We start from the raw sequence: 57671 nt of genomic DNA on the forward strand, positions 1-57671 counted from the left end.
GGGATAACCCGGTGCCGGGCGGATGCCGCGGTACTGCTCTCGGATCAACGCCTCGTTGGTGAGCTGCTCGCCCTCCGCATAGCCCCAGAGCGTCGTGCGGACGTGCTGGTGCAGCCGCTCGGCGAACGCCTCGGCGAAGCGGTCGGCGAGCGCTTTCAGCAGGATGTCCGAATAATCGTCGATCGCCGCCTTGAAGCGCGCGAGATGCGGCTCGATGCCGTGGATCGAGACGGCGAAGCCGCCGATCCAGTCGCCCTCGCGGTCGACGAAGTCGGCGAGGCACATGTTCGCCCGCCCCTCCCGCTTGGCGATCTGCTGGCGGAGGAACGGCAGGCGGACGAGATTGTCGCTCTCGATCAGGCCGAGATGGTCGAGCGACTTCAGTTCCTCCGGCGTCCACACGCCTTCGGGATCGACGAACACGTCGTCGCCGTGACGCACGCACGGCCACAGCCCGACGACGCCACGCGCGGTCAGCCATTTCTCGGCGACGATGCGGTCGAGCATCCTCTGCGCGTCGGCGAACAGGCTGCGCGCGCTTTCGCCCACCAGCTTGTCGTCGAGGATCGCGGGATAGACCCCGGCCAGCTCCCATGCGCGGAAGAACGGCGTCCAGTCGATGCATTCGCGCAGGTCCGCGAGGTCCCAGTCGGGGAAGACATGGATGCCGGGCCGCCTGGGCTTGCCGGGCTTGAGGCTCATGTCGGCCGGGAAGGCGTTGTCGCGCGCCCTGGCGATCGGCAGCAGCTCATTCTGTCCCTTGCCCTCGCGGGCAGCGCGGACGGCGGCATAGTCGGCGGCGACCTTGACGACATAGTCGTCGCGCTGGGTGTCGCTGACCAGCGTGGTGGCGACGCCGACCGCGCGGCTGGCGTCGAGCACATGCACCACCGGCCCGTCATAGGCCGGCGCGATGCGGAGCGCGGTGTGGACCTTCGACGTGGTCGCGCCGCCGATCAGCAGCGGCATCGTCATCTTCGCGCGCGTCATCTCCTCGGCCACCGTCACCATCTCGTCGAGCGAGGGCGTGATGAGGCCGCTGAGGCCGATCATGTCGGCGTCGTTCTCGTTGGCGGCCTCCAGGATCCGCGACCAAGGCACCATCACGCCGAGGTCCACCACCTCGAAGCCGTTGCACTGGAGCACGACGCCGACGATGTTCTTGCCGATGTCGTGGACGTCGCCCTTGACCGTGGCCATGACGACCTTGCCCTTGCCCTTGGCGCCCTCCTCCTTCGCGGCCTCGATGAAGGGGAGCAGGTGGGCGACCGCCTTCTTCATCACGCGCGCCGACTTCACCACCTGCGGCAGGAACATCTTGCCCGAGCCGAACAGGTCGCCGACCACGTTCATGCCGTCCATCAGCGGGCCCTCGATCACCTCGATCGGCCGGGCGAAGGCCAGCCGCGCCTCCTCGGTGTCGTCGACGATGTGCGCGTCGATGCCCTTGACCAGCGCGTGCTCGAGCCGCTTGGCGACGTCCCAGCTGCGCCATTCCTCGGCCGCCTTCTCGGCCGCGGCGTCGGTGCCGCGGAACTTCTCGGCGAGCGCGACCAGCCGCTCGCCGGCCTCGGGATCGCGGTTGAGGATCACGTCCTCGCAGGCGGTGCGCAGCTCCGGGTCGATCGTATCATAGACGTCGAGCTGGCCGGCGTTGACGATCGCCATGTCCATGCCGGCGGGAATGGCATGGTAGAGGAACACCGAGTGCATCGCGCGGCGCACCGGCTCGTTGCCGCGGAAGCTGAACGAGAGGTTCGACAGGCCGCCGGAGATGTGGACGTGCGGGCAGCGTTGCTTGATCTCGCGCGTCGCCTCGATGAAATCGACGGCGTAGTTGTTGTGCTCCTCGATGCCCGTCGCCACCGCGAAGACGTTGGGGTCGAAGATGATGTCCTCGGGCGGGAAGCCGATGCCGGTCAGCAGCTTGTAGGCGCGCTCGCAGATCTCGACCTTGCGGGCCTGGGTGTCCGCCTGCCCGACCTCGTCGAAGGCCATGACGACGACCGCGGCGCCATAGGCCATGCATTTGCGGGCATGGTCGAGGAACGGCGCCTCGCCTTCCTTCATGCTGATCGAATTGACGATCGGCTTGCCGGAGACGCACTTGAGCCCGGCCTCGATCACCTCCCATTTCGAGCTGTCGATCATCACCGGCACGCGCGCGATGTCGGGCTCGGCGGCGATCAGCTTGAGGAAGGTCGTCATCGCCTCGACGGCGTCGAGCAGGCCCTCGTCCATGTTGACGTCGATCACCTGCGCGCCGTTCTCGACCTGCTGGCGCGCGACATCGACCGCCCTGGCATAGTCGCCGGCGAGGATCAGCTTCTTGAACGCGGCGGAGCCGGTGACGTTGGTGCGCTCGCCGACGTTGACGAAATTGGTGGAGGATGGGGTGGTCATTGCGTTCTCTGATCCTCCCCGCTTGCGGGAAGGGGGACCGCTCGTAGAGCGGTGGAGGGGGCTCTCCGCTTCGCTGATCACTGGTGGAGAGCCCCCTCCACCAGCCTACGGCTGGTCCCCTCCCCGCAAGCGGGGAGGAGCGGGTCACGCCGCCATCGTGAACGGCTCCAGCCCCGCCAGCCGCGTGCGCACCTCGGGCGTCGGGATCGTGCGGGGCGGCAATGCTTTCACCGCCTCGGCGATCGCCTTGATATGCGCCGGGGTCGAGCCGCAGCAGCCGCCGAGGATGTTGACCTGGCCCTGGTCCGCCCATTCGCTGACCAGCGCCGCCGTCGTCTCGGGCAACTCGTCATACTGGCCGAGCTCGTTGGGCAGGCCGGCGTTCGGATAGGCCATGATCAGCGTGTCGGCGATGCCGGCCAGCGTCTTCACATGCGGGCGGAGCTGCTCCGCACCGAACGAGCAGTTGAGGCCGATCGTCAGCGGCCTGGCGTGTCGGACGGCGTGCCAGAACGCCTCGACCGTGTGACCGGAGAGGTTGCGCCCGGACAGGTCGGTCAGCGTCATCGACAGCATGATCGGCAGGTCGCGGCCGAGCGCCCCGGCGGCCTCGATCGCCGCCATCACCCCGGCCTTGGCGTTGAGCGTGTCGAACACGGTCTCGATCAGGATGAAGTCGGCCCCGCCCTCGACCAGCGCGTCGATCTGCTCGCGGTAGACGTCCTTCAGGTAATCGAAGTCGATCTCGCGATAGCCGGGATCGTTGACGTCCGGGCTTAGCGACAGCGTCTTGTTGGTCGGTCCGATCGCTCCGGCGACGAAGCGCAGGCGACCGTCCTTGCCCTCGAACTCGTCCGCGACCCGCCGGGCGAGCCTCGCGCTCTCCAGGTTGATCTCGCGCACGAGATGCTCGGCGCCGTAATCGGCCTGGCTGATGCGGTTGGCCGAGAAGGTGTTGGTCTCGGCAATGTCGGCGCCTGCCTCGAAATAGGCGCGATGGATCGCCTCCGGCACCTCGGGTCTGGTCAGCGCGAGGATGTCGTTGTTGCCCTTCTGGTCGTGCGTCAGGCCGAGCGTGCCCGCGTAATCGGCCTCCGACAGCTTCCAGCCCTGGATCTCGGTGCCGAACGCGCCGTCGGTGATCAGGATGCGCTTGGCGGCCTCGGCCAGCAGTTTCTCGCGTGCAGTCATCATTCCGTCCTCATAAAGGGAGGGGCTTACCTGCATCACGCCGCCGCCTCCCGCGCCTTGCCCTGCGGCCTGAGGCCCAGCAGGTGGCAGATCGCGTAGCTGAGCTCGGCGCGGTTGAGCGTGTAGAAGTGGAAGTTGCGCACGCCGCCCGCATAGAGCCGGCGGCACAGCTCGGCCGCAATCGTCGCGGCGACGAGCTGGCGCGCGCCGGGATGATCGTCGAGCCCCTCGAACAGCCGCGCCATCCAGGACGGCACCGCCGTGCCGCACATCCCCGCCATGCGCTGGATGCTGGCGAAATTGGTGACCGGCATGATCCCCGGCACGATCTCCGCGGTGATCCCCGCCGCCGCGACGGCGTCGCGGTAGCGCAGATACGTCTCCGCCTCGAAGAAGAACTGGGTGATCGCCCGCGTCGCGCCCGCGTCGAGCTTGCGCTTCAGATTGTCGAGGTCGGCCACGGGATCGGGCGAGTCCGGATGGCATTCGGGATAGGCCGCGACCGAGATCTCGAACGGGTGCAGCTTCCTGAGGCCCGCGACCAGCGCCGCCGCATTCTCGTACCCGCCCGCCGGCGGAGCGAACTTGGCCCCGGCCACCGGCGGATCGCCGCGCAACGCGACGATGTGCCGCACGCCGGCCGCCCAATATTCCTCGGCGACCGCATCGATCTGCTCGCGCGTCGCCTCGACGCAGGTGAGGTGCGCCGCCGCCGCCAGCGACGTCTCGCGCTCGATCCGCGCGACCGTCGCATGGGTGCGCTCGCGGGTCGTGCCGCCCGCGCCGTAGGTCACCGAAACGAAGCGAGGACCGAGCGGCTCGAGCGTCTTGATCGACTCCCACAGCGTCTCCTCCATCTTCTCCGTCTTGGGCGGGAAGAATTCGAACGACACGCCGATGTCGCCGGCGAGGTCGGCATAGAGCGGCCCTGCCGTCGCGCAGCGTGCCTCTTCGTCTCCGCTCATGCCGCCTTCACCTCCTTAGTATCCGTACCCGTCTTGCGTGCCAGCCAGAGCTTCACCGTCAGCTCGCCGCCTTCCAGCGTCTCGACCTGGACCGGCGCCAGCCCCGCGCCCTCGAACCAGCCGAGCATCTGCTCGTCCGAGAAACCGAGCCGGGTATGCCCCTCGCGGCTGCGCAGCTCCTCGCGGTCGTGCGGCGCGAAATCGGCGATCAGCAGGCGTCCGCCGGGCGCGAGCACCCGCGCCGCCTCGCCGATCGCCGCGCCCGGCTGCTGCGCGAAATGGAGAACGTGGTGGATGATCGCGAGGTCCGCCGCGTCGTCCGCCATCGGCAGCGCGTAGAGGTCGGCCTGGCGCAGCTCGGTATTGGCCGCGCCGGCGAGCTTGGCCCGGGCCAGCCGCAGCATCTCCGACGAGCGGTCGATGCCGAGCGCCGTCTCCGCCCGGGGCGCGAACAGCTCCAGCATCCGCCCGGTGCCGGTGCCGATGTCGATCAGCCGGCCGAGCTGGGCATCGCCGAGCACGCCGGCCATCGCCGCCTCGACCTCGCTCTCCGCGACATGGAACGATCGGATCGCGTCCCATTCGCCGGCATGTCCCTCGAACCATTCCGCCGCCGCCGCCGCGCGATCGGCGCGCACCGCCGCCAGCCGCGCGCTGTCCGCCACCGCCCAATGATCGGGCGTCGCCCTGTTCCATTCGTCGAGCGCCGCCAGCACCGGCCCGACCCGATCGGCCCTGCCCAGCGCGACGAACACCCAGCTTCCTTCCTTGCGCCGCTCGGCGAGCCCGGCGTCGCACAGGATCTTGACATGGCGGCTGACGCGCGGCTGGCTCTGCCCCAGCACCTGTGCGAGCTCGCCGACCGACAGCTCCATCGTGCGCAGCAGCGCCAGGATGCGCAGCCGCGTCCCGTCGGCTAGCGCGCGGAAGATGTCGAGCACCATGGTCATAGCCATATAGATATAAAGATATCTTTATATGAGGTCAACGCAGCCATTTGCACGATCGAATTGCGGCGGGTTGCGGCACCGGCTGGCCTCGGTTAGCGTTCACGCCCCAACCCAAGGGGGAGAAGACATGACCAAGCGCCATTTCCTGCCGCTCGCCGTCGCCGTGGCGGCCGTCGGCCTCGCCGCCTGTTCGGACAACAGCCAGACCGCGGTCGGCAATGCCGCCGATGCGGTCGCCGCCGACGCCAATGCCACGTTCGGCGAAGCGGTCAACGACGTCGACGCCGCCGCGGACCAGGCGTTCGGCGCGGCCGAGAACGCGACCGATCACGCCGCCAACCTGACCGATCAGGCCGCCGATGCGGCCGGCAACGCGCTCCACGCCGCCGGCAACGAGATCGCGCACTGATCCGGCCATTGATCGCGGTCGCTCCGCTGCTGCTGCTCACCGGCTGCGGCGGCGGAGACGATCAGAGGGCTCCCGGCCAGCTCACGGCCGACCAGGAGCAGGAGCTCAACGAGGCTGCGGCCGCGCTCGATGCCAATCAGGCGGCCGCCGCCAACATCGCGCCGGAGGACCTCGACTGATGCAGCTGCGCCGTCTGGGAGCCACCGACCTCGACATCGCGCCGTTGGTGCTCGGCGGCAACGTGTTCGGCTGGACCGCGGACGAGAAGGCGAGCTTCGCCGTGCTCGATGCCTTCGTCGACGCGGGCGGCACGATGATCGATACCGCCGACGTCTATTCGGCCTGGGTGCCGGGGCATCGCGGCGGTGAATCCGAGAGCATGATCGGCGCCTGGCTCAAGGCCTCGGGCAAGCGCGGCAAGGTTCAGATCGCGACCAAGGTCGGGATGCTCCCGGGCGAAGGCGGCGAGAAGCTCGCGCCCGCGCGCATCGCCGCCGCCTGCGACGCTTCGCTCAAGCGGCTGGGAGTCGAGCGCATCGACCTCTATTATGCGCATCAGGACGACGAGGGCGTGCCGCAGGAGGATGTGCTGGAGGCATTCGGCCGGCTCGCCGACGCCGGCAAGATCCATGTGCTCGGCGCCTCCAATTTCCACGCCGCGCGCCTCAAGTCGGCGAACGAGACGGCGGCGGCGAAGGACCTGCCGCGCTATCGCGTGCTCCAGCCCGAATACAACCTCGTCAGCCGCCATCGCTTCGAGGGCGAGCTCCAGGATTATTGCGTCGAGCACAATATCGGCGTGCTGCCCTATTACGGGCTCGCGTCGGGCTTCCTCACCGGCAAGTACCGCAGCGAGGCCGATCTCGGCAAAAGCCCGCGCGGCGGCCGCATGGGCGAGCTGGTCAGGACCAAGGCCGGCGTGCTGGCGGCGATGGATCAGGTGGCGGAGGAGACCGGCGCCACGCTCGCCCAGATCGCGCTCGCCTGGCTGATGGCGCAGCCCGGCGTCACCGCCCCGATCGCCAGCGCGACCAGCGTCGACCAGCTCCGCGAGCTGGTGGGCGCGTGGGAGGTGGCGCTTACCACCGACCAGCTCAACCGGCTGACCGCCGCGGGAGCCTGATCATCCTTCGCCACCCGGACGTGTTTCCGGGGTGGCCGAAGTGATCTGGCGGCCCGGGCTCACAGGTGCCCCGTCACGTCGGGCTTGTCCCACCAGGCGTTGTCGCGTCCGTTGAAGAATGCCACCGGCACCGCCGCCAGCTCCTCGTCGCTCGCATCGTCGAGGCAGTTGATGCTGATCGAGATGAAGTCGCCGCCGATCTCCTCGACATAGCCGTCGCCGAACGGTGCCGCGCCGCAGGTGCTGCAGAAATAATGGTGCCCGAACTTGTTGCCGAACTGATAGTCGGTGAGCGCATCGGCGCCGGCACACAGCCGGAACTGCTCGGGCTTGATGTTCACGCCCCATTTGCGCCGCTTCATGCAGATCGAGCAGTTGCACTTGCCGGTCCCCGCCGACAGGTCGATGTCCGCCTCGAAGCGCACGGCGCCGCAATGGCAGCTGCCGTGATAGGTCTTGAGCATCGTCGCCTCCCTTGATCGCTGACTTGATCGCGGTGGTCACCTACTGCCATGCTGCTGCCAGCATGTTGTCAGCATAGTGCCATTATGGGTAATCGGCACCGGCCCGCTCCTCCACCCGGCCAACCGTAGAATACTGCCGTTGGGTGGCCGGGTGGGGGAGCGGGCCGGTGCCGCAACCTTCGGGACAAAAGATGCGACGCGCCGACCGCCTGTTCCAGATCGTCCAGATCCTCCGCCGCTCGCGCCGCCCGGCGACGGCGGAAGCGATTGCCGAGGAGCTCGAGACCTCGAAACGCTCGGTCTATCGCGACATCGCCGCGCTGATCGGGCAGCGCGTGCCGATTCGCGGCGAGGCGGGGATCGGCTATGTGCTCGACGCCGGTTTCGACCTGCCCCCGCTGATGCTGACACCGGACGAGGCCGAAGCAGCGGTGCTCGGCGCGCAGTGGGTGACGGGCCATGCCGATCCCGCGCTCGCCCGCGCCGCGCGCGACCTGCTCGCCAAGGTCGCCGCGGTCGTCCCGCCGGAGATGCGCACGCTGATCGACGATCCCGCCGCCCGCACCACGCCCGGCTGGCGGATCACGCCCGAGACGATCGACGTGACGGCGCTGCGCGCCGCGATCCATGCCGGGCGCAAGGTCCGCCTCGACTATCGCGACGAGAAGGGTGCGGCGACCCTGCGCACCGTCTGGCCCGCGCTGATCGGCTATCTCGACGCCGCGCGCATCCTCGTCGCCTGGTGCGAGCTGAGGCAGGATTTCCGCAGCTTCCGCCTCGACCGCATGATGGCCTGTGAGACGCTTGCGGAGCGCTATCCCGCGCGGCCGGCGGCGCTCCGCGCCCGCTGGCTCGCGCTGATGGACCAGCCGCCGATCAGCTCAGGCTGCTAGCGATGCCCGTGCGAAATCGCTGATCCAGTTGGTCTCCCAGGTCGCGCCGCCGTCGCCGGACATCGCCTGCTCCCATCGCGCCGACCCAGATGTGACCCGCGACCATTGCGTCCGCGTCAGGACGGGCCGGCCGTTCAGCCTGTCCTCGCCGGTGAAGGTGCCTACGCCATCCGCGAAGCGGCCGCGCACCGGCGGCGCGAAACCGGCGGGACTGCGCCCGTCCAGCCACCAGCTCAGCCATTCGCCGCGCGCCGAGTCGAACGTCCTGAGGCCGATACCCCGATGGGCGCCGTCGGTGCGCGCGAAGAGATTGTCGCCGACGTTGCCGTGGCCGCCGAGCACCGGCCAGTTGGTCAGGGTGCCGGTGAACGCCTCCCAATCCGTGCTGCCGGCAAGCCGCTGCCGAAGGCGACGATGCCGCACCGACCAGCTTCCATGGAGGAAATCGAAGTCGCGGTTCCTCTCCGTCAAGAGGGGCAATGGCGTCGCGGCCGGGGCGGTGCGGGTGAAGAAATTCTCCCAATTGATCTCCCAGCTCCGGCCGCCGTCGATCGAGAGCGCCTGCTCCCAATGCGGCCGCGCGCTGCGGATATCCAGCCAGCGGAAGCGCGCGATCACCGGGCGCCCCTTGAACAGGTCGGGCCCGGTGAAGACGCCGGTGTCGCCGTCGAAGCCCCCGCGCACCGGCGCGTCGATCACGGTCGGATTGCGCCCGTCCAGCCACCAGATCGCCCACTGCCCCTGCGCCGGATCGAAGGCGCGGATGGTGAGGCCGCGATAGCTGCCGCTCGGGATGTCGACGATATTGTCGTCGATCGTGCCCAGCCCGCCGAGCGCGAGCCACAGCGCGCTCTTGCCGCCGAACTCCTGCCAATCGTTGCTGCCGGCCAGCCTGTCCTTGAGGCGGCGGTGCCAGACGTCCCAATCGCCGACCAGCCAATCCCAGTCATGGGCGCGCGCGGAGAGATCGGCACCACCGCCTCGAGCCCTCCGGGCGAAGACCGGCGCCGCGAGGCCGAGCATCCCGCCGGCCACCGCGGCGCCGGCGATCACATCCCTGCGCCGCAATGTCACGCCGTCGCCGATACGCCGATTCTGCTCCACTGCTCGCCTCCCGCGCCACTCGTCCCATGGGGAATGACATCGCCGATCCGCTTTTGGCTATGCGAAGCTTGTGGCGAGAGGCTAAATCATACTTATGCTCGAACGCCCCTTCCCCTCGCTCGCTGCGATCCGCGCCTTCGAGGCGGCGGCGCGGCTGGGGAGCTTCACCGCTGCCGGGCGCGAGCTCGGCACCTCCTCGGCCTCGGTCAGCTATCATGTGCGCCAGCTCGAGGCGCAGATCGGGGTCACGCTGTTCCGCCGCCGGCCTCACCGCGTCGAACTGACCGAAGCCGGCGCGATGATCGCCGCGGAGGCGAGCAATGCCTTCGCCGCGCTCCGGGCAAGCTTCGCGCGCGCCGCGGACATGGACGAGACGCGGCTGTCGCTGACGACGCTCCCGACCTTCGGCACGAGCTGGCTGACGCCGCGGCTGGGCCTGTTCCGGGCGCGGCATCCGGATATCGTGGTGGAGCTCGACGTGTCCGAAGCCGCGGAGGACCTCGCCGCCGGCCGCTTCGACGCGGCGATCCGCAACGGCGACGGCCGCTGGCCGGGACTGCGCACGGTCGAGCTGTTCCCCAGCATCTTCATGCCGCTGTGCGTGCCGGAGCTGAGGGAGGCGGCGGCCGCCGTCGCCGATCCCCGCGCGGCGCTCGCCGTTCCGCTGCTCGGCCGGCCCGACTGGTGGGCGATCTGGTATCGCGCGCTCGGCTTTGCGGAGGGGCCGCCGGCGTCGCGCTTCGGCACCAGCCTTTCGGCCGAGCATCTCGACGTCGCGGCGGCGCTCGCCGGGCATGGCGTCGTCATCGCCTCGCCGATCCTGTTCCGCAGCGAGATCGACGCGGGCCGGCTGGTCCCGGCGCATGACCTGGTCGCCGCGGCGGGGCGATCCTTCTTCCTGGCCTATCCCCTCTCCCGCCAGCGCAGCCGGAAGATCATCCGCTTCCGCGACTGGCTGTGCGCCGAGGCCGAGCGCGCGCGCGCCGCGGCCGCCGGCTTCCTCCAACGCGCAGCAATGGTCTAGCGAAGATTGCTACCGGTGTCATGAGCCGGTATGAGCAGACCGGGAATCGATCGCCACGAAGCGATCAGCAAGGGAGGGGTGGATGGGGCGCCGTCACCGGTCGATGCTGCTCGTGGTCGGCGCCGCGGCCCTGCTGTCGTCTTCTCCCGCGCTCGCCGGGGACGCGCCGGGGCTGCTTTTCCATGTCTCCGCCGACCGTTCGCTCACCGCCGACCGCGCCGCCGGCGAGGCCGTTCCCAACTTCGCGAGCAGGGCCGCGATCGTCCCGACCGGCAAGGCGGGCGGCGCGATCCGGTGGGAGGACGACGGCTACGTCGCCTGGACCGCGCCGGGCAACATCCAGGCCCGGCGCGGCACGCTCGCCTTCTTCTGGCGATCGCGCTATCCGGTCGGCGAGGCGCCGTTCGTGCTGTTCCGCGTCGGTTTCGCCGATCATTCGAGCTGGGACATGGCGTTCCTGCGGATCGACTGGAACGGCCACGGCTTCGACGCTTTCGTCACCGACACCAACCTCGCCCGCGAGCGCGTGTCGTTCCGCATGGCCGAGCTGCCCGCGCCCGACGCCTGGCACCATATCGCCTTTGCCTGGGACGAAACGATCGGCGTGCGGCTCTACGTCGACGGCAAGGAAGTCGCCCGCAAGGACGGTGAGGCGGTGCTCGACAGCGGGCTCGACCAGTTCGGCCTCGCCGGGCGGGTGATCGCGCCGCATCAGGTGCAGAGCCGCTACAGCTTCATGCGCGGCTCCGACCTGGACGAAATCCGCATCTACGATCGGATGCTGCCGGCCGCGGACGTTGCCGCGCTCGCCGGCGGCGGCTCGCCGTCGGGCGCCGCGCCGCTCGACGCGGCTGGCGAGCGGCGGGCCTTCCTCCATCGCTACGGCTTCGACAAGGGATCGCCGCCCGCGCTCACCGCCGCCGGCACGCGCATCCGCAAGATCGAGTTCGCCGACGCCAGGGATCTCAAGCAATGGATGTGGAAGGGTGTCGACGGCATTCCGGAGACGACCTGGCCCGGCGTCTACAACCGCTCGCGCCTGGCCGGTCGCAACGACTATTTCACCCTGCCCGACTGGAACACCTATGTCGAAGGCGGCAAGGCCTATGAGCTGACGATCCCGCCCGGCGAGGCGGTCAACCGCGTCGAGATCCGCGGCGCCGCCTACGGCAGCCTCGACTATGCGGCCGACGGCACGGACTACGTCACTCTCGCGAAGCGGCCGCACGGAGTCGAGAAATCGATCCACAGCTTCGCCGAGCGCACCGGCGGGCGGCTGCGCTTCACCAATGTCGCGCAGGAAACGCCGATCCAGGAAATCTGGGCCTATGACGTCCGGCCCGGCGAGGAGCCAGAGGGGACGCGCAAGCTCAGCTACACCGTCGACAGCAAGGCGGCGCCGGGCTTCGCCGCGCTCGCCGGCCTCAACGCCTTCATCGCCGGCCGCTATCCGCCGGCGGAGCGCGCGACGGTGGTGGCGCTGCCGGCGCGCCGCGGCGGGGCGGCGGTCGGTGCAGGCAGCGCCACCGCCGCCGGCGAAACGCAGCACGGCAGCGACGCCGCGCCGCTCGTCCATATCCTGATCCCGTCCGGATTCAGCGCCGCCGCGCCCGGCCGGCCGCTGGCGCGTGCGTGGAACTACACCTGGGCGAACGCGCACGACGGGCTGGACGGCATCGCCCTCGACATTCCGGCGCTCAAGGTGACGCCGAACCGCGACGGCCTCGTCCCGCTCAACATCCGGGTCAAGGACCCGATCTGGCCCGAGCGCGACATGATCGACGTGTCGGTCTCGGTACGGCCGGGCGAGGCGCGCACGCTGTGGCTGGACCTGCGCGACCGCATCCTCACCGAGGACAGCCTCTATCTCACCGTCGCCAGCGCGGCGCCCGATTTCGGGCCGGCCTCCCTCGACGGGATGAAGATCCGGCTGGTGTTCAAGGACCGCCGTGCCGCCAAGGCCGAGCATGTCGCCGACCGCTTCAACCAGGTCCGCGACAATTGGGGCTTCCTGGTCGAGGAGCATACCGCCTCGGCCCGCGAGGCGCTCTACCGCCGGGTCAAGGCCGACATCACCGACCTGCTCCGGGTCGATCCGGACAATCTCGAGGGCCGGCGCTATTGGGCCGACATCAGCTATGGCGCGACGGGGATGCCGCCCTTCACCCAGCCGGCGCCGCCCGCGGGCGTGCCGCTGTGGGCATTCCGGCAGCTCGAGGACCTGAAGCTCACCCGCCGCTTCGTCGACTGGTGGATCGACAACCGCCAGGTGCCCTATGGCGACTTCGGCGGCGGCATCTCCGACGACACCGACCTCACCCAGCAATGGCCCGGGCTCGCGCTGATGGGGGTCGAGCCGGACAAGATCAACGCCTCGCTGCGGGCGTTGTCGGAGGCGGCCTATGCCAACGGCATGATCACGGGCGGGCTCGGCACCATCACCACCGACGAGCTCCACGCCTATGAGGAAGGGCTGAACAGCGACGCCGAACGGCTCTACCTCAACTGGGGCGAGCCCAGGGCCGTCGAGCGGCTGATGGCGACCACCAAGGCGCTGACCGGCATCATCCTGCGCAATCCCGCCGGCCACATGCACTTCGCCTCCAACTGGTACGGCGGCACGAAGGTCTATCGCGAGAGGCCGTGGGAGTGGCAGAAGCCCTACAGCTTCACCGTGATGCACGCCCCGATCCTGATGGGCGTCTACAACGGCAACCCGATCGCGCGCGGGCTGGTCACCGGCGTGGTCGACGGGTGGCTGGCGCATGGCCGTCGGGACGCCAAGGGCCTTTGGAGCTATCCCAACGAGATCGACTGGCGCACCGACGCCGAACGGGTCGGCGACGGCGGCGGGGTGGCGACGCCCTATCAGTCGGTGTGGGCGGCGTGGCGCTTCACCGGCGACGACCGGTATCTGACGCCGATCCTCTCGCGCGTGGCGAAGGGTGGGCCGGCGGTGCTCGGCGACCTCAACGAGAATGTGATCGCCGCGCTCGGCCGCACCGGCGACTGGGGCAAGGCGCTGGCAGGCCAGCCGGGCGACTTCGCGCGCGTCGCCGGCTGGGACGCGACAGGCGACAGGCGCCTCCTCGAGGCGCTTCACGCCGACGCGATCGAGGACAAGGTGCAGCACGAGTATATGTATACCGAGGGGCATTGGTGGTCCGACCGCGTCGACCAGCCCAACGAGCTCCTCCAGCGCGAGCGACTCGGCGGGATCGCGCTCAAGCGCAACCAGACCTATCCCGGCAACACGGTGAGCTGGCGCTTCGCCGATCCCGGTGCGGCGGAGCAGGTCGCGATCCTGATGCCGGGTGCGACGCGCGAACGGTTCAAGGTGATCGCCTACAACATGAGCGACGTCGCCCAGCCGGCGACGATGACCGCGTGGAACGTCGCCGCCGGCCGCTGGACGATGACGGCGGGGACCAGCGCCGCCGACGGCGATACCGCCGACGGATCGCCGGCGCCGTCCGAGGTGACGCTGGAGCGCAGCGCCTCGGTCGCTGTCAGCTTCGCCCCGCGCACCACCACCGTGCTGGAGTTCGCGCTCAAGACGCCCGGCCCGCCGCCGGAGGGTCGCCCCGACCTCGGCATCGGCGTCGATGACGTGCGGCGGCGGGGCCGGACGGTCTCGGTCACGGTCCACAGCCTCGGCGCGGTCGAGGCGGCCGGCGGGAGCGCGATGCTGGAGGATGCCGCCGGCAAGCTGGTGGCGAGCGTGCCGCTGCCGACGCTGGCCGCACCGCTCGACCTGACGCCCAAGACCGCGACGGTGCGCGTGGCGATACCGGCCGGCGTGGCGCCGGCGAGCCTCAGGGTCCGCGTCGCGTTGTCCGGCGATACGCCGGAGGTGACCCGCCTCAACAATGTGGTGCCGCTCGAATGATCGGCGCCGGCGCCCCGACGACGCGGCGCACGCTGCTGGCGGGCGTCGGCGCCACGCTGGCGACCGTCACCGTTCCCGCAGCAGCGGCGGATCGCGACGACCGGCGGCTGCGCGCACTGCTCGACGGGCTCGATGCGCTCCCCTCGCCTGCCGCGCGGCTGGCGCGGCTCAGGGCGTTCCGGGGCGACCGGCTGTCGCCATCGGCGGCGCTCGACCTGCACTGTATCCGCGAGGGCCTCGCGATCGACACGCGCATCGCCGAGATCATGCCGTTCGGCCGGCTGGGCCGTTCCCCCTATAGCGTCACCCCGACGAGCGGCGCATGGCGCGATCCCGACGGGGCCGATGCCGCCGACCGTATCGCCGCCGACACCCGCGCCGTCCGGGCGGAAGCGGCGGCGGGGATCATCCTGCCGCGCGCGCTGCTCGACCGCACCGCCGCCGCCGTCGCCAAGGCCGCCGACGGCGCCGAGCGCGCCGCCGCCACCGCGCTCCGCGAGCAGGCGGCGCTGCTGTCGTCGCTGGCGCCGCGGGCAGGCGATACGCCCGGCATGTGGCGGCTGCCGAACGGCGCCGAATATTATGCCCTGCTGCTCGACCGGCAGTTCGGCTTCGCCGGGGACGGCGCGGCGGCGCACCGGCGCTTCCTCGCCAAGGCCGAGGAGCTCACCCGCGCCGCCGACGCGCTGCTCCGCCGGCTCGGCCGCCGCGAGGGATCGGTCGGGGAGCGTATCGCCGCCGCCTTCCGGGACCCCGCGCATCTCTACCGCGACGACGATGCCAGCCGCACCCGCGCGGACGCCGATATGAACCGCATCCTCGTTTCCGCCAGGGCGCGCGTGCCGGCGCTGATCGGCCCGGTGCCGCCCGAATGCCTGAACGTCGCCGTCCGCCGCATGTCGCCGGCCGACGAAGCGGCCAGGCGCGGCGGCTATCGCGAGCTGCCGACTCCGGACGGCCGGCCCGGCGGCTATTTCGTCGACCTCGGCGACATCCGCCGCCGCCCCTCCTGGAGCCTGGGCAGCGTCGTCCATCACGAGCTGATCCCCGGCCATATGATCCAGCTCCCGATGGAAGCACGCGCCGCGCCCCACCCGCTGCGCCTCGGCTACGCTCCCGCCTTCGCCGAGGGCTGGGCGATCCATGCCGAACAGCTGATGGCCCGGGACGGCGCCGATGCGGGCGACGATCTGATGCTTCTGGGACACATCCATTGGCTGTTGTTCCGAATTGTGCGAGCAGTCATTGACACCGGTGTCCATGCTGAGCGATGGTCCGTGTCGGAAGCTCGTCAGAAGCTGAGGATGATGCAGGGCGAACCCGCTTTTTTCGCCGCGTTCGATCAGGACGTCGACCGGATCTGCCTGGAGCCTGCCGTTCGGGCAGGCGAGGCAGAAGCGTGGCTCGCGCTGGCCGAAGCCGGCGCCGGCCGCAGCGGAGCGACGCTCAGACGCTTCCATCAGGCCGTGCTGGTGCATGGCCGCGTACGGCGCTCCGCCATCGGCCTACATGGTGGGGACTAGATGTAAATAACATAAAACAAACGAAAATTCTGGGAGAGAACAATGAGCAAGGGGATCGAATTCAAACATTGGACACGCGGTGGCACCTCGGTGGCGGCGCTGGCGGTGGCTTTCGCTGGGGTGGCGCACGCCCAGGCGGCGGGGCCGGCCGATACGTCGGCGGCAACCGCCGCGCCGCAGGATCAGGCACAGCCCGACCAGAGCGCCGACACCAACCAGGACATCATTGTCACCGGTTTCCGCGGCAGCCTCGCCCGCGCGCTCGACGAGAAGCGCCAGTCTGCGGCGGCGATCGACAGCATCCTTGCCGAGGACATCGGCAAGTTCCCGGACCTCAACCTGTCCGAATCGATCCAGCGCATCCCGGGAGTCGCGCTCGCGCGCGACGGCGGCGAGGGGCGGCAAATCTCGGTCCGCGGCCTCGGCGCGCAGTTCACGCGCGTGCGCATCAACGGGATGGAAGCGATGGCCACCGCCGGCAGCTCGGACGCCTCGGGCGGCACCAATCGCGGCCGCGCCTTCGATTTCAACGTGTTCGCCGCCGACCTGTTCAACGGCATCACCGTCCGCAAGACCGCCGATGCGGTGACCGAGGAAGGCTCGCTCGGCGCGACCGTCGACCTGCAGACCGCGCATCCGTTCGACTACAAGGCGGGTCTGACGATCGCGGCCGGCGCGCAGGCGGGCTACAACGACCTGTCGGAAAAGGTATCACCCCGCGCGGCGGGCATGATCTCGTGGCGCAATGCCGACGAAACCTTCGGTGTGCTCGCCTCGGTCGCCTACACCAAGCGCCGGATCGTCGAGAGCGGTTATTCGACGGTGCGCTGGACGACCAACACCGCGGGCGTCGCGCCGGGCTTTGAGAGCTACCTCGGCACCACCTGCGTCTATCCGACCGCGAGAGGCCCCTCGACCACGCCGGCGTGCGTCGAGGCGAACAACCTCTTCCATCCTCGCTTTCCGCGCTACGACTATTACATCAGCGAGCAGGAGCGCATCGGCGCCACCGCATCGGTGCAGTGGAAGCCGACCGACGGCACCACGATCACGGTCGACGGCCTTTATGCCGATTTCAAGGGGACCCGCGAGGAGCGTTATCTCGAGGCCAACGGCTTCTCCGTCGCGGGCGCCTGCACCGCGACGTCGCGGCCGACCAATTGCGGCGTCGCCGACGTCGACGTCACCGCCGCCACAGTCGAGAACGGCGCGTTGATCGCCGGCACCTTCGACGACGTCGACCTGCGCGTCGAGAACCGGTTCGACCGGCTCGATACCAAGTTCAAGCAGCTCACGGTGAAGATCGACCAGCAGCTCGGGGAGAATCTGTCGATCAACTTCCTCGCCGGCCATTCGCAGTCGGATCACGACAACCCGGTCCAGAACACCGTCACCTTCGACCAGTTCAACGTCGACGGCTACAGCTACGACTATACCGACCGGAAGCATCCGGTGTTCAACTTCGGCACCGCCGATCTCGACAACCCGCAGGCCTGGGTGCTGAGCCAACTCCGCCTGCGCGCGGCCGGCGTCAAGAACCGGTTCGACAACGCCCAGCTCAACCTCAACTGGAAGGTCTCGGACGAATTCTCGATCGACGCGGGCGCCTCCTACAAGGAGTACAAGTTCCGCAGCATCGACCTTCGCCGCAGCAACGGCACCACCGCGGCGCAGGACACCAACCTCGCCTGCTGCACGCTGCCCGGCGACACGCTCGACAGGTTCGGCCATGTCGTGACGATCGAAGGGCAGAGCTTCTTCGCGCCCGATTATTTCGCCGCCGCGGAATATTTCGGGCTGGAGGATCCGACCGCACGGGACGGCGCCTTCCGCCTCGGCATCGAGCCGGGCCTGGCCGGCAACACTCGTGTCGAGGAGCATGACAAGGGCGGCTTCGTCCAGTTCAACTTCAACCACGACTTCGGCATCTTCAACCTGCGCGGCAACGGCGGCGTGCGCTACGTCCAGACCTTCCAGCGCGCGCAGGGCTATTCCTTCCTTGGCGGCGAGGCGACGCCGATCACCTCGTCGCGCACCTATGAGGACTGGCTGCCCTCGATGAATCTGGTGATCGAGCCGAGCCGCGATTTCCTGCTCCGCTTCGCCGCGGCGCGGGTGATGGCGCGGCCGGACCTCGGCAGCCTGCCTCCCTCGGCGTCGGTGGGAGTCTCGGGCGCCAACCGGACGGTATCGGCGGGCAACCCCAACCTCGATCCGTTCCGCGCGACTACCTACGACTTCTCCGCCGAATGGTATTACCAGCCGGGGGCGTTGCTCTCGATCGCTCTGTTCCAGAAGGACATCGACAGCTTCGTGCAGACGGTGCAGTCGTCGGGCGCCTTCTCCGAGAACCCGTTCGGCCTGCCCGACAGCCTGGCGATCGCGGCGTGCGGCAATCTCTATCCGGCGACCTGCAATCCGGCCTTCACCAACTGGGTCTTCTCCGTGCCGCGCAATACTCCGGGCGGGCGGCTGCGCGGCTATGAGGTCAACTTCCAGCAGCCGTTCCGCTTCCTGCCCGGCTTCCTCAGCAACTTCGGCGTGCTCCTGAACTATACGCACGTCAGCTCGAACATCAAATACCTCAACGCCCAGGGGCAGGTGATGAAGATCGACGATCTGACCGGCCTGTCGCGCGATTCCGCCAACGCCACGCTCTATTACGAGGACAAACTCATCAGCGCGCGCGTCTCCGGCGCCTATCGCAGCGGCTATATGACCGACGCCGTCGGCACCCAGGGCGTCGACAGCCAGGGCACCAACAAGACGTTCAACCTCGACGCCTCGGTCCAGATCAACCTGACGGACCAGATCAAGCTGACGTTCGAGGGGGTCAACCTCACCGACCAGTATCAGGACCAGTATGTCGACTCGCGCAACCTCTTGTCGGTCTATCACCATACCGGCCGCGAGTTCCTGGTCGGCGTGCGTTTCAACTATTGACGTCTCTTCATCTGCCGGCGCGGCTCGCGGGGCTGCGCCGGCCGTTACCGTTCGGAGCATCGAATGCGGCGCGTTACCCGGTTGATCCTTGGTCTCGGCATAGCCTGGGTGGCGGCCGCCGCCCCTGCCCTTGCCGGCCCCGCGGCGCTGCCGCGCGAGCGCGTGCTCGACACGATGAAGCGGGCGACGCGCTTCATGGTCGAGAAGGTCGCGGTGCACGGCGGCTATGTCTGGTCCTACCTTCCCGATTTCTCGCGCCGCTGGGGGGAGATGGAGGCCTATCCGACGATGGTGTGGGTGCAGCCGCCCGGCACCGCGACGATGGGCCACCTGTTCCTCGACGCCTATCATGCGACCGGCGACGACTATTACTACCAGGCCGCGGCCAAGGCGGCCGATGCGCTGATCGAGGGCCAGCTGGCAAGCGGCGGCTGGCATTATTTCATCGATTACGGCGGCCCCGAATCCACGCGGCGCTGGTATGCGACGATCGGCAGGAACGCGTGGCGGCTGGAGGAATTCCAGCACGACTGGGGCAACGCCACCTTCGACGACGCCGGCACGTCCGAAGCGATGCAGTTCCTGCTGCGGCTCTACCTCGAGAAGCGCGATCCCCGCTTCAAGCCGGCGCTCGACAAGGCGCTGAACTTCGTCCTCGCAAGCCAATATCCGAACGGCGGCTGGCCGCAGCGCTATCCGGCGACCAAGAGCCCGTACATCGACCACGGCAAGCCCGACTATACCGGCTTCATCACCTTCAATGACGATGTCGCGGCGGAGAACATCAAGTTCCTGCTGATGTACCAGCAGACGCTCGGCGATCCGCGCATTCCCGGGGCGATCCGGCGCGCGATGGACGTGTTCGTCGCCGCGCAGCAGCCGGCGCCGCAGGCCGGCTGGGGGCTGCAATATACGCTCGACATGAGGCCCACGGGCGCGCGTACCTATGAGCCGACCGCGCTCGTCACCCACACCACCGCGGCGAACATCCGGCAGCTGTTCCAATTCTACCGCCTGACCGGCGACCCCAAGTTCCTCGCGCGCGTGCCCGAGGCGCTGGCGTGGCTCGATTCCGTGCGGCTGCCCGACAGGCTCATCAAGGACGGCAAGGCCTATCCGACCTTCGTCGAGATCGGCACCAACAGGCCGCTGTTCGTCCACCGCCGCGGATCGGACGTGGTCAACGGCGAATATTATGTCGACGGCAACCCCGAGCACACGCTCGAGCACTACAGCTCGTTCCGCACCATCGACGTGGCGAAGCTGCGCGCCGAATATGCGCGGCTGAAGGCGATCCCCGGCGACGTGATCGCGAAGGATTCGCCGCTCCGCCCCAGCGCCAGCGCGCCGCTGCCGCGCTATTTCCTGGTCGATCTCGGCGAGACGTCGGACCGCAACCTCGCCGGCAAGCACCCGTCGGCGGCGGCGCTGGTCGCCTCGCTCAACGCGCAGGGCTGGTGGCCGACCGAGCTCAAGACGACCAGCCATCCCTATACGCACGACGGCTCGCCGACGCCGGCACCGGGCGACTACGGCATGACCCGCGTCGGCGACGACACCGATACGTCGCCCTATATCGACCCGCATCCGGCGGTGGGCATCTCCACCGGCGCCTATATCGAGAATATGGAAACGCTGATCGCGGAGCTTCATCATGCGCAATAGCCTGCTCCTCCTGAGCCTGCTCCCGATCGCCGCCGCCGCGCAGGAGATGCCGGCCGGGCAAATGACCGTGATCGATGAAACCGCGGTGAAGCGCGACGAGCCGCCACCCCATGGCAGGATCGGCATGAGCACTGCCTGGCGCATCAGCGACGCGGTGCCGGGCCGGAACATGGAGTTCCGCAAGCGCGCGCTGCACCCCGGCGCGGCGATCGGCGCGCATAAGCTCAGCCACGACGAGGTCTATTACGTCGTCTCCGGCCGCGGCGAGGCCTTCTCCGGCGACCGCAAGGTGCAGGTCGGGCCGGGACAGGCGGTCTATTTCTTCACCGGCGAGACGATGGGCATCCGCCAGCAGGGCAGCGAGCCGCTGGTGCTGATCATCAGCTATCCATTGGCCGAGCGGGTGAAGTAGGAAAACCCCTCTCCCATTGGGAGAGGGCGGGGCCCGCTCGGACGCAGCCCGAGTGGGAGGGTAAGGGTGACGTATCGCCCGTGGTCACCCTCACCCTCCCGCAGCTTCGCCGCTCCTTCCCTCTCCCGCCGGGAGAGGGGCAATGGGGTCAGAACAATCCCTGGCTGCGGCTCCAGGCGAGGAACAGCTCGGGCCAGGCGCCGGCGGGCTTGCCGACCACGCCACGCAGGCCGAAACCGTGGCCGCCGCTTGTGAACAGGTGCGTCTCGGCCGGCACCTTCGCCGCCCGCAGCGCCGCGCGCAGCAGCAGCGTGTTCTCGACCGGTACCGTCGCGTCGTCCTCGGCCGCGCACAGGAAGCAGGGCGGGCTGTCCGACCGGATGTTGCGATCGGGCGAATGCGCGGCGATCATCTCGGGCGTCGGCGTCTCGCCCAGCAGCGCCCGGCGCGAACCCATATGGGCGATCGGGGCGTCCATGCCGACCACCGGATAGATCGGCGCGGCGACGAACGGGCGCGCCGACAGCCCGTCGGCAGCGTCGACCGGATCATAGCTCTTGAAGGCGAAGCGCGCGACCAGGTCGGCGCAGGCATGTCCGCCCGCCGAGAAGCCCATCGCGGCGACGCGGTTGGGATCGACGCCGTAGCGATCGGCGCGGCCGCGGATCACCCGCATCGCCCGCTGCACGTCCTGCAGCACCACGTCCGGCCCCGCCGCCCAGCCGTCGCCCGGCAGGCGATAGAGCAGCACGAAGGCGGTGAAGCCGCGCGCAGCCAGATAACGGCCGAGCTCAAACCCCTCCTTGTCGACCGCCATCAGCACATAGCCGCCGCCCGGCATCAGCAGCATCGCCGCGCCGTTGGGCACGGCCGGACGGAACACCAGCAGCCGCGGGCGCACCACGCCCGCGACCGTGCGATTGTTGAGCGACGCGTCGGTGCTGCGCTCGATCGTGACCTCGGCCGGCGGCTTGGCCGGCATTCCGGGCGCGCCCTTCGGCCACAGCTCGATCGTCTCGGTCGGCTGCGGCAGGCCGGCGGAGGCTCCCGCGCCGTCGACAGGCGGCACCTTCGTCTGCGCGAGCGCTTCGGTCGCAGCCAGCGCACCGCCGATCGTTCCCAATATCGCCGTGCGGCGGTCGATCGTCCTCATCGTATTCAGGTCCCCGGCTGGATGTAGGGCACGCGCGCGAACAGCTCGCGCTGCCATTGGCGCGGATCGTTCTCGACCCGGCTGGTCGCGTCGAAGATCATCGTCGCGCGCGCTTCCAGATCGTACTTGGGCCAGCGCGGCAATCCGGCGTGATTGGGATCGCCGGTCCGCGCGAAGGCAACGTAGCTTTCCTGCACCGCCTTGGAGGCCGCCTGCGCGCCGGCGCCGGTGCCGGTCTGCGACCCCGGCGCGTCGAGCGTGCCGAACGCGAGCGGGATATCCATCGTGTGCATCGCCCCCCGCCGCGGATCGGTACGCGACGCGAAGTCGACCTGATAGACCCAGGCCGGCTTGCCGGCGCGGGCGCGCTCCTCCGCCTCGATCACCTGGCCGCGCCAGCTCCGCCCGGCGGTGGTCGCGTACCACATCACCTGCTCGGGCGACCAGCTGGGATAGCGCTCGCGATATTGCGCGACGACCCATTCCGGCAGGATGTCGATGCGCAGCTGCGGCGCCATGCGCTCGGCGATGTTGCTCCAGTCGAGGCCCTGCATCGTCGGGCTGTCGGGAGCGATGAAGGCGCCCGTCTCCTGCTTGGTATTGCCGAGGATCATCGGGATGCCGAGCGACTGCGGGTTGGCGTCGGGCCAGAACGGGTGCCGGACCAGCCATGTCATGTCGAGCACCGGCCCGAAATAGACGCCGCCGCCGAGGATCGGGTCGGTCGCGGCGAGGCCCTCGACCAGCTTCTCCGCCGGCATCGCCAGCAGCGCATCCATGCCGGGATCGCCGAGTTTGGCGAGGAAGGCGCGGGTCCGCGCGGTGGCGTTGAGCGGGCCGGAGGCGGTGACCTGCTGACCGCTCATCGTGATCGCACGATGGAACAGCCCCTTGGCCGCCGGCATCCCCATCATCGTCGCGATCTTGGCGCCGCCGCCCGACTGGCCGAACACCATCACGCGCTTCGGATCGCCGCCGAATGCGGCGATGTTGTCCCGCACCCATCGGAGCGCGAGGATCAGGTCGAGCTGGCCGCAGTTGCCGCTGTCGGGGAAGCGCGGATCGAGCCGGGCAAGATAGAGATAGCCGAAGGCGTTGAGGCGATGGTTGACGGTGACCACCACCACGTCGTGCTCGCGCGCGAGCCGGCTGCCGTCGTAGAGCGCGCTCGATCCGGTGCCGGAGGAATAGGCGCCGCCGTGGATGTAGAACATCACCGGCTTGGGCGCGCTGCCGCGCCCGGCCGTCCAGACGTTGAGGACGAGGCAATCCTCGCTCGCGATGACTCCCGGCATGTCGCCGCGATAGCCCTGCCCCGCCTGAGGGCACGACGGACCGAAGGCGATCGCCCGCACCGGCACCGTCGCACGCGGCTCGGGTTCGGGCGCCATGAAGCGCTTGGCCCGGCCGTAGCGGATCCCGCGGAACACCGTCACGCCGTCCGCCTGCCGATCGCCGACGAAGGTTCCGGCGGGGGCGGTCACCTCGGGGCCGGCCTGCCCCCAGGCCGCGCCCGGCAGCGTCAGGGCGAGCCCCGCCGCCATCACCGCGCGCCGCGAAACATTCCCCTCCGTCATCGTCCCCTCCCCATTCTTCTGCGGATGCGGACGGCGGCGGGTCAGCGCCGGACGTCGGCTCCGCCCTGCAAGGCCTGATCGAGATCGCGCTGCCCGAACAGCGAGGCGTCGCCCGGCAGCGAATGCTTGAGCACGGTGAGCGCGAGGCCGGTCCGCGCCGCCGCCTCGATGCCCTCGCCGCGGCGCAGGGCGTGCAGCACACCCACTGCAAAGGCGTCGCCGGCGCCGATCCGGTCGACGATGCCGGTCACCGCCACCTCCTCGATCTGGGCGGTGCCGTCGCGCGTGTCGATGCGCGCGGAGAGGCGGTGGTGATCGCTGTCGATCACATGGCGGGCGGTCGAAGCGATCGTCCGAAGCTTGGGGAATGCGGCAAAGGCCGCCTCCGCCGCCTCGCGCCGCCGCGCCTCGCCGTCGCCGGAGAAGGGCTTGTCGAGCAGCAGCGCGATGTCGCGGTGGTTGCCGAACATGAGATCGGCATGGGCGACCAGCCGCGACAGGATCGCGCGCGGATCGCTGTCCCACCGCTCCCACAGCTTGCCGCGCCAGTTGCCGTCGAACGACACCGGGATGCCGCGCGCGCTCGCCGCCTCGGCCGCCGCGATCGCCGCCTCGGCCGGCACCGGCCCCAGCGCCGGCGTGATGCCCGACAGGTGCAGCCGGTCGGCGCCTTCGAGCAGCCGATCCCAGTCCCAGCTTGCGACCGGCGCCTCGGCGAAGGCCGAATGGGCGCGGTCATAGACGACGTCGGTCGCACGGAGGCCGGCGCCGCTCGTCACGAAATAGAGGCCGATCCGCTCGCCGCCGAGCCGGATGCCCGAGCAGTCGACGCCGTGCCCACGCAGGGTGGTGATCGCGGAGCGGCCGAGGTCGTTGTCCGGCACTGCGCTCACCATCGCCGTATCGTGGCCGAGCCGCGCGAGGCCGGTGACGAGGTTCGCCTCGGCTCCCGCCACCCATACGTCCAGCTTCGGCGTCTGCAGCAGGAGCTCGCGGCCGGGAGGCGACAGGCGCAGCATGATCTCACCGAAAGCCACAAGCGTCATGCCCCACCTCCTTCGTCATGCCGGACTTGGTCCGGCATCCACTGAGCCGCAAAGACTGCCGCTTGCGGCATAGTGGACCCCGGCACAAGGCCGGGGTGACGCAGGATCCGTGGCAACCTCACCGTGCCAGCCAGCCGCCGTCCACCGCGAGGATATGGCCCTGGACGTAATCCGACGCGCGGCTCGCCAGGAACACCGCCGCGCCGCCGAGGTCGCCCGGATCGCCCCAGCGCCCGGCCGGGATGCGGTCGAGGATCGCCTTGTTGCGCACCTCGTCCGCCTGCAGCGCGGCGGTGTTGTTGGTCGCGATATAGCCGGGCGCGATCGCATTGACGTTGACGCCCTTGGCCGCCCATTCGTTGGCGAGCAGCTTGGTGAGGCCGCCGATGCCCGACTTGGACGCGGTGTAGCTCGGCACGCGGATGCCGCCCTGGAAGGTCAGCATCGAGGCGATGTTGATGATCTTGCCGCCACCTCCCTCCTTCTCATGGCGCGCGATCATGTGCCGCCCGGCCGCCTGGCAGAGGAAGAACACCGACTTCAAATTGGTGTCGACCACCGCGTCCCAGTCTTCCTCGGTGAAGTCGACCGCGTCGGCGCGGCGGATGATGCCCGCGTTGTTGACCAGGATGTCGAGCCGGCCGAGCTTATCCACAGTTTCGTCCACAACCCTTTGCACAGGCTCGATGGTCGAGAGATCGGCGGAGACGATCTCCGCCCGTCGGCCAAGCGCGCGGGCCTTCTCCACCGTCTCGGTCGCCGGCGTGCGGCCGACGGCGGCGATGTCCGCGCCCGCCTCCGCCAGCGCCAGCGCGATCGCCTGGCCGATGCCGGTATTGGCCCCGGTGACCACCGCCACCTTGCCGGAAAGATCGAAGGGACTGGTCATGCGAGCTGGCAGATGTCGAGGACGTTCATGTCGGTATAGTCCTGGTTCTCGCCGGCCATCGCCCAGATGAAGGCATAGGCCTTGGTGCCGGCGCCCATGTGGATCGACCAGGGCGGCGAGATCACCGCCTCCTCGTTCTGCATGACGATGTGGCGCGTCGCCTCGCCCTCGCCCATGAAGTGCATCACGCGGTCGGTGTCGGTGTTGTCGAGCTCGAAGTAGAAGTAGATCTCGCTGCGGCGCTCGTGGATGTGCGGGGGCATGGTGTTCCACACGCTGCCGGGCTTGAGCACCGTCAGCCCCATCACCAGCTGCGCGCTGTCGCATACGCCCGGGATGACGAGCTGGAAGATCGTGCGCTCGTTCGATTCCTCCAGGCTGCCGCGCTCGAGCGCGTTGGCGTCGGCGATCGAGAGCCTGCGGGTCTGGAACGCCTTATGCGCCGGGCACGACGCCAGGTAGAAGCGCGCGCCCTCGCCCGAGAACTGCACGTCCTTGGCGCCCATGGTGACGTAGAGGCAGTCCTTGTTGCCGAGCGCGAACGCCTCGCCGTCGACGGTGACGGTGCCCTCGGTCTTGCCGACGTTGACGATCGCCAGTTCGCGCCGCTCGAGGAAAGGATGGCCCGCGGCCGAGGGCGGCTCGGTCTGGTCGGGCAGCTTGACCGGGCCCGCCCCCACCGCCACGCCGCCGATCACGAAGCGGTCGGCGTGGGTATAGTTCAGCACGCATTCGCCCGCGCGGAACAGGTCCTGGACCAGATAGCGGTCGCGCAGTTCCTCGTTGCTGACGCACTCCATCATGTCGGGATGCGTGGCGTAATAGGTCCGTTCGAACATCATGGGCTCCGTTCGGGTCAGGCCGCCTGGGCGGCGAAATCGGGATCGTCGATCTTGTAGGCGCGGCGCACCAGGCCGCTGGTCAGCTCCTGGGCCAGCTCGGCCGCTTCCCAGTCGGCCAGGCGGCCCTCGGCAACCAGCCGCGCCAGGAACGCGCAGTCAACCCGCCGCGCGACGTCATGCCGCGCGGGAATCGACAGGAAGGCGCGCGTGTCGTCGTTGAAGCCGACGGTGTTGTAGAAACCGGCGGTCTCGGTGGTCATCTCGCGGAAGCGGCGCATCCCCTCGGGGCTGTCGTGGAACCACCAGGCGGGACCCAGCTTCAGGCACGGATAGTGGCCGGCGAGCGGGGCGAGCTCGCGCGCATAGGCGCTCTCGTCGAGCGTGAACAGGATCACCGAGAGCCGGCTCTCGTTGCCGAAGCGGTCGAGCAGCGGCTTCAGCGCATGGACATAGTCGGTGCGCGTCGGGATGTCGGCGCCCTTGTCGCGGCCGTGGCTGGCGAACAGGCCGGCATTGTGGTTGCGCAGCGAGCCGGGGTGGATCTGCATCACCATCCCGTCCTCGACCGACATCGCCGCCATCTCGGTCAGCATCTGCGCGCGGAACAGCTCGGCATCGGCCGGGGTCCAGTCGCCGCCGACGATGCGGCGGAACAGCCGCTCGGCCTCCACCGGCGACAGGTTGGCGGTGGCGGCGGTGGGATGGCCGTGATCGGTGGCGGTGGCGCCGGCAGCGCGGAAATCGGCGCGGCGCTTGCGGTGCGCGGCGAGATAGCCGCTCCAGCTGTAAACGTCCTCTCCGGTCAGCTCGGCGAAGCGCGCCATCGCCGGCTTGAACGCCTCGTGCTCGACGTCGATCACGCCGTCGGGGCGATAGGTGGTGACGACGCGCCCGCCCCAGCCCGAGCGGCGGATCGCGTGATGATGGCCGAGGTCGTCCTGCGCGCCTTCGGTGGTGGCGAGGAAATCGATGCGGAACCGGTCGAACAGCGCGCGCGGGCGGAAACCGTCCGTCGCCAGCGCCGCGCCGATCGCATCGTAATACTGGTCGGCCGTCGCCGCCTCGAGCGCGACGTCGATCCCGAACACCTCGGCGAAGACATGGTCGAGCCACAGCCGCGACGGCGTGCCGCGGAACAGGTGGTAGTTGGCGGCGAACAGCCGCCACGCCGCGCGCGGATCGGTCGCCGGCGCCCCTTTTCGGTCGGGCACGGCGAGCGCGGCGAGCGCGACGCCCTGGCTGTAGAGCATCCGGTAGAGATAATGGTCGGGCGCGAGCAGCAGCGTAGTCGCGTCGGTCCAGGGCCCATCTTCGGCGAACCAGCGCGGATCGGTGTGTCCGTGCGGGCTCACGATCGGCAGCTCGGCGATCCCGGCGTAAAGGCCGCGGGCAATGGCACGGGCCGCCGGGTCCGCCGGGAACAGCCGGTCAGGATCAAGCTCCAGTCGCCGTGCCATCACATTGTCTCCTCACGCCTTCTCGGGAGCGCCGCGGCGCTCTGGTAACCGGTGTCAAGTTGCTGCGCAACCAACTGGTGCCGTGCAACCGTCCTCCATCGCCTCACCCTTTCGTTCAATCGCGCGGCGGCGCGACCGATGCCCGGCGGATGAGCGTCGACAGGAACATCGACGGCTCCTGCACGACATTCTCGTCGTTGTCGACGGGGTCCGCAATCAGCTTGAGCGCAGCCGATCGCGCCATCGAGGCGATCGGCCAGCGCACCGTCGTCAGCGGCGGCCAGATATGCGCGGCGATCGGCGTGTCGTCGAAGCCGATCACCGACAGGTCGCGCGGCACGTCGAGGCCGCGCTGGCGCGTGACGTGGACGACGCCCGCCGCCATCTCGTCGTTCGACGAGAAGATCGCGGTCGGCCGCGGCATCAGGTCGAGCAGCCGCTCGGCCGCGACCACGCCCGATTCGAAGGTGTAGTTGCCGTCCGCGACCATGCTGCGCGGGAGCGCGATCCCGGCGGCGGACAGCGCCTCCTCGAACCCCGTCCGCCGCTCGCGCGCCGAGCGGAAGCCATGCGGGCCGCTCACCAGCCCGATGCGGCGATGGCCCTGCGCGATCAGATATTCGGTCGCGGCGCGCACCGCCTCGCGGTCGTTGGAGGCCACCATATGCTCGTCGCTGTCGAGCATCGCCGAGCCCATGCGCACGTAGCGACAGCCGATCGCGTCGCACAGCGCGGCGACCGAATCATTCTCGCTGACCGGCGGCATCAGCAGCACGCCGAACAGCCGTTGCCGCTCGAGGAAATGGCGCAGGTCGTCCAGCATCGTCGCCGAGCCGCGATTGAGCGGGCGCACCACCATCTCGAACTCGGTGCCGTGCAGCGCCTCCAGCATCCCCTGCTGCACGTTCATCACCGTCTGGGCATTGGGATTGTCGTGGACGAGGCCGATCAGGTAATTGCGCCTGAGCGCCAATGCACGCGCCTGCGGATTGGGGATATAGCCGAGATCGCTGATAACCGTCTCGACCCGCCGCCGCGTCTCGTCATTGAGCAGCGGCGAGCGGTTGATCACCCGGCTGACCGTCTTCTTGGAAACCCCTGCCACGCGGGCAACGTCGTTGATCGTGGGTTGCGCGGACTTCTTCATGCGCAAGGGATACGCCGATCTCGCGCCGGTGCAACGGCGGTGACTTCCGTCGGTCTGGGACCGGGCTGCATCTCGATCCGGCGGCCGCACATGATCCTCGTAAGGAATCATGCCTCCGCTTGTCATTGACACCGGTTTCCAATAAGTCGCTGGCGCAGCGCGCAAGCACGCGGCGAAAGGGGAGTCTGTTTAGTGAGTTCAGTCGAGGCGGCCGCAGGCGCGGGCAGGATCGCGCGCTCGTTCGTCGAAGCCCGCCGTGCGGCCCGCGGACTGCCGGACTATCCGGGCACCATCCCTGCCGACCTCGCCACCGGCTATGCGATCCAGGACGCCGCGCTGGCCCTCGTCGACGAGCCGGTCGCCGGCTGGAAGGTCGGCCGCATCAATCCGCCGCTGGGCGGCATCGACCGGCTCGCCGGTCCGATCCTCGCCGGCATGGTGGTCGAGGCAACGCCCGAGCCGATCGCGATGCCGGTGTTCGCCGACGGCTTCGCCGCGGCCGAAGCCGAATTCCTGCTGCGGATCGGCCCTGGCTTCGATCCCGCCAGGCGCCGCTACACCATGGCCGAGGCTGCGGCGGCGATCGATGCGGTCCATGCCGGGATCGAGATCGCGAGCTCGCCCTTCCCCGGCATCAACGCGCTCGGCGCGCCGGTGACGGTCTCCGACTTCGGCAACAATAACGGACTGGTGATCGGCCCCGAGATCGAAGGCGCCGGCGCGATCCCCTTCGACGACTGGCTGGTCGAGCTGCTCGTCAACGGCGAGCCGATCGGCCGCGACACCACCGCGAACATGCTCGACGGCCCGATCGGCGCCGCGCGCTTCCTGTTCGAGGCGCTGGCCGACCGCGGCATCGCACTGCGCTCCGGCCAGTGGATCTCGTCGGGCGCGGTCACCGGCGTGCATCCCGTCCATGTCGGCGATCACGTTGAAGCGCGCTTCAACGCGAAACTAACGGTCGAATGCACGATCAAGCCCGCGTAAACGAGCAGGCATGGGAGAGAGGGATGACTGACCAGCCGGCAGAGGTGATCGAGGCGGCGGCGCGGGTCGGCCGCTATCGCTGGGTGATCTGCGGACTGTTGTTCGCGGCGACGGCGATCAACTACGTCGACCGCCAGATGATCGGCGTCCTGAAGCCGACCATCTCGGCCGAGCTCGGCTGGTCGGAAACGAGCTATGCCGGCATCGTCGTCTGGTTCCAGCTCGCCTATGCCGTCGGCTATCTCGCGTTCGGCAAGATCGTCGACGTGGTCGGCGCGCGCTTCGGCTATGCGATCGCCTTCGTGATCTGGACCGCCGCGCACATGCTGCACGGCGCCGCGCGCAGCGCGCTGCACTTCTCGCTGGCCCGTGCGCTGCTCGGCATCGGCGAATCGGGCAACTTCCCCGCCGGCATCAAGGCGGTGAGCGAATGGTTCCCGGCACGCGAACGCGCCTTCGCCACCGGCATCTTCAACGCCGGATCGAACGTCGGTGCGATCATCACGCCGATCGTCGTCCCCTATATCGTCGTCACGCTCGCGCTCGGCTGGCGCGCGGCGTTCGTCATCACCGGCGCGTTCAGCCTGATCTGGCTGGTCGCCTGGCTCTGGATCTACCGCCGTCCGCATGAGCATCCGCGCGTCTCGACCGCCGAGCTCGCCTATATCGAGAGCGATCCCGCCGACGTGGGCGAGCCGATCCCCTGGCGCCGCCTGCTCGGCTATCGCGAGACCTGGGCCTTCGCGGTCGGCAAGTTCCTGACCGATCCGATCTGGTGGCTCTACCTGTTCTGGCTGCCCGACTTCCTCGCCAAGCGCTACCAGCTCGATCTCGTCAGCTTCGGCCCGCCGCTGGTCGCCATCTACCTCATCTCCGACTTCGGCAGCGTCGTGGGCGGCTGGTGCTCGTCGCGGATGATGCGCGCCGGGTTCAGCGCCAATCGCGCGCGCAAGCTGACGATGCTCGGCTGCGCGATCCTGGTGACGCCGGTGTTCTTCGCGCAGTACGTCGGCAATCTGTGGCTGTCGGTCGCGATCATCGGCCTCGCCACCGCCGCGCATCAGGCGTTCTCGGCCAACATCTACACGCTGCCGTCGGACATGTTCCCGCGCCGCGCGGTCGGGTCGGTGGTGGGGATCGGCGGCACCGCCGGCGCGATCGGCGGGGCGCTGATGTCGCTCTATACCGGCAAGGTGCTGGAGCTCACTGGCAGCTACACGCTGATTTTCGCGGTGGCCGGCAGCGTCTATCTGATCGCGATGCTGATCATCCACCTGCTCGTCCCCAACGTCCGGCGCGTCGATCTCATCGCGGCGGCGTAAGGTCCGGCTATCGGGCGGGCGGCGACAGGCTGTCGCGGAGGACGAGCGAGTAGGGCAGCTCGACGCTGGCGGTCTCCGCGCTCGGACGTCCGCTCGGCGGCCCCACCAGCAGGTCGACCGCCGCCGCCGCCATCTCCGGATTGGGCTGGCGGATCGTGGTGAGCTGCGGCCAGGCCATGCGGGCGATCGGCGTGTCGTCGAAGCCGACCACCGACAGCGCCTCGGGCACCTCGATGCGGTGCCGCATCGCCGAGACCAGCACGCCGAGCGCCATCTCGTCGTTGCTGGCGAACACCGCGGTCGGGCACTCGACGGCGAGGATTCGCTCGGCCGCCTCGACGCCGGAGCGGAAGGTGAAGTCGCCGTCGACGATCCACTCCGGTCGGACCGCCAGCCCGGCCGCGGCGACGACATCCGAAAAGCCGAGCCAGCGCTCGGTCGCGGCGCTGTGGGTCGGGTTGCCCTTGATGAAGGCGATGTCGCGATGGCCGAGCGCGATCAGCCGCTCGGCGAGCTCGCGCGCGGCGGCGCGATCGTTCATCCGTACCAGCGGCGTCCGCTCAGGCGTCTCGCGCGGGGCGATCCGCACGATCGGGACCGCATGGGCCTCCAGCATGTCGAGCAGCTCGGGCCAGTCGCACAGCGGCGGCGCGAGGATCACGCCCTGCAGCCGCAGCGTATGCAGGATCGCCGGCAGTTCCTTCAGCCAGTCCTGCTGCCCCGCCTCGACCGTCTCGATGACGAGGTGGTAGCCGAGCGCCCGGCACCGCTCGACCGCGCCGCGCTGGATGTCCGCGGCATAGCCCGACGCCACTTCCTCGATGAACAACCCGAGCAGGAACGAGCGCGAGCTCGACAGGCCCCGCGCAAAGGCGTTGGGACGATAGTCGAGCTCCTCGACGATCTTCATCACCGCCTCGCGCACCTCGGCGCGGACGTGCGGTTCGCCGTTGATGACGCGCGATACGGTCTTGGCCGACACGCCCGCGCGGGCGGCGACGTCCTTGATGGTGATGATCGTCATACCGCAGCCGCCCGCTCGCGCGCCCAGACGCCGTCGCAGGCGATCGCGAAGGCGGCGATCGCGACATAGCATAGCGCGGACAGGGAGAAGGACGCGACCAGCCCGTTCATGTCGGCGAGCGCGCCGGTCAGCACCGGGACGACGGCGCCGCCCACCACCGCCATGCACAGCGCCATCGAGGCATAGGGCGCCTTGGTCTCGTCCGCCGGCAGCGACAGCGTGAACAGCGTCGGGAACATGATCGAGTTGCACAGCCCCACCGCGATCAGCGCGGTCGCACCGACCACGCCGGTCGCGATCATCGCCAGCGCGACCAGCCCGGTCGCGGTCGCGGCGAACCACGCCAGCACCCGGGGGGCCGGCCAGCGCATCAGGATCGCGGCGCCGACGAAGCGGCCGACCATCGCTCCCGCCCAGTAGAGGCTGACCAGATGCGCCGCCGCCACCGGCGATGCTCCCAGGATCTCCGGCAGGACCAGATAGTTGGTGAGCAGCGTGCCGATCGTGACCTCGGCGCCGACATAGGCGAACATCGCGCCCGTCCCGGCGAGCAGCTTGCGGTCGCCGAACACCTCCCGCAGCTTCGAAAGCGGGACGCGCTGCGGCGCGGGCAGGTCGGCGAGCAGGTCGCGGGCACGCTCGAAAGCCAGCGCCAGCCCCGCCAGCACCAGCGCGCTGGCCAGGAACGGCAGCGCCAGGATCAGCCAGGCGGTGTCGTCGCCCTCGGCGCTGCGCTCGGTGAGCAGGAACGAGGCGCCGAGCAGCGGCGCCAGCACCGTGCCGATCGAGTTGAACCCCTGCAGCAGCGTGATCCGCGAGACCGCGCGCTCCTCGGGCTCGACCACCGCGACGGCGATGTTGCCGGCGATCTGGAGGAAGGTGATCCCGCCCGCCAGCGCGAGCAGCGCCAGCAGCACCGCGACATAGCTGGCGAAGCCCGCCGCCGCCGCGAAGCCGATGCAGCCGGCGGCCATCACCCCCAGCCCCACCGCCATGCCGCGCATATAGCCGATCCTGACCAGCATCGCCGTGATCGGCAGCGCGAACAGCAGGTAGCTCGAGTGGAAGGCGAGCTGCACCAGCGACGCCTGGGTATAGTCGAGCCCCATCAGCAGCTTGAGGCGCGGAACCAGCAGGCTGATGAGGCAGACGAGGAAGCCGCCCATGAAATAATTGCCGATCGACAGGCGGAACATGCGCGAGGCGCGCTGCCGCTCGGCGGCGGAAAGCGGGGCGGACGACTTCACGCCGGCGATCCTATCGCTTCCGCCTTCCCACGCAACGGCGCCCATGTCAGCGCTCATGTCTCAGCGGCAATCCACCAGGCCGGCGGTCGGCGAGCCAAGCCGCACCTGCGAGACGGTCACGTCGAGCGCGCCCGCGGTGCTCATCGCGAACGGGCGGGTGACGCGGGCAAGGTCGGTGCCGGTGAAGCAGCGCAGCGGAACGGCGACGTCGCCCCACTCGCGGCGCTCCGCCAATGCCCGCAGCCGGGCGGTGACGTCGCGGCCGCCGAGCGTGACCGCGGATGCCGGTCCGCCCGCCACGTGCAGGGTGACGATCAGCGCGACGTCGCCGTTGGCCTCGCGCGTGAGGTCGACCGGATCGCCGACCAGCGCCGCCGTCGCCGCGCCGCGCCCCGTCCAGGTGATGCGGACCGAATCCTCCTGCGCCACGCGGTCGGCGGGGCGCTGCGCGATCAGCTCGGGGCCGGGATTGGCCGCCAGCGCGTCGCCGGTGCCGAGCAGCAGGCGGCGGCCGTTGGTCGCCTTGCCGGCGGTGAACAGCGTATGGGCATCGCCGCCCCCGCCTGCGCGTACCTCCGGCAGCGCAGGCAGGTCGCCGCGGTCCCTGGTGGTGAGGCCGAAGCCGTAGGAGAACAGCGGATCATAGCCGGCATCGCCGACGTTGAGCGGCGTCTGGTCGGAGCGTTTGGGCCAGCTGAACGGCAGCTTGCCGCGGAACTCGGCCTTGCCGAACAGCACGTCGGCGACGCCCCCGCCCTCCGATCCCGGCAGCCACGCCGCGACGAACGCATCCGCGGCGTTGAGCCACGGATTGACCCACAGCGGCCGGCCCGAGAGGAACACCGCCACCACCGGCACGCCGACGGCCTTGAGACGCTTCATGGCCGCGAGCGTGTCGGCCGCATCGTCGAAGGCGACGTCCGACCGGTCGCCCTGGAACTCGGCATAGGGATTCTCGCCGAACACCACGATCGCCGCATCGGGCTTGGCGGCGAAGCTGCCGTCGGGGCTGAGCGTCGCGGTGCCGCCGGCCGTCCGCACCGTCTCGCGGATGCCCTGCCAGATCGAGGTCGCGTTCGGGAAATCCGCCGGGGTGGTGCCGGTGCCCTGCCACGACAGCGTCCAGCCGCCGGCCTGCTTGGCGACGTTGTCGGCGCCGTCGCCGGTCACCAGGATGCGCGCGCCTGGCTTGAGCGGGAGCAGCGAGCCGGCGTTCTTGAGCAGCACCAGCGATTCGCGCACCGCCTGCCGCGCCACCGCGCGGTGCTCGGGCGAGCCGAGCAGCTCGTAGCGGCCGGCATAGGGCCGCGCCGACGGCTTCACCGCGTCGAAGATGCCGGCGCGGAACTTGACGCGCAAAACGCGCCGCACCGCGTCGTCGAGCCGGCGCATCGGGATCGCGCCCGACCTGACCTCGCGCAGCGTCGATTCCCAGATGCCCTTCCAGCTGTCCGGCGCCATGTAGATGTCGAGCCCGGCGTTGATCGCCTGCGGGCAATCGGTGTTGGTGCAGCCCTCGACCTGGCCGTGCGCGTTCCAGTCGCCGACCAGGAAGCCGTCGAAGCCCCACCGCTGCTTGACGACGCCGGTCAGCAGGCTGTCGTTGCCGGTCATCTTGCGGCCGTTCCAGCTCGAGAAGCTGACCATGACCGACTGCACGCCCGCCTTGAGCGCGGCCTCGTAGGGCGGCGCGAACAGGTCGCGCAGCTGCGCCTCGCTCACCTGCGCATCGCCCTGGTCGCGCCCGCCCAGGGTACCGCCGTCGCCGAGGAAATGCTTGGCAGTCGCGATGACGTGCGGCCCCGTCAGCCAGTCTTTGCCGCCGACCTTCCCCTGCAGCCCCTCGACCAGCGGCCCCGCATAGCTCGCGGCGATCTCCGGCACCTCGCCGAAACCCTCGTAGGTGCGCCCCCAGCGGTCGTCGCGCACCACCGCGATGGTCGGCGCGAAGGTCCAGTCGATGCCGGTGACGCGCATCTCGATCGCCGTCACCTCGCCGATCTTCCGCATCAGCTCGGGATCGCGCATCGCGCCGAGACCGATGTTGTGGGGGAACAGCGTCGCGCCGACGATGTTGGAATGGCCGTGCACCGCGTCGATCCCCCAGATCGCGGGGATGCGCGGCAGCTTGGGATCATCGGTGATCGAAGCGTCCCAGAAGGCGTCGGCCAATGCCAGCCAGTCCTTGGCAGGCGCATTATACTGGCCGTGCGGATCGGAATTGCCGCCGTTGAACACCGAGCCCAGATGGTAGCGGCGCACGTCCTCCGGCGTGATGCTGGCGATGTCGCCCTGCACCACCTGCCCCACCTTCTGCTCGAGCGACATCGCCGCGAGCAGCCGGTCGATCCTCGCCTCGATCGCAGGATCGCGCGGGATGGGGGAGACCTGTCCGGGCCATTCCGCCGGGTGTGCGGTGTTCGCCGGCGTCGAGGGAGTCGGCGGCGCGACCTGCGCGACTCCGCCGCTCGCCGCCAGCACCGCAGCGCATCCCGATACGGCCTTCGTCCAGATCGCGCCCTTCATAGTCTCTCCCTTCATCCTCGAGCGTCGATGCGCGTCAGGTGTTGACATCGATGTCGGCTTTCGCGACCATTCCGTCAAGCTTCATGAAATGGGGCATGAGGATGCGCTCAGGATTTCGCCGCTGTGCTCGCCTTGCGTCGATGACGGCAACGGCCGTTCGCGGCGACTCATGCCGGCACCGGGCTCCATTGCTCCCCACCCGACTAGGTCCAGTCGGGCTTGACGGCGGTCGCCACGGCGGCCGCCGTCCCTTTGTGTTTGAGAAAAGCAATCGCCCGCAATCGGCAGCCCATTAAGGGTCAGTCGAGTGCGTTCGTGACGAAAATTGCTCCTGACATCGTTGTCTGGAAATTGTTGACATCGATGTCTTACGTGATACGTAACAAGCAAGCGGGAAAACGCCGCTGACAAGAATAGCCGACGTCATGAGGCGCCGGCCTGAGTGGAGGGAGGATAATGAAGGGGATCGCCTTGCCGATGGCGCTCGCGCGCTCGGCTTCCGTCATCGCTATCGCTGCCGGCCTCGCCGCCGTTCCGGGCGTCGCAGCAGCCCAGGCCGCGCAGGCGGACGCACCGCAGACCGCCCAGGTCGACGATCCGAGCCAGGCCGAGGACATCGTCGTCACCGGCGTGCGCGCCTCGCTTGAGCGCTCGATCGAGATCAAGCGCAACTCGTTCGGCGTGGTCGACGCCATCTCCGCCGAGGACATCGGCAAGTTTCCCGACACCAACCTCGCCGAATCGCTGCAGCGCATCACCGGCGTGTCGATCGACCGCGTCAACGGCGAGGGCTCGACCGTCACCGTCCGCGGCTTCGGCTCGCAATACAACCTCGTTACGCTGAACGGCCGGCAGCTTGCTACTTCGCGTATCGTCGCGGTGGGCGGCGACCAGGGCGGCGACGGCGCGGCGGGCAACAGCCGCTCGTTCGACTTCTCCAATCTCGCTTCCGAAGGCGTGAAGACGCTCGAAGTCTACAAGACCGGCCGCGCCGCGATCCCATCCGGCGGCATCGGCGCAGCGATCAACATCGTCAGCCGCCGCCCGCTCGACGCCCAGGATTCCGGCTTCAACGGCAGCATAGGCGCCAAGGCGAGCTATGACACCAGTGCCGACGACTGCATCGACTGCGGATCGAAGATCACGCCGGAGGTCTCGGGCCTGCTCAGCTGGAGCGACAAGGACCAGCGTTTCGGCGTGTCGGTGTTCGGCAGCTACCAGAAGCGCAACTTCAGCTTCCCGAGCCAGGCGAACGACGCCTGGAACATCCGAACCCTCGCGGATTTCCTCAATCCGGACAACGGCTTCGTCAGGCCCTCCACCAAGATCAACAATGCGCCGGCGGATCCCAACACGCTGGTGTCGGTGCCCAACGACAGCCGCTACCATTATTCGGAAGCGAGCCGCGAGCGCATCAACGGCCAGGCAGTGCTCCAGTTCAAGCCGACCGACACACTGATGCTGACCGTCGACGGCCTGTACGCGCAGGAACGTGAATCGGAGCGCCGCTCGACCCAATCGAACTGGTTCAACCGCCCGTTCGACGAGGTGACGTTCGACGATGCCGACGACGGCATCGCCACCACGCGCTACCTGCATGAAACCATCAACGGCGTGAAGGACGCAGCGTTCGAGCAGGCCTATCGCGCGCAGAAGAACCGGTTATGGGACATCGGCGCGAACGCGCGCTGGGAAGTATCCGACCGCCTGTCGTTCTCGCTCGACGGCCATATCGGCAAGGCCGAGAGCCTGCCCGACAATCCCAACGGCCAGACCTCGACCACCGTCGCCTTCAACGCGCCGGTGGTGACCTCGCAGTCGCTCGACTGGGGCACCGACGGCTTCCCGCGCCAGAAGATCACGTTCAACGACGCGACGCCGAGCACGACGCCCGCCGGCGTTCCCTTCATCAAGGGCAATGCCAATGGCGTGATCGACGTCGGCGACCTGTCGAGCGCGGTGCAGCGCCAGTTCAACTCCCGCCAGACCCAGCGAATCAAGGAAATCCGCCTCGACGGCACCTGGGACCTTGGCGGCGGCAGCCAGTTCGACTTCGGCGGCAACTATCGCACCACCAACACGCGCCAAGCCCAGTTCAACACTACCCAGACGCTCGGCGACTGGGGCAATGCGCTGCCGCCCGACATCGAGAGCCTCGCTCCCGGGCAGGTGTTCCAGTTCTGCAACGTCTGTAACTTCCACCACAATGATCCGGACGCAGACGCGAACACGATGATCGCCTTCCGCACCCAGAACGCGGCGAAGCTCTACAACACGCTCTACGACTATTACATCAACCTGCCGTACGATCCGGCGACCGGCGTGTCGGCCGACGGCGTCAACCATCGCAACCGGATCGACACCAACAACGACAATCGCGTCAAGGAGGACATCTGGGCCGTCTACGGCCAGGTGACCTGGAAGGGCGAGATCGGCGGCGCCAAGGCCAGCCTGGTCGCCGGCGTGCGGTTCGAGAGCACCAAGGTGCGTGCGACCTCGCTGCAGACGGTGCCGCTGGCGATCGTGTGGACCGCCGACAATGACTTCCAGATCAACCAGTCCGCGGACCAGGAGGCGCTTTCGTCGCAAGGCAGGTACAACAACCTGCTGCCGTCGATGGACTTCCAGGTCGAGATCGCGCGCAACCTGATCGGCCGCCTGTCCTACAGCAAGACGATCGCGCGTGCGCCCTACGGCAACCTATTCGCCTCGACCAGCGTCGGCGCGCCGCCGCGGGCGACCGTGATCGGCGGCGTCGCCCCCGGATTTCAGAACAATGCCGACCTCGATCCGCTGACATCGGACAACTTCGATGTCTCGCTCGAATGGTATTACAAGCGCGACAGCTTCATCTCGGTCGGCTTCTTCGACAAGCGGGTGCACAATTTCATCGGCAACACGCTGGTGGATCAGAACCTGTTCGGCCTGCGCGATCCGACCTCGGGCCAGCCCGGCACGCGCTCTGGCACCGCACGGGAAATCGTGCAGGGGCTGCAGGCTGACATGAGCGACGTCAACCTGTTCACCGCAACTGCGCTGGTGGTAAAGCACAACGGCGATGTCGGCGCCGCCACCTCGGAGTTCCAGTCGCACTACAACACCGCCACCCGTGCGCTGGATCAGGCGTTCGTCGACAATATCCTTGCCACGTACAACATCACTGCCGACGCCAACGACCCGCTGTTCAACTTCTCGGTCAACACGCCGATCAACAACAAGGATGCGGAGATCTGGGGCGTCGAGATCGCGGGGCAGCATTTCTTCGGCGACACCGGCATCGGCATCGCCGCCAGCTACACGTTGGTGCGCGGCAACGTCGGCATCGACACCGCGGCCGATCCCGACGTCGACCAATTCGCGCTGGTCGGCCTGTCGGACACCGCCAACGCCACGCTGATCTACGACAAATACGGCATCTCGGCGCGGCTCGCCTACAACTGGCGCGACAAGTTCCTGAGCGCCACCAACCGCGACACCTACCATAACCCGGTGTTCACCGCGCCCTACGGCCAGCTCGACCTCAACATCAGCTACGACGTCACGCCGCAGCTCGCGGTGACGTTCGAGGGCATCAACCTGCTTGAGGAAGGAGTCCGGATGTACGGGCGCGACAAGATCAACACCTGGTTCGAGTCCGAAGGTTCGGCGCGCTACCTGATCGGCGCCCGCTACCGCTTCTAAAGGGGGAAGCGAGGGAGGCGGGTCGCCTCCCTCGCCTTTTCCGCTGCCGGCCATCGTCCGGCATGATAAGCAATGCCGCCATGTCGTCCCCCGTGCTGCTCAACAACGTCGACCATCACGACCTGCGCGTCGTGCTGGGGCATGGCGCGGCCTTCGGGGAGTGCATCAACCAGGTGACGGTGTTCCCGACCGAGTTCGAGGAGCTCCAGCGCGACTATGCGATCCTGTTCCGCCGCGATGCGGAGGGTGCCTATCGCTCGGTCGTGCTGCTCGGGCTCGAAGAGGGCGAGAATCTCTATCTCGACGAGAGCGGCTGGACCGCCCGCTACGTCCCGGCGCTGGTGCAGCGCGGCCCGTTCTCGATCGGCGTGCCCGCGGCCGGCGCGGGGGGCGAGCCGATGATCCATGTCGACCTCTCGCACCCCCGCATCAGCCGCAGCGAAGGCGAGCCGGTGTTCCTCGAACATGGCGGCAACGCCCCCTATCTCGACCATATCGCCCGGGTGCTGCAGGCGATCTATGTCGGCAGCAAGGTGAGCAAGGCGATGTTCGCGGCCTTCGAGGAGCATGGCCTGCTCGAACCGGTGACGCTCGACGTCCGCCTCGGCGAAACGCGCGGCTACAAGCTGCCCGATTGCTATACGATCGCTCCAGCGCACCTCTCCGCGCTCGACGGCGGACAGCTGGCGACGTTGCACGGCTCCGACTTCCTCCGCCCCGCGATCTGGGCAGCCTCTTCGCTCAGGAACATCACGCGCCTGATCGAGATGAAGAACCGCCGAGACTATGACCGCTGAGCCCCTTCCCTCGCCGCTCGCGGTCGAGCGCAGCACCGAGACGGTGACCGGCGTCACCGCGGGCGACATCCCGTTCGAAGCACTTGCCGAGGCGCAGCGCCCGACGATCTTCAAGGGCGCCGTCGCGGACTGGCCGCTGGTGCAGACCGGACTGGCGTCGCCGGAAGAGGCGATCGCCTATCTCTCGCGTTTCGACGGCGGCAGGCCGATCACCCTCTATGTCGGCGACCCGGCGATCCGCGGGCGTTTCCACTATACGAGCGACGCCACGGCGATGAACTTCACCGCCGAACGCGCGCCGCTGCCCGACGTGCTGGCCCGGCTGGAGGCCCATCTCGACGATCCCGACCCGCCCGCCTTCTATGTCGGGTCGACCGACGTCGACCTCTACCTGCCAGGGCTGCGCGCGGCGAACGACCTTAGTCCCGCCGACGGGCTGTTCGAGCGTCATCCGCCGCTGATGAGCATCTGGATCGGCAACCGCACGATCGCCTCGGCGCATTACGACATGTCGAACAACGTCGCCTGCTGCGTCGCGGGTCACCGCCGGTTCACGCTGTTCCCGCCGGATCAGGTCGCCAATCTCTACCCCGGCCCGCTCGCGCCGACGCCGGGCGGGCAGGTGGTGAGCATGGTCGACTTCGCCGCGCCCGATCTCGACCGCTACCCGCGCTTCGCCGACGCGGTCGCCGCCGCCGAGGTCGCCGAGCTCGAACCCGGCGACGTGCTCGTCTACCCGGCGCTGTGGTGGCACCATGTCGAGGCGCTCGACCGCTTCAACATCCTGGTCAACTATTGGTGGAACGCCGTGCCCGCCTTCATCGACACGCCGATGACCACGCTGCTCCATGGGTTGCTCAGTCTCCGTGACCGGCCCGAGGGCGAGAGGGAGGCGTGGCGGACGCTGTTCGACTATTATCTGTTCGGCGACCCCGAACGCCCGACCGCCCACATCCCCGAAGCCGCCCGAGGTCCGCTCGCGCCGCTCGACGCCACCAGCGCGCGACAGCTCCGCGCGCTCCTCGTCAACAGGCTCAACCGATGACCGCAGAGACCCCCCGCAAGCGCGTCGTGATCGCCGGCGGCGGCACCGCGGGCTGGCTCGCCGCCGCGGCCTTCGCCAAGCACCTCGTCCCGCTGGTCGAGGTGACATTGGTCGAATCGGACGAGATCGGCACCGTCGGCGTCGGCGAATCGACCATCCCCACCGTCCGCTCGTTCCACGATTTCCTCGGCATCGACGAGCGCGCGTTCCTCCGCGCGACCCAGGCGAGCTTCAAGCTCGGCATCCGGTTCGAGGATTGGGCGAAGCTCGGCGACCGCTATTTCCACGCCTTCGGCTCGGTCGGGCGGTCGGTGTTCGTCGCCGACTTCCAGCATTTCTGGCTCGAGGCGCGGCGGCACGGCTTCGGCGGCGAGTACGGCGACTATTCGCTGGAGCTGCAGGCGGCGGCCGCCGGCAAGTTCGCAACCGGCCCGGATTCGCCGCTCGCCTATGCCTATCATCTCGACGCCACCGCCTATGCCCGCTTCCTGCGCGGCCTCGCCGAACCGGCAGGGGTCAAGCGCGTCGAGGGACGCATCGAGCGGGTCGAGCGGGACCCGCTGTCGGGCGACATCCGCGCGCTGGTGCTGGCGTCCGGCACGCGCATCGAGGGCGACCTGTTCATCGACTGCACCGGCTTCCGCGCGCTGCTGATCGAGCAGACGCTGGAGACCGGCTTCGACGACTGGAGCCAGTGGCTGACGATGGACAGCGCCTTCGCGGTCCAGACCGAGTCCGACGGGCCGATCGTTCCCTACACCCGCGCGATCGCGCATACGGCCGGCTGGCGCTGGCGCATCCCGCTGCAGCACCGCGTCGGCAACGGCTTCGTCTTCGCAAGCGAGTTCATGTCGCCCGACGAGGCGCGCGCGCAGCTGCTCGACGCGCTCGACGGCGCGCCGCTGTTCGACCCGCGGCTGCTGCGCTTCAAGACCGGCGCGCGCCGCAGGATGTGGAACCGCAACTGCGTCGCCCTCGGGCTGGCCGGCGGCTTCATCGAGCCGCTCGAATCGACCAGCATCCACCTCATCATGATCGCGCTGCTCCGCCTGATCCGAAACTTCCCGTTCGGCGAGGCGAGCGCGGCGGTGGCGGCACGGTTCAACGAACAGTCGCGGCGCGAGTGGGAGCATGTCCGCGACTTCATCATCCTGCACTACAAGGCGACCGCGCGCGACGACAGCGCCTTCTGGCGCCGCTCGGGCGCGATGCCGATCCCCGACTCGCTCGCCGAACGCATCGCCCTCTTCCGCGAAGGCGCCCTCGCCTATCAGGACCAGGACGATCTGTTCCGGATCGACAGCTGGGTCGAGGTGCTGATGGGCCAGGGCATCATGCCACAGGGCCACCACCACCTCCCCCGGATGCTGCCGCCGGAGGAACTCCGCCGCGCGCTCGCCGACCTCAAGCAAGGCATCGCGCACGGCCTGGCGGGAATGCCGAGCCACGCCGACTTCATCCGCAGCTATGCGGCGGCGCCTATGCCGCGGGCGGCGTAAGCGGCTTGCCCATCCGCACGAGCGGGACCGGCACGCCGTCGACATTGTCGGCGACCCGCTCGATCTCCACATAGCCGCACGCGCGATACAGCGGTTCGCCGGCGAGCGTCGCCATCAGCTCGGCGCGGGTGAAGCCCTCGCGCGCGGCCGCCGCCTCGCACAGCGACAGGATCAGGCGGCCGACGCCGCGGCGGGCGAAGTCGGGATGGGTGTACATCGCGCGCACCCGCGCCGCCTCGCTCGCCGGATCGAGCAGGCGGGGCTCGCGGAGGTCAGTGCTGTGGTCGCCGCCGTAGAGCGTCGCGCGCCGGCTCCAGCCGCCGCAGCCGGCGAGCCGGCCGTCCGACTCGACCAGGAAATAGGTGCCGTCGGCGACGAGCTGGGTATCGAGGCCCATCACCGCGCGGCTGGCGACGACCTGCTCGGGCGTCAGGAACCCGGTCTGGAGCCGGTCGATCGCAAGCGCCATCAGCGCCTTGAGGCGCGGCAGGTCGGCGGCGGTGGCGGGACGATGGGAGAAGGACATGGAAACGCTAACCATTCGACAGCGTTCGCAGGCTGGAGTAGATCGCGTCAATGGCTGATAAACCCGAGACGCCGTTGCTCGATACGGTGGTGACGCCCACCGATCTGCGCAAGCTCCAGCCCGAACAGCTCCGCCAGCTCGCCGACGAGCTGCGCGCCGAGACCATCTCCGCGGTCGGCACGACCGGCGGGCACCTGGGCTCCGGGCTGGGCGTGGTCGAGCTGACCGTGGCGATCCATTATGTGTTCGACACGCCCGAGGACCGGCTGATCTGGGACGTCGGGCACCAATGCTATCCGCACAAGATCCTGACCGGGCGGCGCGACCGCATCCGCACGCTCAGGCAGGGCGGCGGCCTCTCCGGGTTCACCAAGCGCAGCGAGAGCGAATATGACCCGTTCGGCGCGGCGCACTCGTCGACGTCGATCTCGGCCGCGCTGGGCTTTGCCACCGCCAACAGGCTGACCGGCGCGCCGGGCAAGGCGATCGCGGTGATCGGCGACGGCGCGATGTCGGCGGGCATGGCCTATGAGGCGATGAACAACGCCGAGGCCGCGGGCAACCGGCTGATCGTCATCCTCAACGACAACGACATGTCGATCGCGCCGCCGGTGGGCGGGCTGTCGGCCCATCTCGCGCGGCTGATCTCCTCCTCCAACTATGTGGGCCTCCGCAGCTTCGCCAAGAAGGCGATCCGCCGCATCTCGCGCCGGGCCTATGACGCCGCCGCCAAGGCCGAGGAGTTCGCCCGCGGCATGGCGACCGGCGGCACGCTGTTCGAGGAATTGGGCTTCTACTACGTCGGCCCGATCGACGGACATAACCTCGACCATCTGATCCCGGTGCTCGAGAACGTCCGCGACAGCGAGCAGGGGCCGATCCTGGTCCATGTCGTGACCAAGAAGGGCAAGGGCTACGCCCCGGCCGAGAACGCCGCTGACAAGTATCACGGCGTCCAGAAGTTCGACGTCATCACCGGCGCCCAGGCCAAGGCGCCGCCGGGCCCGCCGAGCTACACCAGCGTGTTCGCCAGGGCGATGCTCGCCGAGGCCGCGCGCGACGAGCGGATCTGCGCGATCACCGCGGCGATGCCGTCGGGCACCGGGCTCGACAAGTTCGCCGACGCTTATCCCGAGCGCTTCTTCGACGTCGGCATCGCCGAGCAGCACGCGGTGACCTTCGCCGCCGGCCTCGCGGCACAGGGAATGCGGCCGTTCGCGGCGATCTATTCGACCTTCCTCCAGCGTGCCTACGACCAGGTGGTCCACGACGTCGCGATTCAGAATCTGCCCGTGCGCTTCGCCATCGATCGGGCCGGGCTGGTCGGTGCGGACGGGGCGACCCATGCGGGCAGCTTCGACGTCACCTATCTGGCGACGCTCCCCAATTTCGTGGTGATGGCGGCCGCCGACGAGGCCGAGCTGGTGCACATGGTGCACACCGCCGCGCTGCACGACACCGGACCGATCGCGGTGCGCTACCCGCGCGGAAACGGGGTCGGCGTCGCGCTGCCCGAGGTGCCCGAGCGGCTGGAGATCGGCAAGGGACGCGTGCTGCGCGAGGGCAAGAAGGTGGCGATCCTGTCGCTCGGCACGCGGCTCGTCGAGGCGCTCAAGGCCGCCGATGCGCTCGACGCCAAGGGGCTGTCGACCACCGTCGCGGACCTGCGCTTCGCCAAGCCGCTCGACGAGGCGCTGATCCGCCGCCTGCTCACCACGCACGAGGTGGCGGTGACGATCGAGGAAGGCGCGATCGGCGGCCTCGGCGCGCATGTGCTGACCTATGTCAGCGACGCGGGGCTGATCGACACGGGCCTCAAGCTGCGCACCTTGCGCCTGCCCGATATCTTCCAGGACCAGGACAAGCCCGAGAAACAGTATGACGAGGCCCGGCTCAACGCCGAGCACATCGTTGATACGGTGCTGAAGGCGCTCCGCCACAACAGTGACGGGCTGGTCGAGGGCGTGCGGGCGTGATCGCCGCGGGCCAGCATGGCTTGCGTCAGCGATAACCCGGATATACATTTACGGATCGTATATCCGATCGAGGACTGGTCAGATGATCGTTGCCAAATGGGGGAACAGCCTCGCCGTCCGCATTCCCGCCGACGTCGCCAAGGCATTGAACCTCAAGGAAGGGGACGAGGTCGACCTGCGCGCGCTCGATGACAAGACCGTTGCCGTGATTACCAAGGAGCAGCGGCGCAACGTGGCGCTGGAACGGATCAAGTCGCTCGCGGTCCGCTTCCCCGCCGACTATCGGTTCGATCGCGACGAAGCGAATGCCCGTTGAAGCGGATATTCCTCGACAGCAATGTCCTTATATATAGCGTAAAGCTCGAAGATGAGCGTCGGGCGACGGCACTCACCCTGCTTCGCGACGGCGGAACGATCGGTGTCCAATGTCTCAACGAGTTCGCAGCGGTCGCACATCGCAAACTGGGCATGAGCTGGACGCGAATCGCTACACTTTCGCGGGATTTCGTCGAGCTGTGCGGACCGGTTCATCCACTCACCATCGAGGTCCATCAGTCCGGCCTTGAGCTTGCGGATCGATACCGGCTTTCGTGTTACGATGCGATGATTGTCGCCGCTGCGCTCGTTAGCGGGTGCCATCGGCTCTATTCCGAAGACATGCACGATGGCAGGGTCATCAACGGCCAGTTGCGGATCGAGAATCCGTTCAAGTCAATCTGAGCGGTCAGAGGACCGGCCGCTCCTCCGCCAATGACACCGTCAGTGCCGCCTTGCCGGAGCCGGAATCATTCCCACTGAATAGTAGACAATAGCCGTTGCGCCCCTCGGAGGTCCGGTTGCGACGATCCGCCGAAGCGTCCAAAGCGTATGCCATGGCCAAGCTCCGCGCCGACCAGCTTCTCGTCGATCGCGGCCTCGCCGAGAGCCGCACGCGCGCGCAGGCGCTGATCATGGCGGGCCTCGTCTTCGCCGGCGAACGCAAGGTGGAGAAGCCGGGCCAGGCGCTGCCGGAGGATGCCGCGGTCGAGGTGCGCGGACGCGACCATCCCTGGGTGTCGCGCGGCGGGATCAAGCTCGCGCATGGGCTCGATCATTTCGGCTGGGCCGTGGCGGGCACGGTGGCGATCGACGTGGGTTCGTCGACCGGCGGCTTCACAGACGTGCTGTTGAGCCGTGGGGCGGTGCGGGTCTACGCTGTCGATTCGGGCACCAACCAGCTCGCCTGGAAGCTGCGGCAGGACCCCCGCGTGATCGTGCAGGAGCAGACCAGCGCACGCGTGCTGACCCCGGCGCACATCCCGGAACCGGTCGACCTGATCGTGTGCGACGCGAGCTTCATCGGCCTCGCCAAGGTGCTGGAGGTGCCGCTCGGCTTCGCGAAGCCGGATGCGCGCGCGATGGCGCTGGTCAAGCCGCAGTTCGAGGCGGGCCGCGAAGAGGTCGGCAAGGGCGGCGTGGTGCGCGACCCGACAGTGCATAAGCGCGTCTGCGATGAGGTCGCCGCCTGGTTCGAAGCGCAGGGCTGGCAGGTCGAGGGCGTGACGCCGAGCCCGATCACCGGCCCTGAGGGCAATGTCGAATTCCTGATCGCTGCAACACGCAGGAACGATGACGGCCGCATTGTTCGCGATCCCCTTCCCCGATAAGAGACGCCGGGGCAGCCGCAGGGGGACGAGGCAGGCGATGAGGGAGATCGCGTCGAGAGGCCAGCTCAGGGCCGCATTCCTGCGCTGGGCGGCGGTGACGGTGCCGCTGATCCTGCTGCTGGGCTTCGCCTCGGGCCGGCTGGCGCCGAGCGGAGACGACAACCGCTGGTTCGCGGCGCTCGCCAAGCCGGCGTTCATGCCGCCCAATGCCGTCTTCCCGGTCGCCTGGACGCTGCTCTACGTGCTGCTCGGGCTGGCGCTCGCGCTGGTGATCAACGCGCGCGGATCGCGCCTGCGTGGCCCTGCCCTCGCCCTGTTCGCGGCGCAGATGGCGGCGAACCTCGCCTGGCCGCCGCTGTTCTTCGGGCTGCACAAGGTCGGCGCGTCGGTGATCCTGCTTTTCGTGGTGCTGGCGCTGGCGGCAGCAACCGCCTGGCTGTTCTGGCGCATACGCGCGGCGGCGGGCGCGCTGATGATCCCTTATCTGCTGTGGCTCGCCCTCGCCCTGGCGCTGATCGTCGAGGTGGACCGGCTCAATCCCGGCGCGGAGACCCTTGTGCCGGGCGGCGATACCACCCAGATTGTGATCTGACGTAAGGACTTGAGACCCGTGCAGAGCGAAAACCGCATCTTCGACGATTTCGTGAAGTTCGTGAACGGCGCCGCCGGCACCTTCGCCGGCGTGGCGCGCGAGGCGGAGGGTGCCGCGCGCGAGCGTGCCCGCGAATGGATCGGCGGGCTCGATTTCGTCAGCCGCGACGAGTTCGAGGCGGTGAAGGCGATGGCCGCCGCCGCCCGCGATGAGGCCGACGCATTGCGTGCGCGGCTTGAGAAGCTCGAGGCTGCCCGGGCGGCGGCCGCGCCCAAGGCCCCGAAGGCGCCCAGGGCACCAAAGGCGGGCTGACGCATTTTTTCCACAGCTTTATGGAGCGCGGCGCTTGTGCGTTGCAGCGCCGGACGGCAGGGTCTCGGCCGGGCAAGGCTCGGCGGGAGGGGTGATGCTCGACGAAGTTGAAGACGGATCGGACGGCGACGCCCCGATCGAGATGCTCGAACGCTATTTCGCCGCGCACGGGTGGAACCACGAGCGCGACGAGGACGAGATCGTCGCCAAGGTCAAGGGCAGCTGGACGGAGTATGAGCTGCGTGCGGTCTGGCGCGCGGAGGACGGCGTGCTCCAGTTCCTCTGCTTCCCCGACGTGCGCGTGTCCGATGAGCGCCGCGCCGCGATCTACGAGGCGATCGGGCTGATCAACGAGCAGCTGTGGATCGGCCATTTCGAGCTGTGGTCGTCGAGCGGCATCCTGCTGTTCCGCCACGCCGCGATGATCGACGGCGACGACGGCGCGACGATGACGCTCGGGGCAGTCGAACTGCTGGTCGAGAGCGCGATCGACGAGTGCGAACGCTTCTACCCGGTGTTCCAGTTCGTGCTGTGGGGCGGCAAGACCCCGCGCGAGGCGATCGCCGCGGCGCTGATCGAGACACAGGGCGAGGCATGACCGCGATCCGCCGGCTGTGGCTGGTCGGATGCGGCAATATGGCGGGCGCGATGCTCGACGGCTGGATCGCCGCGGGCGCGATCGATCCGGGCGAGGTGTTCGTCGTCAATCGCCGGGATCGCACGCTGCCCGCCGGCGTGCGCCAGGGCCGCGTCTTTCCCGAGGGCCCGCTGCCGAACGCGGTGTTGCTGGGCATGAAGCCCTTCCAGGTCGACGAGATCGTCGCGGCGCACGGCGCGCGGATCGCCCGCGCGCCGATCCTGATCTCGATCCTCGCGGGCGTCGAGGAAGCGACGCTCGCGCGCAAGTTCGCCGCAAGGGCGGTCGTGCGCGCGATGCCCAACCTGCCGGTCGCGATCGGCAAGGGCGTGGTCGGCCTGGCCAGCACGGGTGCCGATGCGGAGCAGCGCGCGGCGGTCGACGCGCTGATGGCGCCGCTCGGCCTGGTCGAATGGGTCGAGGAGCGGCTGTTCGACGTCGTCGCGGCGGTGGCCGGCAGCGGCCCCGGTTTCGTCTGTCGTTTCATCGATGCGCTCGCCGATGCCGGGGCGGCAATGGGCTTCGCGCCGGAGCAGGCGCAGCGGCTGGCGGTCGCGACGGTCGAAGGCTCAGGCCTGCTCGCCGCCGCCGCGGACATGCCGCCGTCGGTGCTCGCCGACCGCGTCGCGTCCCCACGCGGATCGACCCGCGAGGGCTATGCCGTGCTCGACCGCGACGACGCGCTGAAGCAGCTGATCCGCGAAACGGTTGCGGCGGCCGTGCACCGCAATGCCGAGATGGCGGCGGAGGCCAGAAAATAATCACCATCGTCAGCCCGCGGCCTTCGCCGGGATGACGGTGCAGGATCAGGGCGAACCAAGCCCTACCAGGGCTGCGACCGTGCCACCGCCAGCCCGCGGGTGTCGTTCGGCCATTTGCCGCTGACCGCGCAGTAGAAGTGATAGAGCGCGCCGTCGTTCCAGATCACCGCCGGCTTGTGCGCGAATTTCTCGTCGATCGATCCGGGCGGGCCGACATCGATCAGCACCTCGTCGACCTTGCGGAAATCGGTGAGGCTGTCGCCGATCGCCAGCAGGTCGCGCGCATGGCCGTCCTGCGCCAGCCCGAAATAGAACATGGCCCATTGGTCGCGGTGCCTCACCACTACCGGATCGCTGGCGAAGCGCGAGTCCGGCGCGCCCCGCCCGCCGTTGCGGATCAGCGGATTGGCAGGGTGCCGCGTCCAGGTCTTGAGGTCCTTCGAGGTCGCCAAGCCCGTCTGCTCGTGCCACGGCTGGCCGGTGGTCTTGGCGTTGTAGAACAGGTAGAAGGTGTCGCCTTCCTTGATGATGTAGGGCTTGTAGAGCCCGCCCCGCTCCCATTCCGCGCCGTCCTCGGGCCGCAGGATCACCGGCCCGCGCTCCCAGTGCATGAAGTCGTCGCTCCGCGCGAGCCCGATCACCGCCGCGCCTTCCTCATAACCGGCGCTGGGATAGGCGTGCCACGCCGCCAGATAGCGGCCATCGACCTTGACCAGCCGCGCCGGTGAGCTGAGGTCATTCTCGCGCAGGATCGAAGCGCAGGCGATGTTGTAGCGGGTGACCGGATCGTTGGGATCGCGCGCCATGATCACGCCCAGGCGACGCCAGGTCACCAGATCGTCGGATTCGCAGATGCCGGTCTGGTAGCCGGTGCCGTCGAAGCCGACGTGAGTCAGGTAGAATTTGCCATTGGCCGAGAACACGAACGGACAATCGACCGCCTTCTCGTCGAAGCTGCCCTTCACCCCGGATCCGGCGAGGATCAGCTTGGGATATTTGTACGGGGTGCGATAGGGCGCCACCGGGTCCGATCCGGCCGCCATCGCCCGCGCCACGCCGGGCATCAGCATCGCGCCGGTGCCGGCGGCGGTTGCGCCAAGAAGGGTACGACGATCGATCATCTTACGTGTCCTCGACATCCTAAACCCCTCTCCCCTTGGGAGAAGGGGGGCCCGCCCGGCGTAGCCGGGTGGGAGGGTGAGGATGACTATCGCTGGCGGCAGTCACCCTCACCCGCCCGCCGCCTGTGGCGGCTCCTTCCCTCTCCCATCCGGGAGAGGGACAGTGACCGCCCTAATGGCTGTCGCGCGGTACGCCGAAGGTCTCGTCGATCCGCTGGAAGCGCTCGGCGCCCTCCAGGATCGCGCCGCTGCCCATCTGTCCGACCACCTCGCGTTGCAGCGCCTGCCACGGCGTCTGCGAGGGCGGGAAGGCGAAACCGCCCTTCGCCTCCAGCTCGCGCCGCCGTTCCGCCAATTCCTCGTCGCCGATCAACAGGTCGACGCGCCCGCGGCCGACGTCGATGCGCAGCCGATCGTAGGTCCGGACCAGCGCGAGGTTGCCGCCCGCCGCCGCTTCCGGGCTGGCGTTGAGGATCGACGGCGACCCGCTGGTGCCCGATTGGCGTCCGTCGCCCAGGCACGGCAGCTCCTGCACGCCCTGGCGGATCAGATAGTCGGGCGGCCGCATGTTGACGACCTCGGCCGCGCCCGGATAGCCGATCGGGCCGGCGCCGCGGATCACCAGGATGTCGGTGTCGGTGACGCCCAGGCTCTCGTCGTCGATGCGATGGTGATAGTCCTCGGGCCCGTCGAACACGATCGCGCGTCCCTCGAACGCCTCGGGATCGTCGGGATTGCTGAGGAAGCGCTGGCGGAACTCGGGCGAGATCACGCTCGTCTTCATGATCGCGCTGTCGAACAGGTTGCCGGTCATCACCTTGAAGCCGGCGCTCTGCCTGAGCGGCTGGTCGAAGCTGCGGATCACTTCCGGCAGCTCGATCCTGGCGTCGCGGCAGTTTTCGCCGATCGTGCGGCCGTTGACGGTCAGTGCGTCCTCACGGATCAGCCCCTGGCGCATCAGCTCGCCGACCACGGCCGGGACGCCGCCGGCATGGTGATAGTCCTCGCCCAGATATTCGCCGGCCGGCTGGAGGTTGACGAGCAGCGGCACGTCGTAGCCGACCGCCTCCCAATCCTCGATCGGCAGCTCGATCCCGGCATGGCGCGCGATCGCGGCGAGGTGGATCGGCGCGTTGGTCGATCCGCCGATCGCGGTGTTGACGACGATCGCGTTGAGGAAGGCGTCGCGGGTCAGGATGTCGGACGGACGCATGTTCTCGCGCACCATCTCCACGACGCGCTTGCCGGTGCGGTAGGCGACCTGCTGACGCTCGCGGTAGGGCGCCGGGATCGCCGCGGAGCCCGGCAGCTGCATCCCCAGCGCCTCGGCCAGCGAGTTCATCGTCGTCGCCGTGCCCATCGTGTTGCAGTAGCCGGTCGACGGCGCGGAGCTGGCGACCAGCTCGATGAAGCCCTTGTAGTCGATCTCGCCGGCGGCGAGCATCTGCCGCGCCTTCCACACGATCGTGCCGGAGCCGGTGCGCTCGCCGCGATGCCAGCCGTTGAGCATCGGCCCGACCGACAGCGCGATCGCCGGGATATCCACCGTCGCCGCCGCCATCAGGCAGGCCGGCGTCGTCTTGTCGCAGCCGATCGTCAGCACCACACCGTCGAGCGGATAGCCGTACAACGTCTCGACCAGCCCCAGATAGGCGAGGTTGCGGTCGAGCCCCGCGGTCGGGCGCTTGCCCGTCTCCTGAATCGGATGCACCGGGAACTCGATCGCGATGCCGCCCGCCTCGCGGATGCCCTCGCGCACGCGCTCGGCCAGGACGAGATGGTGGCGGTTGCAGGGGGACAAGTCGCTGCCGGTCTGGGCGATGCCGATGATCGGCTTGTCCGACTGCAGCTCCTCGAGCGTCAGGCCATAGTTGAGATAGCGCTCGAGGTAGAGCGCGGTCATGTCCGGGTTGTGCGGATTGTCGAACCACGCGCGCGATCTCAGCTTGCGCGGGCCATTGTCGTCTCGGCTCATCTACTTCCTTGCTCCGGCTTCGGTCCTGGCGATGCGTTCGACACCGTGATTGATCATCGCGCGCATCGCCTCGGCGGCGGTGGCGCCATCGCCGGCCTCGATCGCGTCGGCGATGCGCTTGTGGCCGCGGACGCTGACCTCATGCTCGCTCTCCTCGCGGAACGGTGAGCTGAGCGTGAACGACGCGACGAGCGCGGTCTCGACGACCGCCGACATCGACCGCATCAGCACGTTGCCCGAGGCGCGGCCGACCGCGCGGTGGAAATCGAGGTCGGCCTCGGCGAACTCGCGGGCGCTGCCGGTCGCGAGCCGCATCGCCTCGACGCAGCGGTGGAGCTCGGCGATGTCCTCGGCCGAGCGCCGCGTCGCCGCCACCGCCGCCGCCGCCGGCTCGAGCGCGAGGCGGACCTCCGTGAGGTCGCGGCGGAAGTCCGCGTCGAACCCGCGCGCCACCTTCCACGACAGGACGTCGGCGTCGAAGAAGTTCCAGTGCGACGAATCGAGCACAGTGGTGCCGACCCGTGTCTTCGATACGATCAGCCCCTTGGCAGTCAGCGTCTTCAGCACCTCGCGCAGCACGGTGCGGGAGATGCCGAAGCGATGGAGGACCTCGCTTTCGCCCGGGATCTTCGATCCGGGCGGATAGACGCCGGCGATGATCTCGCCGCCCAGGGCTCTGGCGACCTGGTCGTGGCTCGAAAGCGTTCCCTCGGTGTATTTGTGGAATTTGGCTGGGGATGCCATCATGGAAGCTCCTGCTCGACCACCGCCGGCCGATGCGGACATCATCGCTACCCGCAAGACCGTCCCGTCACCGGAAAATCCGGCAATGCGCCCGATGTCATCGGTCATTTGGCAACCCTAAGGCAACCGCCTGACGGCCCCGGCCACCGGCACTGCCCTCGCGGGATGGGAGAGCTATGCTCCGGCCCGCCGTGATCTTCGGCACCTGTCGCATCATACATCCTCCCTCCACACGATATGATTGATAATATTTTATACACGAGCTTGGCAAGGCTGCCAACACGTTAGCGCTATCATTACTACACTGTCACGCGCCGATCACGGAATTCCGCGTGTGGAAGACCGAGCGGTGCACGAGGGCGAAATTACCCCGGCTGCTTGCAGTGCAGCGGCGGCGATCCGCTTCAAGGTAGATCGACTATTGCAAACGCCTCTTAGTTGCACCTAAAGGCGCCTATCTTGAAAACGGGGGTCATCATGCTTCTGGTCCGTGGACGGCCTGTTCTTCTCAGCTGCGCGCTTGCGGCGATCGTCGTCTCTCTTCCGGCCGTGGCGCAATCGACGGCAGGCGTGGACACCGGCGATCTCGGACAGTCCGCCGGAGACGATATTCTCGTCACCGCTCGCACCGACAGCCGGATCAGCGTCGGCAAGTCGGATTCGCTGCTGATCGAGACACCCCAGTCGGTTTCCGTGGTGGAGGGCGAGTTCCTCGAAGCGATCAACGCCAAGACGCTGAGCGAGGGGCTTACTTACACGCCGGGCTTCGTCGCCCAGCCTTCGGGCTTCAGCCGGACCGCCGACGACATCACCATCCGCGGCTTCAACGCCACCGGCACGACGGGCGGAATGCTCCGCGACGGGCTCAAGCTGATGGGCGCGGTCTATGGCGGCGGACAGGAGCCCTATGGCCTCGAGCGGATCGAGGTGCTGCGCGGTGCGGCTTCGGTGCTGTACGGGCAGATGGCACCCGGCGGCGTCATCAACGCGGTGAGCAAGCAGCCGCTGTTCTCGCCTTTCGCCGAGGTGCGGGTCGAATATGGCAATTACGACCGCAAGCAGCTTTCCGCCGACATCTCCGGGCCGCTCAATGCCGGAGGCACGATCGCCGCGCGGCTCACCGGCCTCGTCCGCGATGCCGATACCTGGGTCGACGATGTCAATGACGACAAGCGCTACGTCGCGCCGGCGCTGAGCTGGAAGATCACGCCGGACACGATGCTGACCGTGCTCGGCTTCTATCAGGAAATCCGCACGCGCTTCGCCCCACCGCTCGCCTCGGCGCTGGTCCGCGGGAACAGCCTGCCGCTGGGCCTGCTGCCGCGCGACCGCTTCATCGGCGAGCCGGACTTCGATCGCTACGACGCCGATCAATGGGCGGTCGGCTACCAATTCTCGCATCGCTTCTCCGACGCCGTCACCATCGAGCACAGCCTCAGGCGCTATGAGGGCGAGCTCGAGTGGGACTATCTGACTCAGGGTGCGATCAATCCGGCAACCGGCGATCTGGCGCGCGGGGTGAGCGCTCGCAGCGAGAAGACCGGGAGCACCGCCACGGACACGCGGCTCAAGCTGCGCACGGCGACCGGCAGCAAGGTCGACCATGAGATCATGATCGGCTTCGACGGCTATTTCCCGAGCTACCGGCGCGATCGCTATGCAGGCCGGGCCACGCCGATCAACATCTACGATCCCGTCTATGGGACGGCGCCGGTCGTCGACCGCCAGACCAATCGCGGCGACGAGACGCGCGCGCGGCAATATGGCGTCTATCTCCAGGACCAGCTCACCATCGACGACCGCTGGGTCCTGGTGCTCGGCGGCCGCCAGGACTGGAGCCGCAGCAAGGTGCGCAGCCTCCTCACCGGCGCCTCCTCGGTGCAGGAGGACGATGCCTTCACCTGGCGCGCGGGGCTCGTGCACCGCGGCGACAGCGGCTTCGCACCCTATGTCAGCTACAGCCGCTCCTTCCTTCCGCAGGCGGGTACCGATCGCAACGGCGAGCGCTTCGAGCCGACCGAGGGCGAGCAGTTCGAGGGCGGCGTCCGCTATCAGCCGGCCGGCACGCGGCTGCTGGTCAGCGCCGCGGTCTATCAACTCACGCAGAAGAATGCGCTGACCATCGATCCGGTCGACACCAGCTTCTCGGTGCAGACCGGCGAGATCCGCTCGCGCGGCTTCGAGTTCGAGGGACAGGCGGAGATCGCGCGCCACCTCAACGCACTGTTCTCCTATTCCTACACCGACGCCAAGATCACCCGGTCGAACGTCCCGGCCGAGGTCGGTCGCCGCGTCGATGCGGTGCCGCGTCATCAGGCGGCGTTCTGGGCCGACTACGGCTTCGACGGGATCGGTGTGCCCGGCCTCAAGCTCGGCGCCGGCGTCCGCTACGTCGGCAAGAGCGCGCTCGCCGGCGAGCCGGTCGGGAACAGAAGCTATACGCTGGTCGACGCCAATCTCTCCTACGAACCCGGGCCGTGGCGGTTCATGCTGAGCGCGCGCAACCTGTTCGACAAGGACTATGTCTTCTGCGTTGCCGCCGGCGGGTGCCGCTACAGCGATCCGCGCGTGGTGTCGGTCTCGGCCGGCTATCGCTTCTGACGTTTGCGATGCGCGCGGCGGTCGCCATCGCTCCGAAGCGCCGCCCGATCTGGTGGCGCATCCATGCCTGGCTGGGGATCAAGCTGTGCATCTTCGCGACCTTCGTCTTCGCGACCGGCACGCTCGCAACCGTCGCGCATGAGCTCGACTGGCTCGTCGATCCGGCGATACGTGCCTCGCCGGCGGCCTGGAACAGGCCGGCATGGGGGCGAATGCTCGACAGCGCGGCCGGCGCCATACCCCGAGGCCAGGTCTTCTCGCTCGAGCGCGGTCCCGATCGCTGGTACGCGGCCACCGTGGTCGTTCGGGCGCCGGACGGCCGCTTCAAACGCGTCCTGCTGGATCCGGCCACCGGCGAGGTCAACCGCGTCGCCGGCCATGGCAGCATCCAGCGTTTCCTGCGCGACATCCATCGGCGGCTGATGCTGCCGCTCGCGATCGGCCTTCCCCTGGTGTCGTCGCTCGGCCTAATGCTGCTGACGTCGCTCGTGACGGGAATCGTCACCTATAAGAAGTGGTGGCGCGGCTTTTTCCGCAGGCCGCGGCGCGGCGGCCTGCGGCGCATGAGCGGCGACCTCCACCGCCTGGTCGGCGTCTGGTCGCTGTGGTTCGTCGCGCTGATGGCGGTCACGGGAATCTGGTACTTGGCCGAATTCCTGGGTGCCCGGGCGCCCGAAAGCCGTCCGGCACCGACGATCTCGTCACGATCCGCGCCACCGCCGTCGATCGGCGGGGCCGCGCTTGATCGCTTCGTCGAGACCGCACGCCGCGCCTATCCGACGCTCGAGATCGGCGAGATCCAGTTTCCGCTCCAGTCCGGAACCCCGCTGGGACTGATGGGTCAAGCCGATGCCCATCTCGTCACGCGGCGCGGCAACGCGGTCTGGATCGACACCGCGACCGGGCACGTGGTCAAGGTCGTTCGCGGCGAGGCGCTGTCGGGGCACCAGCGGATCGCCGAGATGGCCGACCCCCTCCATTTCGGCACGCTCGGCGGGTTGCCGACCAAAATCATCTGGTTCCTTTTCGGCGTCGCCCTCACCGGTCTTTCGGTGACGGGAGTGATGATCCACTCCAATCGGCTTGCCGAAGCCGATGACGCTTGGCAGCGGCGAGACTGGGCATGGGCCGGTGGTTTTATCCCTCCGTCGCCCTCGTCCTGCTGAGCCTGTGCCTCGCGCCGATTGTGCTCGCAGGTTGAGAACCGGCCTGTTCGGCCGCGGCGCCATGGTCTCGCTCATTCCGCAGCGCGTGCCTCCAGCGCAGCTCGTCCGCGCCATTTTCCCTTATTTCGAGGGGGAAATGCTGGTGCTGCCGGTGAGGATTGAACTCACGACCTCAGCCTTACCAAGGATGCGCTCTACCACTGAGCTACGGCAGCACTCGCCCGGAGGGGAAGCGCGCTAAGAGACGAGGAGGCGCCGATTGTCAAGGTGATAGCTGCGCGCCTATCGCGTCACCATGGAAACGCCCGACGCCAGAAAAGCCCGGCTCGCCGAAGCGCTGCGGGCCAACCTGCGCCGTCGCAAGGCCCAGGCACGCGAGGCTGCGACCGAATCGCCGCCTCCTCCGCCGCCCCCGTC

At 68.7% G+C, this 57671-nt stretch carries 46 protein-coding genes and 1 tRNA gene (1 of these 47 cut by a window edge); 26 read left to right on the top strand and 21 right to left on the bottom strand.

The window, feature by feature from the left end; genetic code table 11:
• The 4 genes from metH to ACMGER_RS02000 form a co-directional block, all read right to left on the bottom strand.
• A protein-coding gene (gene metH / locus ACMGER_RS01985; protein ID WP_436810449.1) for a methionine synthase crosses the window boundary here: on the bottom strand, positions 1–2403 show its 5' portion. The gene continues 252 nt to the left of window position 1, outside the view; 2403 of the gene's 2655 nt are visible here — the first part of the coding sequence; its start codon is at positions 2401–2403; its stop codon lies beyond the left edge, outside the window.
• A gap of 144 nt (positions 2404–2547) precedes the next feature.
• Positions 2548–3594, bottom strand: coding sequence for a homocysteine S-methyltransferase family protein (locus ACMGER_RS01990; RefSeq protein WP_436810450.1), 1047 nt, complete (start codon positions 3592–3594; stop codon positions 2548–2550).
• A gap of 35 nt (positions 3595–3629) precedes the next feature.
• Positions 3630–4559: a methylenetetrahydrofolate reductase gene (metF, locus tag ACMGER_RS01995; protein WP_436810451.1), complete on the bottom strand. Its 930-nt coding sequence runs from the start codon at positions 4557–4559 to the stop codon at positions 3630–3632.
• Entirely contained in the window at positions 4556–5509 is a 954-nt protein-coding gene (locus ACMGER_RS02000) for an ArsR/SmtB family transcription factor (protein WP_436811644.1), read from the bottom strand. Before ACMGER_RS02000 ends, metF begins: the two co-directional genes overlap by 4 nt.
• Positions 5510–5636: 127 nt before the next feature.
• Between ACMGER_RS02000 and ACMGER_RS02005 the strand changes: the two genes are divergently transcribed.
• Genes ACMGER_RS02005 through ACMGER_RS02015 form a run of 3 tightly spaced genes read left to right on the top strand, consistent with a single transcriptional unit; the run spans position 5637 to position 7041 of the window.
• The gene (locus tag ACMGER_RS02005; protein ID WP_436810452.1) at positions 5637–5918 is read left to right on the top strand and encodes a hypothetical protein; all 282 of its coding nucleotides are present in this window, start codon (positions 5637–5639) and stop codon (positions 5916–5918) included.
• Positions 5919–5926: 8 nt separating this feature from the next.
• Positions 5927–6097: a hypothetical protein gene (locus ACMGER_RS02010; RefSeq protein ID WP_436811708.1), complete on the top strand. Its 171-nt coding sequence runs from the start codon at positions 5927–5929 to the stop codon at positions 6095–6097.
• Positions 6094–7041, top strand: coding sequence for an aldo/keto reductase (locus ACMGER_RS02015; protein ID WP_436811645.1), 948 nt, complete (start codon positions 6094–6096; stop codon positions 7039–7041). Before ACMGER_RS02010 ends, ACMGER_RS02015 begins: the two co-directional genes overlap by 4 nt.
• A gap of 59 nt (positions 7042–7100) precedes the next feature.
• Here ACMGER_RS02015 and ACMGER_RS02020 read toward each other — a convergent pair whose 3' ends face one another.
• Positions 7101–7505, bottom strand: a complete 405-nt coding sequence (locus ACMGER_RS02020) for a GFA family protein (protein ID WP_436810453.1) — start codon at positions 7503–7505, stop codon at positions 7101–7103.
• Positions 7506–7696: 191 nt separating this feature from the next.
• On the opposite strand from ACMGER_RS02020, the gene ACMGER_RS02025 reads away from it, so the two are divergent.
• Positions 7697–8398, top strand: coding sequence for a helix-turn-helix transcriptional regulator (locus ACMGER_RS02025; protein ID WP_436810454.1), 702 nt, complete (start codon positions 7697–7699; stop codon positions 8396–8398).
• On the opposite strand, the gene ACMGER_RS02030 is transcribed toward ACMGER_RS02025, so the two are convergent.
• Positions 8387–9502 (bottom strand): hypothetical protein, encoded by a 1116-nt coding sequence (locus ACMGER_RS02030; protein ID WP_436810455.1) that lies wholly within the window; start codon positions 9500–9502, stop codon positions 8387–8389. The two genes, ACMGER_RS02025 and ACMGER_RS02030, sit on opposite strands and share 12 nt — an antisense overlap.
• A 94-nt stretch (positions 9503–9596) precedes the next feature.
• Between ACMGER_RS02030 and ACMGER_RS02035 the strand changes: the two genes are divergently transcribed.
• The 6 genes from ACMGER_RS02035 to ACMGER_RS02060 all read left to right on the top strand — a co-directional run bounded on the left by ACMGER_RS02035 (position 9597) and on the right by ACMGER_RS02060 (position 20958).
• Positions 9597–10526 carry a LysR substrate-binding domain-containing protein gene (locus ACMGER_RS02035; RefSeq protein ID WP_436810456.1) on the top strand — a complete coding sequence of 310 codons (930 nt, stop codon included), beginning with the start codon at positions 9597–9599 and terminating at the stop codon, positions 10524–10526.
• A gap of 82 nt (positions 10527–10608) precedes the next feature.
• Positions 10609–14415: a LamG-like jellyroll fold domain-containing protein gene (locus ACMGER_RS02040; protein ID WP_436810457.1), complete on the top strand. Its 3807-nt coding sequence runs from the start codon at positions 10609–10611 to the stop codon at positions 14413–14415.
• A complete protein-coding gene (locus ACMGER_RS02045) occupies positions 14412–15938 on the top strand; it encodes a DUF885 family protein (RefSeq protein WP_436810458.1) in 1527 nt (508 codons plus the stop codon). Before ACMGER_RS02040 ends, ACMGER_RS02045 begins: the two co-directional genes overlap by 4 nt.
• Positions 15939–15980: 42 nt before the next feature.
• Positions 15981–18881, top strand: coding sequence for a TonB-dependent receptor (locus ACMGER_RS02050; RefSeq protein WP_436810459.1), 2901 nt, complete (start codon positions 15981–15983; stop codon positions 18879–18881).
• 63 nt (positions 18882–18944) lie between these two features.
• Positions 18945–20546: a pectate lyase gene (locus tag ACMGER_RS02055; RefSeq protein ID WP_436810460.1), complete on the top strand. Its 1602-nt coding sequence runs from the start codon at positions 18945–18947 to the stop codon at positions 20544–20546.
• Complete coding sequence (locus ACMGER_RS02060) at positions 20536–20958, top strand: cupin domain-containing protein (protein ID WP_436810461.1); 423 nt, start codon at positions 20536–20538, stop codon at positions 20956–20958. The genes ACMGER_RS02055 and ACMGER_RS02060 overlap by 11 nt, the downstream gene beginning before the upstream one ends.
• Before the next feature lie 148 nt (positions 20959–21106).
• On the opposite strand, the gene ACMGER_RS02065 is transcribed toward ACMGER_RS02060, so the two are convergent.
• The 7 genes from ACMGER_RS02065 to ACMGER_RS02095 form a co-directional block, all read right to left on the bottom strand.
• A complete protein-coding gene (locus tag ACMGER_RS02065) occupies positions 21107–22111 on the bottom strand; it encodes an alpha/beta hydrolase (protein ID WP_436810462.1) in 1005 nt (334 codons plus the stop codon).
• A gap of 5 nt (positions 22112–22116) precedes the next feature.
• Entirely contained in the window at positions 22117–23688 is a 1572-nt protein-coding gene (locus ACMGER_RS02070; protein WP_436810463.1) for a carboxylesterase/lipase family protein, read from the bottom strand.
• Positions 23689–23729: 41 nt separating this feature from the next.
• Entirely contained in the window at positions 23730–24734 is a 1005-nt protein-coding gene (locus ACMGER_RS02075) for a sugar kinase (RefSeq protein ID WP_436810464.1), read from the bottom strand.
• 118 nt (positions 24735–24852) lie between these two features.
• Complete coding sequence (gene kduD, locus ACMGER_RS02080; protein WP_436810465.1) at positions 24853–25623, bottom strand: 2-dehydro-3-deoxy-D-gluconate 5-dehydrogenase KduD; 771 nt, start codon at positions 25621–25623, stop codon at positions 24853–24855.
• Positions 25620–26462 (bottom strand): 5-dehydro-4-deoxy-D-glucuronate isomerase, encoded by an 843-nt coding sequence (kduI, locus tag ACMGER_RS02085; RefSeq protein WP_436810466.1) that lies wholly within the window; start codon positions 26460–26462, stop codon positions 25620–25622. Before kduI ends, kduD begins: the two co-directional genes overlap by 4 nt.
• Before the next feature lie 17 nt (positions 26463–26479).
• Entirely contained in the window at positions 26480–27922 is a 1443-nt protein-coding gene (gene uxaC, locus ACMGER_RS02090; RefSeq protein WP_436810467.1) for a glucuronate isomerase, read from the bottom strand.
• A gap of 115 nt (positions 27923–28037) precedes the next feature.
• On the bottom strand, positions 28038–29069 hold the full coding sequence (locus ACMGER_RS02095) for a LacI family DNA-binding transcriptional regulator (protein WP_436810468.1): 1032 nt from the start codon (positions 29067–29069) through the stop codon (positions 28038–28040).
• Positions 29070–29261: 192 nt separating this feature from the next.
• On the opposite strand from ACMGER_RS02095, the gene ACMGER_RS02100 reads away from it, so the two are divergent.
• Positions 29262–30056: a 2-keto-4-pentenoate hydratase gene (locus ACMGER_RS02100; protein ID WP_436810469.1), complete on the top strand. Its 795-nt coding sequence runs from the start codon at positions 29262–29264 to the stop codon at positions 30054–30056.
• A 23-nt stretch (positions 30057–30079) separates the two neighbouring features.
• Entirely contained in the window at positions 30080–31378 is a 1299-nt protein-coding gene (locus tag ACMGER_RS02105) for an MFS transporter (protein WP_436810470.1), read from the top strand.
• A gap of 7 nt (positions 31379–31385) precedes the next feature.
• Here the strand turns inward: ACMGER_RS02105 and ACMGER_RS02110 are convergent, their stop codons facing one another.
• The 3 genes from ACMGER_RS02110 to ACMGER_RS02120 are packed head-to-tail and all read right to left on the bottom strand — an operon-like array spanning position 31386 to position 36175.
• Positions 31386–32402, bottom strand: coding sequence for a LacI family DNA-binding transcriptional regulator (locus tag ACMGER_RS02110; RefSeq protein ID WP_436810471.1), 1017 nt, complete (start codon positions 32400–32402; stop codon positions 31386–31388).
• Positions 32399–33649: an MFS transporter gene (locus ACMGER_RS02115; RefSeq protein ID WP_436810472.1), complete on the bottom strand. Its 1251-nt coding sequence runs from the start codon at positions 33647–33649 to the stop codon at positions 32399–32401. The genes ACMGER_RS02110 and ACMGER_RS02115 overlap by 4 nt, the downstream gene beginning before the upstream one ends.
• A gap of 60 nt (positions 33650–33709) precedes the next feature.
• Positions 33710–36175 (bottom strand): glycoside hydrolase family 3 protein, encoded by a 2466-nt coding sequence (locus ACMGER_RS02120; RefSeq protein ID WP_436810473.1) that lies wholly within the window; start codon positions 36173–36175, stop codon positions 33710–33712.
• 456 nt (positions 36176–36631) lie between these two features.
• On the opposite strand from ACMGER_RS02120, the gene ACMGER_RS02125 reads away from it, so the two are divergent.
• The 4 genes from ACMGER_RS02125 (at position 36632) to ACMGER_RS02140 (ending at position 43197) form a co-directional block, all read left to right on the top strand.
• Positions 36632–39856 (top strand): TonB-dependent receptor, encoded by a 3225-nt coding sequence (locus ACMGER_RS02125; protein WP_436810474.1) that lies wholly within the window; start codon positions 36632–36634, stop codon positions 39854–39856.
• A gap of 80 nt (positions 39857–39936) precedes the next feature.
• A complete protein-coding gene (locus ACMGER_RS02130; protein ID WP_436810475.1) occupies positions 39937–40653 on the top strand; it encodes a SapC family protein in 717 nt (238 codons plus the stop codon).
• Complete coding sequence (locus ACMGER_RS02135) at positions 40643–41698, top strand: cupin-like domain-containing protein (protein ID WP_436810476.1); 1056 nt, start codon at positions 40643–40645, stop codon at positions 41696–41698. Before ACMGER_RS02130 ends, ACMGER_RS02135 begins: the two co-directional genes overlap by 11 nt.
• Entirely contained in the window at positions 41695–43197 is a 1503-nt protein-coding gene (locus ACMGER_RS02140; protein WP_436810477.1) for a tryptophan halogenase family protein, read from the top strand. Before ACMGER_RS02135 ends, ACMGER_RS02140 begins: the two co-directional genes overlap by 4 nt.
• Here ACMGER_RS02140 and ACMGER_RS02145 read toward each other — a convergent pair.
• Positions 43178–43723 carry a GNAT family N-acetyltransferase gene (locus ACMGER_RS02145; RefSeq protein ID WP_436810478.1) on the bottom strand — a complete coding sequence of 182 codons (546 nt, stop codon included), beginning with the start codon at positions 43721–43723 and terminating at the stop codon, positions 43178–43180. The genes ACMGER_RS02140 and ACMGER_RS02145 overlap by 20 nt on opposite strands.
• Before the next feature lie 50 nt (positions 43724–43773).
• Here ACMGER_RS02145 and dxs point away from each other — a divergent pair, with 50 nt between their 5' ends.
• The 8 genes from dxs to proC all read left to right on the top strand — a co-directional run bounded on the left by dxs (position 43774) and on the right by proC (position 49647).
• A complete protein-coding gene (gene dxs, locus ACMGER_RS02150; protein WP_436810479.1) occupies positions 43774–45699 on the top strand; it encodes a 1-deoxy-D-xylulose-5-phosphate synthase in 1926 nt (641 codons plus the stop codon).
• An 82-nt stretch (positions 45700–45781) separates the two neighbouring features.
• Positions 45782–46015 carry an AbrB/MazE/SpoVT family DNA-binding domain-containing protein gene (locus ACMGER_RS02155; protein ID WP_436810480.1) on the top strand — a complete coding sequence of 78 codons (234 nt, stop codon included), beginning with the start codon at positions 45782–45784 and terminating at the stop codon, positions 46013–46015.
• Entirely contained in the window at positions 46012–46419 is a 408-nt protein-coding gene (locus ACMGER_RS02160; RefSeq protein ID WP_436810481.1) for a PIN domain-containing protein, read from the top strand. The genes ACMGER_RS02155 and ACMGER_RS02160 overlap by 4 nt, the downstream gene beginning before the upstream one ends.
• 152 nt (positions 46420–46571) lie before the next feature.
• Positions 46572–47345 (top strand): TlyA family RNA methyltransferase, encoded by a 774-nt coding sequence (locus tag ACMGER_RS02165; RefSeq protein ID WP_436810482.1) that lies wholly within the window; start codon positions 46572–46574, stop codon positions 47343–47345.
• 37 nt (positions 47346–47382) lie between these two features.
• Positions 47383–47937, top strand: a complete 555-nt coding sequence (locus tag ACMGER_RS02170) for a TspO/MBR family protein (protein ID WP_436810483.1) — start codon at positions 47383–47385, stop codon at positions 47935–47937.
• An 18-nt stretch (positions 47938–47955) separates the two neighbouring features.
• A complete protein-coding gene (locus tag ACMGER_RS02175) occupies positions 47956–48249 on the top strand; it encodes an accessory factor UbiK family protein (RefSeq protein WP_436810484.1) in 294 nt (97 codons plus the stop codon).
• 94 nt (positions 48250–48343) lie between these two features.
• Entirely contained in the window at positions 48344–48847 is a 504-nt protein-coding gene (locus ACMGER_RS02180) for a type III secretion system chaperone family protein (RefSeq protein ID WP_436810485.1), read from the top strand.
• A complete protein-coding gene (gene proC, locus ACMGER_RS02185) occupies positions 48844–49647 on the top strand; it encodes a pyrroline-5-carboxylate reductase (RefSeq protein ID WP_436810486.1) in 804 nt (267 codons plus the stop codon). Before ACMGER_RS02180 ends, proC begins: the two co-directional genes overlap by 4 nt.
• A gap of 62 nt (positions 49648–49709) precedes the next feature.
• On the opposite strand, the gene ACMGER_RS02190 is transcribed toward proC, so the two are convergent.
• From ACMGER_RS02190 to ACMGER_RS02200, 3 genes are all read right to left on the bottom strand, one after another.
• Positions 49710–50768, bottom strand: coding sequence for a hypothetical protein (locus ACMGER_RS02190; protein ID WP_436810487.1), 1059 nt, complete (start codon positions 50766–50768; stop codon positions 49710–49712).
• 172 nt (positions 50769–50940) lie between these two features.
• Positions 50941–52743: an IlvD/Edd family dehydratase gene (locus tag ACMGER_RS02195; protein ID WP_436810488.1), complete on the bottom strand. Its 1803-nt coding sequence runs from the start codon at positions 52741–52743 to the stop codon at positions 50941–50943.
• Entirely contained in the window at positions 52744–53490 is a 747-nt protein-coding gene (locus ACMGER_RS02200) for a FadR/GntR family transcriptional regulator (RefSeq protein ID WP_436810489.1), read from the bottom strand.
• 474 nt (positions 53491–53964) lie between these two features.
• On the opposite strand from ACMGER_RS02200, the gene ACMGER_RS02205 reads away from it, so the two are divergent.
• Together ACMGER_RS02205 and ACMGER_RS02210 are read left to right on the top strand one after the other, a co-directional pair.
• Entirely contained in the window at positions 53965–56088 is a 2124-nt protein-coding gene (locus tag ACMGER_RS02205) for a TonB-dependent siderophore receptor (RefSeq protein WP_436810490.1), read from the top strand.
• Positions 56089–56096: 8 nt separating this feature from the next.
• Positions 56097–57254, top strand: a complete 1158-nt coding sequence (locus ACMGER_RS02210) for a PepSY-associated TM helix domain-containing protein (protein WP_436810491.1) — start codon at positions 56097–56099, stop codon at positions 57252–57254.
• A gap of 140 nt (positions 57255–57394) precedes the next feature.
• Here ACMGER_RS02210 and ACMGER_RS02215 read toward each other — a convergent pair.
• Positions 57395–57469 (bottom strand) — tRNA-Thr (locus tag ACMGER_RS02215).
• Positions 57470–57671 lie beyond the last annotated feature (202 nt).

Source organism: Sphingomonas astragali, assembly GCF_051400615.1.
Taxonomy (GTDB): Bacteria; Pseudomonadota; Alphaproteobacteria; order Sphingomonadales; family Sphingomonadaceae; genus Sphingomonas.

Excerpts from the sequence above, each read along its gene's own strand:
- ACMGER_RS02065 (WP_436810462.1), bottom strand. The coding sequence starts at position 22,111 with ATGAGGACGATCGACCGCCGCACGGCGATATTGGGAACGATCGGCGGT.
- ACMGER_RS02050 (WP_436810459.1), top strand. The coding sequence starts at position 15,981 with ATGAGCAAGGGGATCGAATTCAAACATTGGACACGCGGTGGCACCTCG.
- metF (WP_436810451.1), bottom strand. The coding sequence starts at position 4,559 with ATGAGCGGAGACGAAGAGGCACGCTGCGCGACGGCAGGGCCGCTCTAT.
- kduD (WP_436810465.1), bottom strand. The coding sequence starts at position 25,623 with ATGACCAGTCCCTTCGATCTTTCCGGCAAGGTGGCGGTGGTCACCGGG.
- ACMGER_RS02180 (WP_436810485.1), top strand. The coding sequence starts at position 48,344 with ATGCTCGACGAAGTTGAAGACGGATCGGACGGCGACGCCCCGATCGAG.
- ACMGER_RS02035 (WP_436810456.1), top strand. The coding sequence starts at position 9,597 with ATGCTCGAACGCCCCTTCCCCTCGCTCGCTGCGATCCGCGCCTTCGAG.
- ACMGER_RS02040 (WP_436810457.1), top strand. The coding sequence starts at position 10,609 with ATGGGGCGCCGTCACCGGTCGATGCTGCTCGTGGTCGGCGCCGCGGCC.
- proC (WP_436810486.1), top strand. The coding sequence starts at position 48,844 with ATGACCGCGATCCGCCGGCTGTGGCTGGTCGGATGCGGCAATATGGCG.
- ACMGER_RS02190 (WP_436810487.1), bottom strand. The coding sequence starts at position 50,768 with ATGATCGATCGTCGTACCCTTCTTGGCGCAACCGCCGCCGGCACCGGC.
- ACMGER_RS02000 (WP_436811644.1), bottom strand. The coding sequence starts at position 5,509 with ATGACCATGGTGCTCGACATCTTCCGCGCGCTAGCCGACGGGACGCGG.
- ACMGER_RS02025 (WP_436810454.1), top strand. The coding sequence starts at position 7,697 with ATGCGACGCGCCGACCGCCTGTTCCAGATCGTCCAGATCCTCCGCCGC.
- ACMGER_RS02095 (WP_436810468.1), bottom strand. The coding sequence starts at position 29,069 with ATGAAGAAGTCCGCGCAACCCACGATCAACGACGTTGCCCGCGTGGCA.
- ACMGER_RS02165 (WP_436810482.1), top strand. The coding sequence starts at position 46,572 with ATGGCCAAGCTCCGCGCCGACCAGCTTCTCGTCGATCGCGGCCTCGCC.
- ACMGER_RS02070 (WP_436810463.1), bottom strand. The coding sequence starts at position 23,688 with ATGACGGAGGGGAATGTTTCGCGGCGCGCGGTGATGGCGGCGGGGCTC.
- ACMGER_RS02045 (WP_436810458.1), top strand. The coding sequence starts at position 14,412 with ATGATCGGCGCCGGCGCCCCGACGACGCGGCGCACGCTGCTGGCGGGC.
- ACMGER_RS02005 (WP_436810452.1), top strand. The coding sequence starts at position 5,637 with ATGACCAAGCGCCATTTCCTGCCGCTCGCCGTCGCCGTGGCGGCCGTC.
- ACMGER_RS02125 (WP_436810474.1), top strand. The coding sequence starts at position 36,632 with ATGAAGGGGATCGCCTTGCCGATGGCGCTCGCGCGCTCGGCTTCCGTC.
- kduI (WP_436810466.1), bottom strand. The coding sequence starts at position 26,462 with ATGTTCGAACGGACCTATTACGCCACGCATCCCGACATGATGGAGTGC.
- ACMGER_RS02055 (WP_436810460.1), top strand. The coding sequence starts at position 18,945 with ATGCGGCGCGTTACCCGGTTGATCCTTGGTCTCGGCATAGCCTGGGTG.
- ACMGER_RS02145 (WP_436810478.1), bottom strand. The coding sequence starts at position 43,723 with ATGTCCTTCTCCCATCGTCCCGCCACCGCCGCCGACCTGCCGCGCCTC.
- ACMGER_RS02075 (WP_436810464.1), bottom strand. The coding sequence starts at position 24,734 with ATGACGCTTGTGGCTTTCGGTGAGATCATGCTGCGCCTGTCGCCTCCC.
- ACMGER_RS02200 (WP_436810489.1), bottom strand. The coding sequence starts at position 53,490 with ATGATGGCATCCCCAGCCAAATTCCACAAATACACCGAGGGAACGCTT.
- ACMGER_RS02130 (WP_436810475.1), top strand. The coding sequence starts at position 39,937 with ATGTCGTCCCCCGTGCTGCTCAACAACGTCGACCATCACGACCTGCGC.
- dxs (WP_436810479.1), top strand. The coding sequence starts at position 43,774 with ATGGCTGATAAACCCGAGACGCCGTTGCTCGATACGGTGGTGACGCCC.
- ACMGER_RS02195 (WP_436810488.1), bottom strand. The coding sequence starts at position 52,743 with ATGAGCCGAGACGACAATGGCCCGCGCAAGCTGAGATCGCGCGCGTGG.
- ACMGER_RS02105 (WP_436810470.1), top strand. The coding sequence starts at position 30,080 with ATGACTGACCAGCCGGCAGAGGTGATCGAGGCGGCGGCGCGGGTCGGC.
- ACMGER_RS02110 (WP_436810471.1), bottom strand. The coding sequence starts at position 32,402 with ATGACGATCATCACCATCAAGGACGTCGCCGCCCGCGCGGGCGTGTCG.
- uxaC (WP_436810467.1), bottom strand. The coding sequence starts at position 27,922 with ATGGCACGGCGACTGGAGCTTGATCCTGACCGGCTGTTCCCGGCGGAC.
- ACMGER_RS02020 (WP_436810453.1), bottom strand. The coding sequence starts at position 7,505 with ATGCTCAAGACCTATCACGGCAGCTGCCATTGCGGCGCCGTGCGCTTC.
- ACMGER_RS02205 (WP_436810490.1), top strand. The coding sequence starts at position 53,965 with ATGCTTCTGGTCCGTGGACGGCCTGTTCTTCTCAGCTGCGCGCTTGCG.
- ACMGER_RS02140 (WP_436810477.1), top strand. The coding sequence starts at position 41,695 with ATGACCGCAGAGACCCCCCGCAAGCGCGTCGTGATCGCCGGCGGCGGC.
- ACMGER_RS02170 (WP_436810483.1), top strand. The coding sequence starts at position 47,383 with ATGAGGGAGATCGCGTCGAGAGGCCAGCTCAGGGCCGCATTCCTGCGC.
- ACMGER_RS02135 (WP_436810476.1), top strand. The coding sequence starts at position 40,643 with ATGACCGCTGAGCCCCTTCCCTCGCCGCTCGCGGTCGAGCGCAGCACC.
- ACMGER_RS02210 (WP_436810491.1), top strand. The coding sequence starts at position 56,097 with ATGCGCGCGGCGGTCGCCATCGCTCCGAAGCGCCGCCCGATCTGGTGG.
- ACMGER_RS02155 (WP_436810480.1), top strand. The coding sequence starts at position 45,782 with ATGATCGTTGCCAAATGGGGGAACAGCCTCGCCGTCCGCATTCCCGCC.
- ACMGER_RS02120 (WP_436810473.1), bottom strand. The coding sequence starts at position 36,175 with ATGAAGGGCGCGATCTGGACGAAGGCCGTATCGGGATGCGCTGCGGTG.
- ACMGER_RS02060 (WP_436810461.1), top strand. The coding sequence starts at position 20,536 with ATGCGCAATAGCCTGCTCCTCCTGAGCCTGCTCCCGATCGCCGCCGCC.
- ACMGER_RS01990 (WP_436810450.1), bottom strand. The coding sequence starts at position 3,594 with ATGACTGCACGCGAGAAACTGCTGGCCGAGGCCGCCAAGCGCATCCTG.